The sequence below is a fragment of the Streptomyces sp. NPDC107575 genome, from assembly GCF_055657265.1.
Genome location: NZ_JBVKBG010000001.1, coordinates 337,082 through 393,312 on the forward strand (window position 1 = coordinate 337,082; position 56,231 = coordinate 393,312).

Here is a 56,231-nt window from a genome sequence, read left to right on the forward strand (position 1 = left end):
CTGCCGATGTGCGGGCACGGCACCATCGGGGTCGCCACCGTGCTCGTGGAGGCCGGGATGGTGGAGGTGAGCGAGCCGGAGACCGTCGTCAGGCTCGACACACCCGCCGGGCTCGTCGAGGCGCGGGTGGCTGTGCGTGATGGTGTGGCCGAGCAGGTCACCCTGCGCAATGTGGACGCCTTCGCGCTTGAGCTCGATGCCACCGTGAAGGTGCCCGGCTACGGCGAGGTCCGCTACGACATGGCGTACGGCGGGAACTTCTACGCCATCACCGAGCTCGAACAGCTCGGCCTGCCCTTCGACAGGGCCCGCAAGGACGACATCCTCAAGGCCGGGCTCGCCATCTCCGATGCCATCAACGAGCACAACCGGCCCCGGCACCCCCTCGACCCGGTCATCGGCGGCTGCAAGCACGTGCAGTTCCTCGCCCCCGACTCGACGGCCCGGCACTCGCGCAACGCCATGGCGATCCAACCCGGCTGGTTCGACCGCTCGCCGTGCGGCACCGGCACCTCGGCCCGGATGGCCCAGCTCCACGCGCGCGGCGAACTCCCCCTGCACACCGAGTTCGTGAACGAGTCGTTCATCGGGACGCGGTTCACCGGGCGGCTCGTCGGCGACGCGAAGGTCGGTCAACTGGACGCCGTCGTACCGGAGTTCTCCGGCCGCGCCTGGATCACCGCCACGGCCAACTACCTCCTCGACCCGAGCGACCCGTTCCCGCACGGCTTCGTGCTCTGACACCGCAGGGCCGCGCACACCTCCCAGGAGCCACCGTGTCCCGTACGACCACCAACCCACCCCGCGACCCGGCCGGGCCCGACGGGGGACTTCTCTCCCGTGCCGGAATCTTCCGCCTCAAGCCCGTCGACGACTCGGAGGAGGAGACCAGCGGCGGGCTCAAGCGCACGATGGGCCTGTGGCAGCTGGTCGCCCTCAGCCTCGGCGGCCTGGTCGGCGCCGGTGTCTTCTCGCTGGCCGGTGTCGTCGCCAACGAGGACGCCGGTCCCGGCGTCATGCTCTCGTTCCTCATCGCCATCGTGGCCAGCGGCGCGGCCGCCCTCTGCTACGCCGAGTTCGCCGGCACCATCCCGAAGGCGGGCTCCGCCTACACCTACTCCTATGCCGCGCTCGGCGAGTTCGTCGGCTGGGCCATCGGCTGGGACCTGCTGCTCGAGTACACCGCGATCGTGGCCGTGGTCGCCATCGCCGTGTCCGGGTACTTCTCGTACATCCTGGAGCACGTGGGCATTGACGTGCCGACCTGGATGCTCGGCGCGCCCGGCACCGGGTCCGGGCATCGCGTCGATCTGTTCGCGCTGCTCCTGTGCCTGCTGCTTGCCTTCGTGCTGTCCCGTGGGACGAAGGAGTCGGCGCGGTTCGAGACCATCCTCGTGGTCGTGAAGCTCGGCATCGTCGCGCTCGTGGTCGTCGCCGGGGCCTTTCACATCAAGTCCGGGAACTACACGCCTTTTCTGCCCTACGGGGTCGGCGGCGCGTTCACCGGAGCGGCCACCGCGTTCTTCGCCGTCTACGGGTACGACGCCATGAGCGCCGCCGCAGAGGAGAGCGCCGAGGCGAAGAAGGTGCTGCCGAAGGCCATCATCGTCTCGCTCGGCATCGCCGCGTTCATCTATCTCGCGGTGTGTGTCGTGCTGCTCGGGATGCAGAACTACAAGGACATTGATGTCGCCAGTCCGTTCTCCAGCGCGCTGGGGGCAGTGGGGCTCGGCGGGCTCGGGCTCGTCGTGGCCGTCGGCGCCGTCATCGGCATCACCACGTCGGCGTTCGCCAACATGCTGGCGGTGTCCCGGGTCTGGTACTCGATGAGCCGCGACGGGCTTCTGCCGCGCTACTTCGCGCGCAACCACCCGCGCAGGCACGTGCCCACGCGGGTGATCTGGCCGGTCGGCATCGGCTCCGCGCTGATCGCCGGGTTCCTGCCGATCCGGGAGGCCGCCGACCTCACCAACATCGGCATCCTGATGGCGTTCATCGTGGTGGCGATCGCCGTGGTCGTGCTGCGGAGGACGCGGCCCGAGCTGCCGCGTTCCTTCCGTACGCCGCTGGTGCCCTGGGTTCCGGCGATCGGCGTCGCGTTCTCCGTGTGGCTGATCAGCAATCTGGACTGGGTGACCTGGGTGCGGTTCGCGGTGTGGATGCTCATCGGGGTGGGTGTCTACGCGGTGTACGGGTACCGGAACTCGGTCGAGCACCGTCAGCGGAGGTAGGCGAGCCCCGGGTGGGCCGAGCGGTACTCGTCCACCAGGCGGCGCGCCACGTTCGCCGAGTCCACCAGCGGATGCAGCGCGAACGCCTTCACCGCTGTCGCCCGCGACCCGGAGCGGGCGGCGGCTAGGATCTCGCGCTCGACCGCCTTCACCGAGGTCACGAGGCCCGTGGCATGACCGGGCAGCGGGTCGACGGCGACGGGGTGCGCGCCGTTGGCGTCGACCAGGCACGGCACCTCGATCACGGCGTCGGCGTCGAGGGCCGAAAGGGTCGTGCGGTTGCGGACGTTGAGGATCAGCGTGGTCCGCTCGTCGCGGGCGATGGCCCGCATCAGGTCGAGCGCCACCTTCTCGTAGCCGCCGGACTCGGTGAGGGACTGCTCGTCGCGCTCGCCCGCGCCGGCCGCCTCCCGGTTTTCCGCCATGTACGTGGCCTCGCGCTCGGCCCTCGTGGCGTCCCACGTCTTGAGTGGCGGGGCCGCCGGGTCGCGCATCCGGTCGTAGAAGCGGGACTGCTGCTCGTGCAGGAACGCGCCGCGGGTCGCCTCCGCCTGCTGATAGGCGTGCACCGCCTCGCGGTTGAAGTAGTAGTAGTGCAGGTACTCGTTGGGGATGGAGCCCAGCTCGCGCAGCCACTCCGTGCCGAACAGCTTGCCCTCCTCGAAGGAGCCGAGGAGCGCCTCGTCGGCGAGGAGGCGGGGGAGTTCGTCGCGGCCGTTCACCTTCAACCCGCGCAGCCAGCCCAGGTGGTTGAGGCCGACGTAGTCGACCCAGGCGTCCTGCGGGTCGGCGCCGAGTGCGCGTGCCACGCGCTTGCCGAGGCCCACGGGGGAGTCGCAGATGCCGATGACACGGTCGCCGAGGTGCGTCGAGAGGGCTTCCGTGACCAGGCCCGCCGGGTTGGTGAAGTTGATGAACCAGGCGTCCGGGGCGAGTTCGGCGACCCGCCGCGCGATCTCCTCGACGACCGGGAGCGTGCGCAGCCCGTACGCGAGTCCGCCCGCGCCGACCGTCTCCTGGCCGAGCACATCCTCGGCGAGCGCGATCCGCTCGTCCGCCGCGCGCCCCTCCAGTCCGCCCACCCGGATCGCCGAGAACACGAAGTCCGTGCCGCGCACCGCCTCGTCGAGGTCGGTGGTGACGGTGACCGTAGGCGCGTCCGGCACCCCCTCGGCCTGCTCGGCCAGGACCCGGGAGATCGCGTCGAGACGCTGCCCGTCGAGGTCGTACAGCGCGACCTCGGTGACACGGCCCTCCGCGTGGTCGGTGAGCAGGGCCCCGTACACGAGCGGCACCCGGAATCCGCCGCCGCCGAGAATCGTCAGTTTCATACGTGCACTACTTTCACGCCGGCCTCCGTGAGCGCGGCGCACGTCGGCGCCGGGGCGGAGGAGTTGGTCACGAGGACGTCGAGGGAGTCGGGGCCGCACACCTTGGCCATGCCGGTGCCGGGGAACTTGGAGGAGTCGGCCAGGAGAACCGTGCGGTCGCTCGCGGCGATCATGGCGCGCTTGACCGGGACCTCCACCACGGTGGTGTCCATCACCTGCCCGTCGGGGCGGACGCCGCTGGTGCCGAGGAACAGCCAGTCGGCGTGCAGCTGGCGCAGGTTGTCCTCGGTGAGGAAGCCGACCAGGGAGCGGTACTCGCGGCGCACCATCCCGCCCAGCAGCACCAGGTCGATGCCGGTGTCGTCGGCCAGCTCCTCGTACACCACGAGGTTGCTGGTGATGACGGTGAGGCGGCGGCCGTGGAGCCGGCGGGCGAGGCGGTACGCGGTCGTGCCGATGTCGAGGAGGACGGACTGGCCGTCCGTTATCAGGGACGCCGCGTGCTCGGCGATGGTGTCCTTCTCGGGCACCCGTACCTGCGCGACCTCGGAGAAGGGCTGGTCGCCCTCCTCCATGACGGCACCGCCGTGCACGCGGGTGAGGAGGCCGTCCTCCTCCAGTTTCACCAGGTCGCGGCGGATGGTCGCCGGGCTCACGGTGAGCTGCTCGGCGAGCTCGGCGACGGACGCGGGCCCACCGGAGCGCAGCGCACGCAGGATCAGGTGGTGTCGTCGCTCTGCCAGCATGCGGCGCACACTACTCGTCAAATTCAAGCAATTCCATGCTCACATTTGTCCAGAGCTTGATTGTGTGGCGCCGACATGAGTTCATCCGGTGCTCACCACCCGTACCGTCCGCACTCGTAGCGTCCCTGCGTACCGTCCCCCGTCGACACCGAACCCAGGAGCCGCCGACATGACCGATCCCCTCTCGAGCCCCGTCTCCCGGCGCCGCCGGCCGGCGGGCTCGACGCCATCGAGCACGTGGTGATCCTCATGCAGGAGAACCGGTCCTTCGACCACTACTTCGGCATGCTGCGCGGCGTCCGCGGCTTCGGAGACCGCAACGCCGTCCAACTGCCCGACGGCAAACCGGTGTTCGAGCAGCCGGACGGCACGAAGAGAGTCCTGCCGTTCTCCGTGCGCGCGGCGGCCGAGGCACAGCAGCACGACCTGCAGTACATCGACGCCCTCAACCACGACTGGAACGGCGGCCACAAGGCCTGGAACAACGGCTGGATGAACCAGTGGGTCTCCGCCAAGACCGCGGCGACGATGGCGTACTACGACCGCTCCGACATCCCGCTGCAGTACGAGCTCGCCGACACCTTCACCATCTGCGACGCGTACCACTCCTCCATGCACAGCTCCACCAGCCCCAACCGCAACTACCTGTGGAGCGGCAACTCCGGCGAGGAGCCGGGCGGCGGGCGCGCCATCGGCAACGGCGCCTACGACGAGGGCACCCACAAGGGCTACGACTGGCCCACCTTCGCCGAACTCCTGGAGAAGGAGGGCCGCAGCTGGCAGACGTACACCGAGTGGGAGAACTTCACCGACAACCAGATCGAGTTCTTCGCCTCCTTCAAGGCGGTCGCCCGCAAGGCGCTGGCGAAGACCGGCGGGCACACGTACATGGAGTCGTTCTACGCCCTGGTCCGCAAGGCGGACGAGGCCGGGGACACGGCCGAGCGGGAGCGGCTGCTCGGGCTCCTGGAGGAGGGCGTCAAGGCGCTCAGCAAGGCCGAGCGCAGCCTGTTCGAGCGGGCCCTGCGCCGTGTGCCCACCGGCACCCTGGCCGAGCGCTTCGCCGCCGACGTCGCCGCCGGAAAGCTGCCCGCCGTCTCCTACCTCGTGCCGTCCGCGGTCGACTCCGAGCACCCCAGCGTCTCCGTGCCCGCCGCGAGCGCCAGCGTCCCGTACAAGGTGCTCGACGCGCTGGCCTCGCACCCCGACGTGTGGCGCAAGACCGTCGTGCTCATCAACTACGACGAGAACGACGGCTTCTTCGACCACGTACCGCCGCCCGTGCCCGAGCCGGGCGACCCCGACGAATGGTGGCAGGGCCGGCCCACCGGGCTCGGCATCCGCGTGCCGATGCTCGTGATCTCGCCCTGGTCGGTGGGCGGCTACGTGTGCTCCGAGCTGTTCGACCACACCTCCGTCAACCGCTTCCTGGAGAAGTGGACCGGAATCGAGGACCCGAACATCACGCCGTGGCGCCGCCGGATCTGCGGCGACCTGACCTCCGCGTTCGACTTCGACACCGCCGAGAAGCAGCCCGCCGTGGAGTACCCGGGCCCGGTGCCGCCGGCGAGCGCCCGCTGGCGGCCGGTCCCGCCCGCCGACCAGAAGATGCCCGTGCAGGAGCCCGGCACCCGGCCCGCGCGCCCGCTGCCGTACCAGACCGACGCGTACGCACGCCTGAACGACGGCCGCGTCGAGGTCACGCTCTCCAACACCGGTGCGTCCAGCGCCCACTTCGCGCTCTACCCCTACGAGGGCGAGTTCGACGTGCCGCAGCACCGGGACGTGTCCGGCACCCGGCCGCTGAGCGTGACACCGGCCAAGGACCGCTACCGGTTCACCGTCACCGGGCCCGGCGGCTTCCGCCGCGAGTTCGCGGGCCTCGTCGCGTCCAGCGCCGAGGTCACCTCGTCCGTGCGCGCCAAGACCCGCGAGCTGCGCATCACCCTGGCCAACCACGGCACCGAGCCCAAGGTGTTCACCGTCCGCCCGCAGGCCTACGTCCGCGCGGCCGACGCCGCCCCGCTCACCCGCCAGGTCCGCGTCGCGCCCGGCGACCGCACGACCGTGACGCACCCCGCCGCGAAGTCCCACGGCTGGTACGACCTGATCGTGCGCTGCGAGGACGAGCCCGACTTCGTGCGGCGCCTGATGGGCCACATCGAGAACGGGCGGCCCTCGGTCTCCGGCTGATCCCGGGGCGCGCGGGGAAAACCGATCGCCGGGCCGGGCGTGCGTGGCTACGCTCGGCCCGGCCAGGAAGGCCGCTCCCGCGAAAGGTGACCATGGGCGTTCGCAAGCTGCACCAGGACGAGCCGGACATCGACGAGGGGCTCGTCCGCGCGCTGGTCGACGAGCAGTTCCCGCGGTGGGCGGAGCTGCCCCTGAAGTACGTCGACTCGCACGGCACGCAGAACGTCCTCTACCGGCTCGGCGAGGAGTGGGTGGTCCGGCTGCCGCGCGTGCCCGGCGTCGTGCCCGAACTGGCGGGCGCCCGGCAGTGGATGCCGTACCTCGCGGCCCGGCTGCCGGTGCCCGTGCCCGAGCAGGTGGCCGAGGGGGAGCCCGGGCACGGCTTCCCGTGGCCGTGGGCGGTGCACCGCTGGCTGCCCGGCGGGAACCCGACCGTGGGGCGGCTGGCCCGGCCCGAGGCGCTGGCCGAGGACCTGGCGGCCTTCGTCAGGGCGATGCGCGCGATCGACACGACCGGCGCGCCGGAGTCGTACCGCGGGCGCCCCCTCGCCGAACGCGCCGACGGCACCCGCGAGGTGATCCACCGTCTGGACGGGACGATCGACTCCGCGGCGGCTCTCGTGGTTTGGGACGAGGCGGTACGCACCCCGGGCGCGGCCCGCGACGTGTGGCTGCACGGGGACCTGCAGCCCGGCAACCTCCTGGTGTCGGACGGCGGCCGGCTCGCCTCGGTCATCGACTTCGGGTGCATGGGTACGGGGGACCCGGCCGTCGACCTGATCACCGCCTGGTACGTCCTGGGCGGGCCGGAGCGGCGGATCTTCCGGCGGGCCGCGGCGGTCGACGACGACGCGTGGGCGCGCGGGCGCGGCTGGGCGTTGACCATCGCGGTGCACGAACTGGCGTACTACCGGGACACGAACCCGTTCATGGTGAGGACGGCGTCGCGCGTGGTCGCAGAGATCCTCGCGGACGCCGCCCGCACCTGACGGGAGTTTGAAGACAGGCCCTACAGGGAGGGCGCGACCGGCGCGTCCCGCTGCTGCGGGATGACGACCGCCGGGCTGCCCGCCGTCAGCGCCACCGTCCGCGCGGGCGAGGGGATGCGGATGCCCTCCGCGCGGAAGCGCGCGTGCAGCCGCTTGATGAACTCGTGCTTGATCCGGTACTGGTCGCTGAACTCGCCGACGCCCAGGATCACGTTGAAGCTGATCCGGGAGTCGCCGAACGTGTGGAAGCGCACGAGCGGCTCGTGCTCGGGCACCGCGCCCTCGACCTCCTTCATCACCTCGGTGACGACCTCGACCGTCACCCGCTCCACTTCCTCCAGGTCGACGTCGTAGCCGACCCCCGCGAGCACGGTGAGGGTCATCTCCTGCTCCGGGCGGCTGAAGTTGGTCATGTTCGTGCCCGACAGCTGCGTGTTCGGGATGATCACGAGGTTGTTGGAGAGCTGCCGCACCACCGTGTTGCGCCAGTTGATGTCGACGACATAGCCCTCCTCGCCACTGCTCAGCCGGATGTAGTCACCGGGCTGAACGGTCTTGGAGGCCAGGATGTGCACACCCGCGAACAGGTTGGCGAGGGTGTCCTGAAGGGCGAGCGCCACCGCGAGACCGCCCACACCCAGGGCGGTGAGCAACGGCGCGATGGAAATCCCCAAGGTCTGTAGGACAACGAGGAACCCCATCGCGAGCACCACGACCCGCGTGATGTTCACGAAGATGGTCGCCGAACCGGCCACCGCCGCACGGGACTGCGCGACCGCCCGCACCAGACCCGTGATCACCCGCGCCGCCGTCAGCGTCGCCACGACGATGAGCAGCGCCGTGAGCGCCATGTTCACGTTCCGCCCCGTACGCGGGGTGAGCGGCAGCACCTCGGCGGCCACGGCGGCGCCCGCCGCGACCGCGGCCCACGGCACCAACGTGCGCAGCGCGTCGACGATCACATCGTCCCCGGCCCACCGCGTCTGCCCGGCACGCACGCCGAGCCAGCGCAGCAGGGTGCGCAGCAACAGCCCCGCCAGCAGGCCGCCGACGAGGGCGACACCAGCGAGGATCAGGTCGTGGAGTTCGATGCCGCGACTCATCGGGCACCTCCCGCACGGGTGCTGAACGCCGGGGTCGGGGCGGATATGTGATGTGTGGTCACGTGGTACCTGCTCGGTCGGGGACAGGGGCGGAGGGCCGGAGCCTCACCTATTCTGCACAACTCTCTCGCACCCGGTCCCCAACTCCGTTGCCGCCCCCTTACGTGATGTCGACGACCCGCCCGGTGCGCGCCGACTCGTACGCCGCCGCTACGATCCGCACCGCGCGCAGACCGGCCGCGCCGTCGGTCACGTCCAGCGGACCCTCGCCGAACAGGAACGACCGCAACATCAGCGCGTCCAGGTCGACGCCGTACGGGAGTTCCACGGCCGCCCGCGCCGTCTCGCTGAAGCCGTGTACCTTCTGGTCGAAGGCGTCCATCTCCAACGCCGCCCGCTCCCCGACGACCTGCATCGAGAGCCCGCCCCACGCCGGATGGTGCTGCGGCTGGCTCCAGCTGCAGTCGAGCGTGAGGACGGCCCCGTTCGCGTACGTCACGGTGAGCAGGCCGGCCGTCTCGACGGCGGCCCGGCCCTCGTACAGCAGATTGTTCGTCTGCGCGTAGACGGACCGCGCGGGGGAGCCCTCGAAGAGATCGTCGAGGAGGTCCGCGACGTGCACGGTGTGGTCCATCACGGCGCCGCCGCCGGAGAGTTCGGGGTCGGTGAACCAGCGGCTCCGGTCTCCCGGCATGTAGCCGTTGTTGGCGCCCGCGACCGTGAGCACCTCACCCGTCGTGCCCGCCCGCACCGCCTCGCGCACCGCGAGATAGGCCGGGCTGAACCGCACCGGGTGCGCCACCGCGAGCCGCACCCCGGCGGCCCGGCACGCCTCGACCATCGCCGCGCCGTCCTCGGGCGTCGTGGCGAGCGGCTTCTCGCACAGCACGTCGACGCCGTGCGCGGCCGCGCGTTCCACCAGCTCCCGATGGCGCACGTTCTCCGAGCAGACCACGACCTTGTCGGGCCCCCAGGCGAACAACTCCTCATACGTTTCGACGTAGTTGACGCCGATCCGCGCCGCGAAGTCCTTGCCCCGCACCTCGCCCGGCGCCGCGAGATCCGTGTCGGGATCGGCCGCGAGTACCTCAACCCCCTCCATCGCGGCGAGCTGCCGCGCGAATCCGCCCGCGTGCACGTGCGCGAACGACAGCACACCCACCTTCATGTCCCGCCCGCCCTTCACAGCCCGGCCTCCTCGGTCACCTTGAGTTCGACGGGCGCGCCCGTGCGCGCGGACTCGGCGGCGGCACACGCGATCCGCACGGCCTCGACGCCGTCGTGCGCCGTCACCCGGGGCGGCGGCCCGCCCTGCGCAGCGGCGGCGAACTCTCGCAGCTCGGTCAGATACGGGCTCTCGGTCATCGGACTGCCCGGAATGCCCTCACCGGCCTGGCGCACCCCCTGCGCGAGAACCCGGAAGCCGGGGTGTGCGGTCGAATCGTGCTCCAGGATGCCGCCGGGCCCCGCGATCCGGAACGTCGTCCTGAACGGCAGGTCCGGCAGCCCCCACACACCGAGCACATGACTGACCGCGCCGGAGGCGTGCGTGAGGACCGCGGTGCCGGTCGCGACATCCCCCGCGACCGCGCCGGCCTCCTGCTTGCCGCGCACCTGCGCATGCACGCGTACGACGTCACCGGCGAGCAGCCGCGCGAAGTCCAGGTCGTGAATCATCTGGTCGACGAGAATCCCACCGGACAGAGCAGGATCCGAGAACCACGGCGCCCACACCGGAAAACACCCGGACCGCGTGAACCGCAGCACCGCCGGATCCCCGATCTCCCCGGCCGCGACCGCACCGGCGAGCGCCGCGTACGCGGGGAAGTAGCGCACCACGTGCGCGGGAAACAGCAGCACACCCGCCGCCCGCGCCGCGTCGGCCATCTCCTGGGCCTCGCCGACATCGAGCGAGAGCGGCTTCTCGCACACCACGTGCTTGCCCGCGGCGACGGCCTCCAGGACGAGCGCCCGGTGCGTGTACGTGGGGGTGCACACGTCGACGACGGCACACCGGTCGAGCAACTCGGGCAGACTCCGGACCGCCGTCACACCGAACTCGGCGTACTTCGCGGCCAGTTGTTCGGCGTTCCCGTCGGTGGACAGAATCGTGACGCGCGCGCCGAGGGCGGTCCAGGCGGGCAGATGGGCACGGGCGATACCACCGGCGCCGATCAGGCCCACGTCGAGGGTTGGCATGTGACTCCTTGCTCAGGGGGCTCGGTGTCAGCCCTTCGTGCCGCTCTGGGCGATGCCCTGCACGAAGTGCCGCTGAAGGAAGAGGTAGAGGACGATCATCGGCAGGCTCGCGATCAGCGAACCGGCCATCATCACCGGGTAGTTGGTCTCGAACTGGCCCTCCAGTGAGGTCAGTCCGGCGCTGATCGGCATCTTCGCCGGGTCGGTGTTCACGACGAGCGGCCACAGCAGGTCGTTCCACGACCACATCGCGGTGATCACCGCGAGGGCGGCGAGCGCGGGGCGGATCAGCGGCAGCATGATCGACCAGAAGATGCGGAAGGGGCCCGCGCCGTCGATGCGCGCCGCCTCCTCCAGCTCCCTGGGAAGGGAGAGGAAGAACTGCCGCAGCATGAAGGTGCCGAAGGCGCTGAACATTCCCGGGAGGAACAGCGCGGGCGGAGAGTTCAGCAGGCCGAGCCGCTGGATGATGTCGTACTGCGGCAGGATCAGCAGCGAGGACGGGACGAGCAGCACCGACAGGAACAGCGCGAACAGCACGTTCTTGCCCCGGAACCGCATCCGGGCGAACGCGTACGCGGCGAGCGAGCAGAACACGAGCTGTCCCGCGGTGCGCCCGACCGTGTTGATGACGCTGTTGCCGAGCATCTCCCCGTAGGGCAGTGCGGTGAACACCTCCTTGAAGGAGCCCCAGTTCCACTGCTGCGGCAGGAACGTCGTCGGCACGTGCACCGCCTCCGGCAGTGTCTTCAGCGCCGTGAGCAGCTGCCACAGGAACGGGAACACCATCACGAGCGCGCCGAGCGAGAGGAGCGCATGCGTGGCGACGGAGCCGCCGTTGATGCGGCGCAGCGAGTCACGCATAGTGCACCCACTTCTTCTGGAGCCGGAACTGGAGGAACGTCAGGGCCGCTGTGAGCAGCATCAGGAGAAAGGCGAGGGCCGCCGCAGCGCCCTGGTTGTTCTGCTGGAACGCCCACTGGTAGAAGAGGCTGACCACGGACTGCGTGGACCCGAGCGCCGGGTTCATGGGGCTCATCATCACGTAGATCAGGTCGAACATCTGCAGCGAGTTGATCACGCAGATGACGGCCGCGAAGAAGATGCTCGGGCTCAGCAGCGGGATCGTGATGGTGAAGAACCTGCGCACCGGGCCCGCCCCGTCCAGCTCGGCGGCCTCGTAGTAGTCCTGCGGGATGCCCTTGATCCCCGCGATGAAGATGATCAAGTAGTAGCCGACGCTCTGCCACACCGAGACGACCCCGATGGCCCACAGGGCGGTCGACGGGTCGGAGGCCCAGAAGTGCCGCGCGACGCCGAACCACGACAACACCTCGTTGAGCAGGCCGAAGTTGCCGTTGTAGAGCCAGTTCCACACCAGGCCCACCGCGACCGGGAGCGTCACGAACGGGATGAAGTACAGCGCCCGGTAGACGGCGACGCCGCGCAGGCCGCGCCGGTTCAGCAGGGCCGCGACGGCGATCGACAGCGGCAGCGTGAGCAGCCCGATCGCCCCGTACAGCAGGGTGTTGCCGATGGCCCGCCACACCGTGACGTCCTGCACCACCCGCGCGTAGTTCTCGCCGCCGGTCCAGGTGTTGCCGCCGAACGGCCCGAAGTGGGTGAAGCTGAAGCCGAAGGTCTGAAGCATCGGCCAGAGGTAGAAGAGGAGGAAGCCGAGCCCGATCGGCGCGATGAAGGCGTATGCGGCCTTCTGCGTACGCGAGTTGGGGCCGCGGGCGGTGCCTTCTCGGCCCGTATCTGTCCGCGGCTTCCTGATGCGGCCCTCCGCCTCCGCGGCCGCCGTCGAAGGGAACACGGCCATCAGTTGTCCTCCTCGTCGAGCGCCCTGTCCATCTGCTTCGCGAGCGTGCGGGCCGCGCCCTCGATGCCGCCCTTGCCGCTGAACGGAGCACCGAGCAGCAGATACTCGAGGTCCTCCCAGACCGCCGTGTTCCGTGAACTCGGGTAGGGGGAGGCGTAGTCGACCATGTCGAGGAAGCACCGCAGGTCGAACTCGGGCATCGACTTCAGCCAGGCGTCCTGCGTCCCCGCGTACGACGGGATGGTGACACCGCCCGCGGCCTGGATCTCGCCCGCCCGGCTCCGCGCCATGAAGTCCACGAACTTCCACGCCGCCTCCTGCTTGCGCGACTTGGCGCTGATGCAGTTCGCGAGGCCGTGGATGACGGTCCCCCGCTCCCGCCCCTTCGGCAGGACCGCGACCCCGCCGTGGTCCTTGATGGCGGGCGTCCCGTACATGAACGAGGCCATCGATGAGATGTCGTAGTTCATCGCCACCTGCTCGGACAGATACAGGTTGCGGGAGCGGACCTCCGACATGGCGCTCTGCGGCGGCGACCAGCCGCGGTCCACCAGATCCGTCCAGAAGCGCAGGCCCTCGATGGTGCGCGGGTCGGCGAACCCGGAGCGGCCGTCGCGGAGCACGTACCCGCCGGCCTGGAAGATCGACGGATAGAACTTGGCCTGCCGGTCCATCTCGGCGGCGACCCCGTAGATCCGCCGCTTCGGATCCGTCAGCTCGCGCGCCGCGTCCCGCAGGTCGTCCCAGGTCCAGGAGGAATCCGGGTACTTGACGCCCGCCTTGTCGAAGAGCGCTTTGTTGTACCAGAGCCCGATCGTGTCGAAGTCCTTCGGCAGCGCGTACTGCCTGCCGTCGTACTTGTAGATGTCGACCAGCGCCTCCGGGTGCTTGCCGACCGGCGTGCGGGCGCGGGTGATGTGCTCGTCGAGCGGCACCAGCGTGCCGTTGGCCGCGTACAGCTTGATGTTCACGGCGTTCATCCAGAACACGTCGGGCGCCGTGCCGCCCCGCATCGCCGTGCGCAGCGTCGTCCAGTAGGAGTTCCACGGGGTGAGCTGGATCTCCACGGAGATGTCCGGGTGCGCGCGCTCGAAGGCCCGGATGATCTGCCGCATGCCGGGAACCTGGGCCGGGTCCCACATGCCGTACGAGAGCGCGGTGCGGCCCCCGCGGGCGGTGGCGGCGGTGGGATCGCCGCCGTTCGCGCCGCAGCCGGCGGCGAGCGGGGTCGCCGCGAGGGCACCCGCGAGAAGGCTTCTCCTGCGCATGCGCGCCTCCGGTCGGTAGGTGTGCGGAGAGGGAAGGTGTCAGGGAGCAGGGGACGGCGGGCGTTGGGGGCCCGAGCCGTCGAGGAGGTGGGTGTCCACGTCGTCCAGGGCGCGGCGCACCGCGCCGAGTGCCACGCTCTCGCGGCCGAGTGTGCTGACCGCGATGCGCGGGACGTGCAGGGTGAGGGGGGCGAGGTGTTCGGCGAGGAGCGGGCCCAGCGGGTCGCCGACGGGGGCCAACGCGCCGGACAGGACCAGCAGTTCGGGGTCGAGGGCGAGGACGAGTGCGGCGATGCCGGGCGCGACCCCGGCCAGGTAGCGGTCCAGGACGGCGAGTGCCTTGGGGTCCTTGGCGCGCACGGATCGTGCGAGCGCGTCGGTCTCCGATTCGCCGGGGCGCGGCTCCCCGCCCCAACCGAGCGCGTCCCCCGCGGCGTTGAGGCCGAGCTGCGGCAGGATGCCCAGCTCGCCCGCGCCGCCGCGGCGGCCCCGGTGCAGGCGGCCGTCGATCATCACGCCGCACGAGATGCGCCGTCCCACCAGTACGCACGCCACGTCGTCCGCGAGTTCCGCGGCGCCCTGCCAGTGCTCGGCGAGCGTCGCGAGGTTCACGTCGTTCTCGACCAGGACCGGGCAGGGGAGCTCGTCCGCGAACCTGCGTGACAGATCCAGGTCGGTCCAGTCCGGGACGATCACCGAGCGGATCCGGCCGGTGTCGTCGACCATGCCCGGCACCCCGATACCGACGGACCACACGTCGTGCGGGCCGAGCCTCTGATCGGCGAGGAAGGCGCGCAGCCGGGTGCGCAGCAGCTCGATGCGCTCCGCGCCGGTCAGCTCAGCGGGGAACTCCTCCCGGTGCCGCGCGACGATCCCGCCGTCGAGGCGGGCCAGGAGCAGCACCAGTTTCCTGAGTCCGATGTCGACTCCGACGACATGCCCGGCCTCGGCCCGGAACCGGAAGCGGCGCGCGGGCCGCCCCGGGGAGCGGACGGCCGGAGGCGCGGTCGTCTCGGCGATCCAGCCCTGCGCGGCCAGCTCCTCGACGAGGACCTCGACCGTCGGCCGGGACAGGCCGGTGGAGCCCGTGAGCCGGCTGACCGTCTGCGGGCTCTCCTGACGCAATGACCGCAGCACCACAGCGGTGTTCAGTCCGCGAAGGGCCGCGAGATCGTGCCCGCGCGCCCGGTCGTGCCCCGCCATGGAGTGTGCCCCCGTCGCGTCGTCGGTCCGGTTGTGCAGGACTGTTGCATAACCTCGTGGGGCAGGGAACCCCACCGGCAGGGGTATTTCGAAGAACTCCTGCGAATTGTGTACCGGGAGGCGGTGCCGTACGTCTCTACAGGCGCTCCACCGCACGGAACGCGGACAGGCGCGCCAGCAACCGGCGGGCAGGCGGGGCCAGTTCGCCCACCGGCAGCGGCTCGCCGGAGTTCAAGCGGCCGATCAGGGCGGACAGTTCGCGTGCCGTGAGGGCGGTCCGGGTGACGTGTCCGCACGCCGCGACCAGGCGGTGTCCGCCGGCCGACGTCCACACCACGCGGTCCGTGGCGCGTACCGCGTCGTCGTCGGTGAAGTAGCCGGGCCGCGTGGGCGGCGGAACCGGGCGCAGGCCGCCGTCCGTGGCGTGCCGCAACACCTCGTGGGCCAGGCGCCGGTGGAGCGGCGCGGGGCGCGTCTCCCGGCGCAGGTGGTCGAGTGCGGCGGCGAGGGGCGGCGGGAGGACGCCGGGCAGGTCGTCGGCCGGCTCGCCGTCCGGTACGAGGGTGTCTTCCGCGCCCCAGTTCCCCTGCGAGAAGGCCGGGGTGAGGTCCCGTGAGGGTGTGCGCGGGACGGAGATGTGCACGAGCGTGGCGGGGAAGCGGGGCGGGCGCACGGTGTGTTCGTGGTCGGCGGGCCAGTACAGCAGGTCGCCGGGGACGGTCGTGGCCGACCAGTGCAGGTCCCCGGGTCCTGCGAGACGTATTCGGTGGTGGCCCCGGAGGACGTACAGGAACGTTGCTGCTCGGTGTTGGGGGAGCGGGCGTACGGACGTCCCGTGGCACAGCGTCGTACCGACAGGTGCCAGGGGCTGGCCGACCTCCGCCCACAGTGTGCTGAGGAAGGCCCGCTCCCTGGCCCACAGCGGATGGTGTCCCGCGTGCAGGTCCCGGACGACGAGGGCGAAGGGTGTGGCGCCCAGCTGCCGTTCGATCCGGCGGTCGTAGGCGGCGAACGAGCCGTCCTCCGGCCGGGGCAGCAGATCGCCGGGGTCGGTGAGGCGGCGGGGCCCCACCGTGAGCCGGACCCGTTCGCCGGAGTCGGACGATGTGGTGTGGTGTGCGGCGGCGACGGCTCCTTCGAAGACCTCGTGGGGGTCGAAGGGGGCGACGGTGTGGCCGGGGGTGCGGACCGGGCGGAACAGGGCGGGTCTGCGGTCCCAGTGGTCCTGCGCGAGGCGTCGCCAGTCGATGGACCGGTCGACGGGTCCGAGCACGTCGACCGGGGTGGCTCCGTCCGCCGTCACGGGTGCGGCTCCTGTGGTGCGATCGCGATGGCCCGTGCGCGGCACAGCTCGCGGAGCAGCCCGTGCAGGTGAGGTGAGCGGTCGGAGAGACCCGACGCGCGGGCCAGGTCGGTGACGGTGGTGTCTTGATGTGTGGTGCGCAGGCAGGTGAGGACGCGGTCGGCCGCGCGGCCGTGCACCGGCCACACCTGTCCGTTCGCCGCCCACAGCGCGTCGTCCGGGCCGGTGGCGACCCGGATGATCTCGCTGACGCGCAGTAATCGGTGTCGAGGGGTGAGGGGGACGGCGGGACGTGGCGGGGGCGCCGGGTTCAGGCCGGCCGCGGAGCGCAGCCCGGCCCAGCGGGCGAGCAGGTCTCCTTCGACGGCGGGGTCGGCGAGTCCGTCCCTGAACAGGACTGCGGCAGCGGCCAGTTGGGAGGGTGTGGAGAGCCTCCCGTCGGCTCGCGCGGGCAGTGGGTGGGGGAGGGCGGCCGGGGTGTCCGCGTGTGTGCGGCGTCTTCGTTCCGGCCCGCAGACGGCCTCCGTGACCAGTGGTAGCGCAGAGGACGTCCGGGCGGGAACGCTCACCCGCAGTGTCGTGCACGGCCCCGGGCGGTGGTCGAGGTGCCGGCTCCCGGCGGGCCAGTGCACCAAGTCGCCCGCTGTGGCACGGAGTTCGTACTCGGTGCCGGTGTGCTCGGGGCGTACCCGTACGGTCAGTTCGCCGTCGATGACCCAGGTGAGCGACGCGGAACCGGGGTCACCCGCCTCGGCGACGGAGTGGTGCCGGTCGCCGACGGCCAGCTCCGCCGTCACCGGGACCGCGGGCCACCCGACGTACCGCCAGAGCGCGGCCAGCGCGTCCCTCACCCGTGACCACGCCGAGAAGTCCCGGCGCAGCGGGTCGGTGGCGGTGAGCAGCCATCCGTCGCCGTCGAGCGGGGGAGCGGAGGCGAGGCGGGCGACGTACCCGGCGAGGTCCCGGTCGGCTCGGCCGGGCAGCAGGGATCCGGGTCGGCACATCACGCCGTCGGCGGTGGTCAGGCGCAGGGGTACGGGGTCCGGGTGCCCGGCTGTCGCGGTGGCCGCGGCGACGAGGAGTGCGTGGGCGTCGGCCCCGTCGAGACCCAGCGGCGGGGCGTCCGTGACGACGACGGGCTCCCTGGCCCAGTGCGTCTCGGCGAAGCGTTGCAGGGCGGGGCCGTGGGGCGCGGTCCTGCGGGCGGGGGCGGGCCTTGGCTTCATCGGGTGGGGGATCTCCTCGGTCCCACGTGGGGGTGGCGCCGGGTTCGCGACCCTGCCAGAGGGGTTCCTGCTTCGTCAACGCTTTGCGGAGAACCTGTGAACACCTGAGTGGAGGGAGAGGATCAGGGTGACGTCCAGGGGGCGGTTGGCATCGAAAACGTGTGGATCCTGTGAAATGGCGGGATCGGGCCTGCCGGAATACGGGCCTCCGCCCGATTTGGGCAGGCGGGGCGCATGGCATGGTGGGCGCGCTCGTTCAGATGTCCAAGAAAGGCCCCTCATGCCCCTCGCATTGTTCCGCCGGAAAGGCGCCGGTTCCGCAGGGCGGGGAGGCGGTCCCGTCCACTCCATGCCCGCGGGCGCCGGTGGCGTGCACTGCGAGGTGACCGACCCGTTCGGCCAGCCCATGCCGGGCGCCGAGGTCACGGTGACCCACTCGCAGAGCGGGCGCGTGTCGGTGAAGGCCACGACCGACCCCTTCGGCCTGGTCTTCGTCACGTTGGAGCCCGGCCGCTACAGCGTGCTGATCGCGGCCGAGGGCCTGGAGCCGTTCCAGCAGACGGTCGAGGTCGCCGCGGGCGAGACGCTGCCGCTCACCGGCATCCAGCTGCACGTGGGCCGCTCGCCGGAGCTGCCGCAGCCCGGCACCTGGATGTTCGACCCGCCGCACACCGCGATCCGCTTCATCGCCAAGCACGTCGGCATGGCCCATGTCCACGGCCGCTTCACGCGCTTCGAGGGCGGCATCCAGATCGCGCCCGACATGGCGGACTCGCGCGTCGAGGTCCGCATCGACGCCGCGTCGATCACCACGGGCAACAACACGCGCGACAACCACCTGCGCTCCGCCGACTTCCTGGACGTCGAGAACTACCCCTACCTCCACTTCAGTTCGGACCGCTTCATCTACCGCGGTGGCTCCAAGTGGACCGTCCAGGGCGCCCTCACCATGCACGGCGTGAGCCGCACGGTCGACCTCGACACCGGCTACCTCGGCGTCGTCAACGGCGGCTACGCGGAGGAACTGCGCTGCGCCGCCCTCGCGACGGCGGAACTGCACCGCGAGGACTACACCCTGAACTGGCGCACGATGCTCGCCAAGGGCATCGCGGTGGTCGGCCCCACGGTCAAGCTCGAAATGGACCTCCAGGCGATGTACCGCAGCGCGGACACGCCGACGCCGCCGGAGTAGGAGGGGCGGGGCTGCGGTTCCCGGTCGGCGAGGACGCCGGGTTTTGGGGGTGACCGACGACCGAAGCGGTCGCGTCACCCTCCCGGGCTGATGTGAGCGCCGATCACCGCTGCTTTCACACGCGAGACTCATGGTGATGGTTTGCATTAGGGCCTGTCTCTTCGATCACGATCGGAGCCAGTTGAGGAGTGCAGAGGCTGTCACGGTGCCGCCGGGCTGGACGTGGCCGCGCGGTGGTAGCGGGTGATCGCGACCCACGGGTGACTACTCAAGTCCACCGAGGTGGAGGAGATCTTGGAGCTCACCGAGCTTCGCGGTCGACAGGGCTCCCGCCCGCTCGATCAGGTCTTCCCGGATGAGGCTGACCAGCCAAGTGCAGGGGATGAGGCCTGGACGCAGGAGTGCGACTCGCAGGACACCGTCAAGAGGTAGTCCTTCGGAGGCGCCTACTGCCAGCTCAGCGGCAACGCCGCTGAGTTCGGTGCCCGCAGGATCGACTACCTGCATCGCCCGGACTTCGGATTCTGCTTCTCCCGAGAGCAGCACGACCAGGCGCCGCTCGCCGAAATCCGCCCACCAGACTTCGCCTCGTTGCATAGGTCCTCCTGACACAGAACGGCGGGCGAACACTTCTGTGCGCCCGGTTTCGAATAGCCCATTGTCGGCCCCAAAAGCTCCAGCCGATCACGAGCGGAGCCAGATGAGGAGTGCTGCGGCGGTGACGGTGCCGAGGTAGACGTATCCGCGCTTGTCATACCGGATGGCCACGGCTCTGAACTGCTTCAGCTTTCCGATGGCCCGCTCCACCGTGTTGCGATCTTTGTACCGCTCCTTGCCGAAGGCCAGGGGCCGTCCTCCTCGTGAACCCCGGCGTAGGCGGGCGGCCTTGTGGTCTTTCTTCTCCGGGATCACATGCCGGATCCCGCGCTTGCGGAGGTAGGCGCGGATCATACGGTTGCTGTACGCCCTGTCGGCTCCGACGCTGTCCGGCGTGCGGCGAGGACGCCCGAGCCCCATGCGGGGAACTCGGATCTTGTCCATGACCGGCTCGAACTGGGTGCAGTCCGCCCGCTGTCCCGGCGTGATGAGCAGGGACAGCGGGCGGCAGCGGCCCTCTGCAGCGATGTGGATTTTGGTGGTCAGCCCGCCGCGGGACCGGCCGAGGGCTTCGCCTGCTGCACCGCCTCCTCCAGCAGGTCGCGCAGGCTCACCACCGCCGGCAGTCGTTGAACCGATCTTTGCAGAGCCCCTTTTGAGGAGCCCGGCGGTGCGGGCGGTCCCTTGGGCGCCCCGCGGCGTGCTGGTGAGCAGGCGCAACGGTGGAGTCGACGTTGATTTGTGAGCGGTCTTCCACGGCCCGAAGCGTTCGGGCAGCTCTCGCCACTGCACTCCGGTGCTCAACCGGTGAATGATCCCGTTGATCACCTGTCGGTGATCGCGCCACCGGCCGCACCGGTTGTTGCTCACTGGCAGCAGCGGTCCCAGCACAGCCCACTCGGCGTCGGTCAGATCCCCCGACTCATCATGACCAGAAAAACGAGCTGCATGATCGAGGAGACACGCCTTAGTCTCGATCGGTGCGCGCCCCCGGCCGGGGCAGGGCCCGGAGTGGTTTACCTGTCGGTGACCGTTTGCGTCTCGCCGTGAGGTTGCCGGAGCGCGACTATCCCTTCATGGACGAGGGAATAGCTGCCGTGATCTCTGCCGTATCACTGGCGTGGTGGCATTGGAGCCGAGGACGGAACGCTGCTCGCCGCGAGATCTGGCGTGCGAGCCTTTCGTCAGTAGGCCCTCGACCATGTCGAGGTGGAGCACTCGCGTTGGCTTCGAGAATTCACTGCAACCGCCTGCGTCGCGCTACTTCAGCACACGAGGCCTCTCACCATCGCCATCACCGAGTGGGAAAATACTCGCCAACGAGCGGTCGGTGCCAGAGATCGCCGAGGCCGAGTGGCAGCAGGACGGCAGAGCCACCATCCTTCGGCACCTGAGCGGGTTACGGGCTGAGGTGGGGCTCGGTGCTGCCAGGAGGGTCCTGGTCGATGCCGCGAATCAACTGCAGTCGTGGATGAAGACGTTTACGAGCAGTCGCGGCGCAACTGGCTGCGGCCTCGGCCATTGACGACCTCTACCAGGATCTACACCTGACCCGCATCGTGGAAGCCGCTGGAGGTGACCCTGCTGTCGTTGGTGCCCTGCGTGGATCGAACACGGCTGGTGCGCGGTTCTGGAAGCGCCGCACAGGCTTGTAGCAGGGAGGGCCAGGGACACGGCAGTGCTCGCGCTCGGCAGCTGGGGTCTTCGTCGTGCTGGAAGCGGCTACTCCTTCGGGCTTGGGGCATGTCTGGCCCATTCAGAACCCGAGGGGGGAGCATGAGGAACGTCAAACTCCTGCGCTGGCTACCGTGGTTGGTCGGCACGGTTGCTCTGCTTGCACTCACGATCCTGGCGCCGTTCGCCATGAATTGGTGGGCGCCCACAGGCATGAAGTGGGGCGAGCTGGCTGACGTCAGCCAGACCTACAGTGCCATGTCGATTCCGCTTTCGGGCGCAGCGCTGGTCGGTGTCGTCTGGTCCATGGTGGTCCAGGCCCGGCAGCTGCGAATAGCTAACGACAACGAGATGCGAGCCTCGCAGAAGGAGCTGATATTGCTCGCGCTCGACGATCCAGAACTACTCGTCTGCTGGGATCCGCCGGCCACTCCTACGACCCACGCACGGGCACGCCAGTACGCCTATTACAACCTGATACTCGGCTCATGGCGTGTCGAGTACCTGAATGGGACCACGCCCGAGGCGACAACCTTGCGTTCTGGGCGCGTTCTCATGAGGGGCGAGATAGGGCGGGAGTTCTGGAAAACGCGACGGCATGGATGGGAGGCGTATGCGGCGACTCGGGGGCGTAAGGATCGTCATTTCGTGCGGATCATGGATGAAGCCTTGAGGCTAGCCGAACTAGACGGGCCAACTACTCCGCCTGACCAGTACTTTGCTCCTTCGGTGCAGCCGTAAGCGGCATGACGCGTGCGGCCAATCCGCGGCCGCTGCGTCGGTTGGTGCGGTGGCGGGTTGCGAGCCCACTCGGTCGCACAGCAGCCGGCGTTGCTCCATGCAGGCTGCCCGGGATGCGGCGCGCACCATGAACACAACCTCGTCCATGAACGGCAGTGTGACGCGCCGCGCGGGGGACGTGCGTCAGCAACTGTTGGCCAGAACGAAGGCTTCGAGCGGAAGACCAGCTACGAGAACAGGAACTTCCGCGAGTACCGGCGGTACCGAGTCGTGCGAGGGGAATTGCGCATCGGCTCCAGTGGCGAGGCGTCCTGGGCGGCCAGTCGTTTCGACACCGAAGACGTCGCGACGGACGATCAGACGCGTCGTTTCCTGCGGGCGTACCTGGCTGAGCTGAATACCGACGGGTTGCAGTAAAGGAACCGAGAGAACGTTCTGCGCTCTGTGCCGAGGTCCGGTGCGGGGCGCAGTCGTAGATCAGGCACTACGGCCCGGCGCACCACCGCAGCATCGTGGAAGCACAATGCAGGCAGACGATGTGGGACCACCGCCCGTTCCCGGCTTCATCGACGCCTCGCCCTGCGGCTATCGGAGTGCCCAGCAGCACGCCACCTTGCCCTCGGCCGGCATCGAACTCGGGGCCGGCGACGAACGAATCGCTGACCGCTGGGCCCGGCGGGAAGGTCGATCGTTGCCGTCACTGCATCGTTGGATCCCGCCCGCCGCTACCCAGTGCCGGGCCCCAGCACCGCCGACAGGGACTGGGGCCCGCGGCTGTGGCGGGTATCCCAGGCCAACCAGTGCAACCCAACGGCCCACTGAGCCGTCACCTATCCCGCACAACCCGCACGCCCGCATTCCGGGCACCAGACCACCACAACACCGGGGGAACCATGAGACGCACCGTCCTCGCCGCCGCCCTACTCGCCACCGTCGCCGTCAGTGGCTGCAGCAACAGCGGCACCCACGACTCAACCGCCAACACCAAGCCGAGCGGAAAGCCGGCCGCCAGCCGATCTCCCAAGCAGGACACCGGTCCGCTGAAGTTCGGGCAGGCCCAACATTGGCGTGACAAGGACGAGAACGGGGAGCGGCTCTCCGGCACGGTCACGGTCCTCGCGTACACGCAGCCCTCAACCCAGGTCGACCTGCCGGACGACATGTCCGACTACGACAACCCGGACTGGGCCGTACTCGAGGTCAAGGGCTGCATCGACAAGGACAGCGGAACCGGCGGCTTCAGTCAGGAACCCTGGTCCCTCGGCTTCGCGGACGACACCCGAGTGAACGCGCCGCTCATCTCCGGCTCCGGCACGGCCAAGCCCGAGTACTCGGTCGACGGCGCGGTCGTGAAGCCGGACGACTGCCTACGCGGAAAGATCACGTTCTCTGTCGAGCACGGTACGCGGCCCACCCGCATCCTCTACGGCCCGGTCGACGTCAGCCCCGCCGAGTGGACGGTTCCGAAGAGCTGACGAGCGAACGGCCTGCACACGCACCGGGTGCAGGCCGAACTGAGGGACGGCAGGGGCACCTGGGAAGACTGGAGAGTGTCGATCCAGGAAGTGATCCGATGCCGGGGCGCAGGAAGCGCCGGCGAACCCGGACCCGCGGGCCCTCAGGGCGAACCAGGTTCGGCCGACGTCCACGGCCAGGACGGAGTCGACGGCTAGGACGGCGGCGACGGACAAACCTGCCCGTCCGGCTACAGCCTCCAGCCCCTGCCCGACGACCCGGACGCCCTCGTCTGCCGCCGCAACACCGCACCCGACGACACCGGTGACGGCCAAGCCCCGCTGTCGAGCGGCGCCCTGGACCCACAACGCCGCCAGTACCTGTAGAAGCCTCTGTGCTCGACCCGATTTCCTTGACCACGCGCGCCCGACGAGAGCGCCGCCGACATGAGCAGCCTCGTGCAATTCGGGCTCGCCGAACCCCAGTCGATCTTGCAGCCCTCTGAGGCCCCTTCCGGGAGCCCGTCTACCCGGGGCTCCCCGACGGGGGGACATGCCCAGCGAACCGGGGTGGGACTAACGGCCGCCGCGCTCCCACGGCCGGGGAGCAACTGACGGCTTCTCGCCAGAGCGCTGCCGTCGTGCCGCTTGCGCCACCATCACACCGATGAGGACAACCCCGCAGACCGCGGCCAACGGCATCCACCTCTGCGAGAAGCTGACGAACATCAACACCAGTGCGGCGACAAAGATCCCCGCATCAACACCAGAACGCATGCATCCCCCAGCTTTGCCGACCGCCCCTGCTGCGCTGCTTCGGCAGCGGGAGCGGGGGCGCTTCGTCGTGTCAGAAGTCGAGCTTCGCCTTGACGTCGGCGACGTTCGGCCCGCTGTCCGCGGCGGGCATCTTCCACGCGTGGGCCTGCTCGTCGCCGTCGACGTAGACGAGCGTGCCGCCCTTCGCCTGTGCTGGAGTCAGGTCGAAGACCTGAGACCGCCATTGCCAACTGCCGGGCTGCACCGGGTCGGCGTTGCTGTATTTGTCCATCGCGACGGTCGATGCGTTGCCGCTGTCGAAGCCGATGGTCTCGCCGTCCGGGGCCCGCCACTGCCATCCGCCGCCGCTGACCGGGGCGGGCTCGTCGGCGGCCACAGCCGTCATGGCCTTGTCCTTCATCACGACAACGGCGAACATGCCGTTTTTGGCGGTCTCGCCTGTCGCCTTCTTCGTGAACACCACCGTCTCGGGCGTGATCTGCAGAACCCCGGTGCCGCCGTCCCCGGCGGTTTGTGCGGACTCGCCGAGCTTCATGTCGTTCCCGGCGCCCGCGGCCTCTTCGGGCCCGGCACTCGCGTCACCGCCCTCGTCGGAGCAGGACTTCATCCACTCGGCCTGACTCAGGTTCTCGTCGGTGCAGTCGACCTTCTTCTTCGACTCCTTCACCGCGGACGGCTTCGTCTCGGCCTTCTCTTCACTGCCGCTGCATGCGGTCAGAGCGGCGAGCAGTAGGGCAGCCGTGGCTGCAGTAGCGCGAACGCGCATGATTCCCCCCCCATTGCTGCAAGCGCCCACTACCGGTGAGTGGAGCGCCCTCGATCTCGGTTACGAGCAGGCTTCGTCGAACTTCACGGCCTTGAAGTCCACCGGCTGACCTGTCAGCTTCGCCCCGGCAGCCGGGCTCTGAGCACACACCTGCCAGTTCGACTCCATGAATACGATGCGGTCGCTCCCAGACGCGTCCGTCACGTCGATCGAGGTGCTCGAAGGCAGGGCTCCGCGGGCCGCTTTCACCGACTTGCCCTTGAAATTGGGCATTGTTCCGGACGCCTTTGCCGGCTGCTGACTGTCGTCCTTTGCCGGGCACGACTCACCGGTCTTCACCGCGCCGAAGTCGAGCATGGTCGTCGTGGCGACCTTGGTGCCTGCCTCCACGGACTGGCTGCAGACCTTCCAGTTCCGGTCGAACGCCTGCGCCCGGTCGCGTCCCAGCGCGTCATGGGACGTGAGGACATGGAAGCCCTCCGACTGTGCTTTGTCCTGCGCCGACTGCAGGCCCATGCCGACGAACTTCGAAACTGCCTTCTTCTCCTCAGCAGCACCGGATGGGCTGGACGACGGACTGGCCGGCGTGCTGGTGCTCGGTGCAGCAGGTGACTTCGACGGCCTCGAGCTGGTGGTGTCCGCCGGGTCGCAAGCGACGAGAGCGGCGGCGGCCGTACAGAGCATGACGGTGCTGATGATGCGGGTGCGCATGGATCCCCCTAGGTGGTGCTGATTTCTGCAGGCGGTGACGCCCGCTCCCATCGTGTAGGCCAGGGAGCGGGGCGCTTGGTGAAGGCCGGGCTAGTCCCAGCCGCCCGTGAAGTTGCTGTTCACCTGCGCCGTGCAGATGTTGTAGCTGCCGGACGCGTGCCCCTTCTTCGTGTGGCCGTCGACCGTGACGGAACAGTTGATGTCCCCGCCACCCTGCAACTGCGCCGACACATGGAAGTAGAGGGCATCGTCGTTGACGGACAGAGTCTTCGTCATCGGCAGGCCTGAGCCGTCCCGGTTGTCGCTGTCGCTGCCGTACGTTGTGTCGACGCCTGCCGGAGCAGACCCCCACACCTTGAAGACGACCTTCCCCGACGGGGCCTCTTCGTCGGACGGCTTTTCTGCGGGCTTCTTTGCGGGGGCTGCCGCCTTCGGCTTGGCCGTCTTCGTGACCGTGACGGTCGGCGCCGGCTTCGCCTTGCCGTCCTTGGCCGCGGGGCTCTTCGTCACCGTGACCGTCGGAGCAGGCTTCGTGGAGGCGACCGCCTTCTCCTCACCGCCACCGGATGCGCCGATGCCGACACCGATGAACAGGATCACGAACGCGGCGGGAATCACGAACCGCTTCTTCGCCCACTTCGGGCCGCTCGAAGGCGGTGGGAAGCCCGGCCCCGGCATCACGGGCCCCGGAGGTACGGGGCCATGGAACGGCGGCTGCTGCGGCGGCGGTTGGTTGTACGACATGCGTCCCCCAAGTGATGTGCGATGGCATATGACGGTAAGGGCGGACGCAGAGGTCGTGAAAGACAAATGATGGAGTTGTGATGAAAGTGTGAAACGTGAACCGTCGTGCGGGGTAGTGAACACCGCCCGTGGTGCGAGGGTGCCCCGTCGGCAGGCGGGCCGGAGGCGACGGGGAACGGCTCTTCGTGCTACCGGTTCACGAAAGGGGCCGTGCTCAACCCCGCGACGTCGGCTTCGACGTCTTCGGGGGCCGTTCGTCGCACACGAGTGGGTGTCAGGCCGCCTTCACGATCTCCCCGCGCACTGCCGCCGCCCACTCGATGATGAGCACCTCGTACTCGGTGCGCTGCTCGGCACTCAAGCGGCCGCCGCTTCGCAGCATGAGGCCGCGGATCTGCTCGTTGAGCTCGGCGGCGGACCGCGTGGCGCCGGACGGGTGGGTGGGGGTCATGTGAAGGAGCCTAGTGGCGGCCACTGACAGTGAGCCAGGCGATACCCAGAGGCGGCATATACCGATCTGTTCCTGACGGTCGACCGTGGGGCGCTGACGGTCGTAGCGGAACCGGTCATCGGCGGGCGCGCCTTGAATACGGAGTGGAGCGTCGGAATACTGGACATGTGGCAACGGAGCCCCCAGATCGTCCTGCCTTCAGTGATGTGATCGGCCCATGGGCGGACGCCGGCGGTGAGCGCGACCGTCGGGCGGACGAGCGTGAGCGTCAGGCCGACGCGCGCGAGGAGGTCGCTGACGAGCGCGAGGCCACCGCCGATGAGCGTGAGCTCGGCGCCGACGAGCGCGAGAGGGTGTTGGACGCCCGGGAGGCGCATTCGGACCGGCGGGCCCGCATTGTCGGCGAGGCGGTCCCCACCCTGCTGGAGCGTTCCCGGGAGGCGAGCGAGAGGGCGCGGGCCCTGCTCGCGGCCAGCCAGGCCAGGATGGCGCGGGCGGATGCCAACGTGGCTCGCGCGGAGGCGCACAGGGCCCGCGAGGACTGGGCGGCGCAGCAGGAGGCCGCCACCTCGGAGCGGTTGCTCGACACCCCGGCGTCGCGGCAGGCCAACCTGGACATCTATGTGCAGCATCTGCACGCGCGCTACCTCACCGCCGCCGCCCGGCTTGCCGACGCGCACGACATGGTCGCCCGGTATCACGAACGCCTCGCTCAGAGTGACGCGTCGAGCGCCGAGGAGTCCCGCGCCCGGTCCCGCGAGGCCCGCCAGGCGGCGCTGCACATCCGCACCGCCGCCCACCAGGCCACCTACCCGGAGCGCGAGCTCCAGGCCGTCGAGCTGCCGCCCGACCCCACCCCCGGCCATGCCCCGTAATGAGGTGTTGACCTGCGGTCGGGGCGTACGCGTCCGTTCGCGGCCAGGGGTCTCCTGTGGAAGGCTGATGGGCGAAATGCCCCATTCCTCCCCGGGAGGTCCCATGTCCTCGAAGCGTCGTCGGAAGAAGAAGGCGCGCCGCAAGCACGCGGCGAATCACGGCTCTCGCCCGCAGTCCTGACTGCGAGGGCGGCCGAGGGGTGGGGTCACGCGCGCTGCGTGACCCCGTCGCCGATCGCGGCCGCCCACTCCGTGACCAGCGTCTCGTACTCGGCGCGGTCCTCGGGGTTCAGGTGCCCACCCGTGCGCGCCCACAGGTCACGAATCTGCTCGTTGACCACGTCGGCGGACCGTACGGTGCGTGGGGCTCGGATGGCGGACATGTGAACGAGAGTAGGGGATCCGTACGCGTATTCGCTGCGGTCCGTCACGTGGCTATCGCCATGTGTGAGTTTCGTCATGCCTGTCGGCGTGATGACTCCTGTCCCGCTCAAGTCGCCCGTCCCCGTACGTCACTTCAGTTCTTGCGGCCCACCGCCCCGTACATCGGCACCGGCGACCCGTCCCGGTCCTCGTCGACGGCCAACTCCGGGTGCCAGTCGGGGAGCCAGACCACGCCGGGGTCCACGATCTCGAGTCCGGAGCCCGTGAAGAACTTCGTCATCTCCTCGTGCGTGCGCGGCGCGAGCGTGACCCCGCCGGCCGCGTACATGTCGATCGCCTGCTGCGTGCGCGACGGATCGTAGTCCGCGGCCACATGGGACAGGACCAGATGGCTGCCCGAAGGGAGCGCGTCCACGAAGGTGCGCACGATCTCGTACGCGCCCTGGTCGTCCGGGATGAAGTGCAGCAGCGCGATCAGCGACACCGCGATCGGGCGATCGAAGTCCAGTATGTCCCGGGCGAGTTCGATGATGCGCGCCGGCTCGCGGGCGTCGGCCTGGACGTAGCGGGTCACGCCCTCCGGCGTGCCGCGCAGCAGCGCCTCCGCGTGCCGCAGCACGATCGGGTCGTTGTCGACGTACACGACGCTCGCCTCGGGGGCCGCGAGTTGAGCGATGCGGTGCAGGTTCGGCTCGGTCGGGATGCCGGTGCCGATGTCGAGGAACTGGGTGACGCCGCCGCGCGCCGCGAGCATCCGCGTCGCGCGGTGCATGAACCAGCGGTTGTGCCGCGCCGCGTACTTGGCGGTCGGCTCCAGCGTGGTGATCTGGCGGCCGAGCTCCTCGTCCACCGGGTAGTTGTCCTTGCCGCCGAGGTACCAGTCGTACACGCGCGCAGGGTGCGGCCTGCTGGTGTCGATGCGCGGTGGAGTGGGGGACGTGTCGGGCGTCGAGGGCATGGGTGGCTGCAACTCCCTTGTCGACCGGGGATGTTCGATCGTGTGCACGAGCATCCTGCCGTATGTGTGCGAAGTGTGCGCGCGCTATCGGAGAGGACGATGGGAGAGGATGGCGGGCCGGAGTGGAATCTCGGACTGGAGTACCGCGCATGAGTGACGTCCCCCAGCGTCCCGCACGCCTCGACATCTCCCGGGCCACGCTCGCCGACTGGCCGGTCATCCGCGGCTGGGCGGCCGACGAGGGCTGGAACCCCGGTCTGGCCGACGGGGTCAGCTTCTTCGCCCAGGACCCCGACGGGTTCTTCCTCGGCCGGATCGACGGGGAGCCGGTGTCCGCCGTATCTGTCGTCAACTACGGGGAGGCTTACGCCTTTTTGGGCTGCTATCTCGTACGGCCCGACCTGCGCGGGCTCGGGTACGGCATCGCGACCTGGCAGGCGGGGCTCGCGCACGCGGGCGGGCGCACGGTCGGGCTGGACGGCGTCGTCGCCCAGCAGGGCAACTATCGCAAGTCGGGTTTCCGACTCGCCCATCGCACCGTCCGGTTCACCGGGATCGCTAGTGGCGGGGCGGCCGCACCGGACGACGGTGTCGTGCCGGTCGAGGGGGACCTCGCGCCCCTCCTCGCGTACGACAGCGGGTGCTGTCCGGCGGACCGGCCGCGCTTCCTGGAGTCCTGGCTGACCACGGAGGGGCACGTGGTCCGCGCCCGCGTTGTCGGCGGGCGCGTCACCGGGTACGGCGTGCTGCGCGAGGCGCACGACATGCCGCGGATCGGGCCGCTGTTCGCGGACACGCCGGAGGACGCGCGCGCCCTGCTCGACGCGCTCGCTCCGGTGGGGCGGCCGGTCGGCCTCGATGTGCCCGCGTCGAACCCGGCGGCCGTCGCGCTCGCCGAGGAGCGGGGTCTGGAGCCGGGGTTCGAGACGGCGCGGATGTACACGGGACCCGTCCGGGAGTTCGCGGGGGAGCGGGTCTTCGGTGTGACGACGCTGGAGCTGGGGTGAGGGGCTGCCCTGCGCCGGTTCAGGGCTGCTGATCCGGCTTCTGGTCCTCGAACGTCCCGTGCCGGCCCGCTCCCGCCGCGAACCGGCCCGCGCCCTCCAGCGCCCCGCCCAGTACGCCCGTCCCGTAACGGAGTTCGGCGTCCATCGCCGTCGCCTCGTCCCGGCCGTGCTGCTCGCGCAGGGACGCCCGGTCGCTGCGCAGGCAGTCCTGCGGGAACGCGGCGATCTGCGCGGCCAGTTCCTGCGCCGCCGCACGAGAGTCGCCGGGCGGGACGAGGCGGTTCGCGAGTCCGATCTCGTACGCCTCCCGTGCCTGGACGGGGCGGCCGGTCAGGATCAGGTCGCTCGCGCGGCTCTCGCCGATGAGGCGGGGGAGACGGACCGTGCCGCCGTCGATGAGCGGCACGCCCCAGCGGCGGCAGAAGACACCGAACACCGCGTCCTCCTCGGCGACCCGCAGATCGCACCAGAGGGCGAGTTCGAGGCCGCCCGCCACCGCGTGACCTGCCACCGCCGCGATGACGGGCTTGGTCAGGCGGAGGCGGGTCGGGCCCATCGGGCCGTCTCCGTCCTCCGCCACCCGGTTCCCGCGCTCCGTGCCGATCGCCTTGAGGTCGGCGCCCGCGCAGAACGTGCCGCCCTCGCCCCACAGCACGGCGACCCGTGCCGCGTCGTCCGCCTCGAACGCGCGGAAGGCGTCGGCCAGTTGCTCCGCCGTCGGCCGGTCGACCGCGTTGCGGGCCTCGGGGCGGGACAGGACGACCGTGGTGACGGGGCCTTCGCGTTCCACGCGGACGGACGACGGCGACATGGAGAGAACCTTTCCTCGTGAACGGGCCGAGTGAAGGGGGCTAGCTGACGGTGAGCTTCAGCTTGGCATCCGCCGTCGAGCTGTTCCCCACGTACAGCTCGAACGTCCCTTCCTCGACGCGGAATTCGCCGCTGGAGTCGTTCGTCCAGAAGCCCAGGTCCTCCGCGCCGAGCTGGAAACGGACCGTCGTCGACGCGCCCTTGTCCAGCGTGACCCGCTTGAACCCGCGCAGCCTGCGCACCGGTTGGGTCAGCGAGGCCGCCACGTCGCGCACGTACAGCTGCGCGACCTCGTCGCCTGAGCGCGGGCCCGTGTTGCGGACCTCCACCGAGACCTCGAAGGTGTCGCCCTTGCGCAGCGCGGCCGCCGGGATCGTGGCGCGGCTCAGCTTCGGCGCGGAGAACGCGAACGTCGTGTAGCTGAGGCCGAACCCGAAGGGGAACTGTGGCGTGGGCGGCAGGTCCAGGTACTTCGACGTGTACTTGTTGTCCTTGTCGTACGGGCGGCCCGTCGACTCGTGGTTGTAGTGGATCGGGATCTGGCCGGTCGTGCGCGGGAACGACACCGGGAGCTTGCCGCCCGGGTTCACCGTGCCGAACAGCACGTCCGCGATGGCGTTGCCCGCCTCGATGCCCGGGTGCCACGCCTCCAGGACGGCCGGCGCGCTGTCCAGCCAGTCGCCGACGGTGAACGGGCGGCCGCCCACCAGGACCACCACGAACGGTTTGCCGGTGGCGGCGATCGCCGCGATCAGCTTCTCCTGCGCGCCCGGCAGCGAGATGTCGCTGCGGGCCGCCGCCTCGCCGCTCATCGACGGCGGCTCGCCGACGACCACGACCGTGACGTCCGCGGACTTCGCCGCGGCCACCGCGTCGGGGATGCCGCCGGTGTCCTTGCCCTCCGGGTCGACGCCGCGCGCGTACGTGACCTTGGCTCCGGGAGCCGCCTTCTTGACCGCGTCGAGCACCTTCACCGAAGGGAATTTCTCGGCCGACGCGGGCACCACCCACGTACCGAGCAGGTCCGAGGAGTCGCCGAACGGGCCGACGACGGCGACGGACGCGACCGACTTCTTCAGCGGGAGCGCGTTCTCCTCGTTCTTCAGCAGGACCATCGAGCGGGACGCCGCCGTGCGCGCGGCCTTGCGGGCGGCCGCCGAGGGCTCGTCGATCGCCTTCGACTCCTCCACGTACGGGTCGTCGAACAGGCCGAGTTCGTACTTGAGGCGGAGCACGCGGGCCACCGCGTCGTCGATCCGGCGCTCCTTGATCTTCCCGGCGCGCACCAGCTTCTTGCCGTTGGTGAGGAGATGGGTGCTGGTCATCTCCATGTCGACGCCGGCGTTGAGGGCGAGCCGCGCCGCGTCCGCGCCGTCCTCGGCGAAGCCGTGCGCGATCAGCTCCTGAACACCCGTGTAGTCGCTGACGACCAGCCCGTCGAACCCCCACTCCTTCTTGAGGATGTCGGTGAGCGTGTGCGGATTGCCGTGCGCCGGGACGCCGCTGATGGTGTTGAAGGAGGCCATCACCGTGGCGACGCCCGCGTCCAACGCCGCCTTGAACGGCGGGAGATACAGGTTGCGCAGGCGCGACTCGGACACGTCGACCGTGTTGTAGTCGCGGCCGCCCTCCGCACCGCCGTACGCCACGAAGTGCTTCGCGCACGCGGCGACGGTGTCCTTCGATCCGTACCCGGAGCCCTGGTAGCCCTTGACCTTGGCCGCCGCGAACTTCGCGGTCAGATACGGGTCCTCGCCGTTGCCCTCGGCGATGCGGCCCCAGCGCGGCTCGTGGGTGACGTCCATCATCGGGGCGAACGTCCAGTGCACGCCGTTGGAGCGGGCCTCCTTGGCGGACACCTCGGCGTCCGAGCGGGCCACGTCCGGGTCGAAGCTGGACGCCTGGGCGAGCGGGATCGGGAAGTTGGTCCAGAAGCCGTGGATGACGTCGAGACCGAGCAGCAGCGGGATGCCGAGCCGGGACTCCTCGACGGCGATGCGCTGCAGCTCGTTGGTGGTCTTCGCGCCGAAGATGCTGAAGACGGAACCGACGCGTCCGGCGCGCGCCGCGTCCTCGACGGCCTTCGTCGTGCCGGAGCCGGGGTTGAGGTCGTAGGACCAGGGGAGCTGCTGGAGCTGACCCAGCTTCTCTTCGAGAGTCATACGCGCGAGGAGGCCCTGGACCTTGCCCTCGTAGCGCGCGGGCGGTGCGGCGGTGTCGGTCGTGGCCGCGTATGCGGTGGCGGTCTGGCTGGTGGTGACGGCGCCCGCGGCCGTGGTGACACCGATGGCGGACAGCAGGGTACGTCTGCGCAGCTCCGGCATGCCTTCGCTTCCCGATCGTGCGGGGCCCACAACTCGTGTAATGGGCACAAGAATTGAAGCGAAGTTACGTTCCGGTTACCCGAGGGTCAAGAGGTGCGACCGGGGTGTCGGATCCTTGCCCGGCCTCCTGGGGCGCCGGCGCCGGGGGGTATTCAGCGGAACTCCGCCACGTGTTCCGCCGCCCAGCTCCCGAAGGTCCGCCCGGGGCGGCCCAGGATGCGCTCCAGGTCGGGGGAGACAGGCGTCGGTGTCTCCACGCACGAGGCGAAGTAGCGCAGCAGGGAGTCGGCGATGTCCCGGGTCATCCACGGGCCCGCCAGCATGGCGTCGAGGGCGGCGGCGCGGGAGATCTCCTCGTGGCGCAGCGGGCGGTCGAGCGCCGCGCCGAGGATGCGGACCTGCTCCGCGAAGCTCAGCGGCTCGGGCCCGGTCAGCACCGGTGCCTCGCCGGAGGGGATCGCGCCGGTCAGGGCGCGGGCGGCGACGGCCGCGATGTCGTCCTCGTGGACGGGTGCCATGACGGCCCCGGCGTAGGGGCCCACGACCGTGTCGCCGGCCTTGATCTGGCCGATCCACTGCCGGGCGTTGGCGGCGAAGGCGTCGGGCCGCAGATGGACGTACTCGGGCGCGGTGGACTCGGCGGCGGCCTCAAGGTCGCGGTGCCGGTTGGCCACGGCGTGCCGGCTGTCACCGGACAGGACGGACGAGGAGGACAGCGTGACCACCCGTGTCACCCCCGCGGTCTTCGCGGCGTCGAGCAGGGACCGCTCGCCGTCCCACACGGCCGCCGGGTTGACGAACAGGGCCGTGACGCCGCTCAGGTCGGGATGCGCGCTGTCGCAGGGTTCGACGCCGGCCGGGAAGCGGGCGGTGTGCGGGGTGCGGCTGAGGGCGCGCACGGGGTGGCCGGCGGCGGCGAGCTCGGCCACGAGGGGGCGGCCCACGGTGCCGGTGGCTGCGGTGATGAGGATCAAGGTTCGCTCCGTTCGAAGTCAGGACCCCAGATTCAACCAGCTGGATGAACTTGTCAACCAACTGGTTGATTGACGCGGTGGCCTGCGTCGATACCCTGGTTCCCATGAATCAGCCCACCCGCCGCAGGGCCGCAGACACCCCACATTCCGCCTCCGGTGACTCCCGGGCCCGACTCCTCGAGTCCGCGAAGGACGTCTTCGCCGAGAAGGGGTACGCCGGGGCCCGGGTGCAGGAGATCGCCGACCGGGCGGGCGTCAACAAGCAGCTGATCAACTACTACTTCGGCGGCAAGAGCGGGATCTACGCCGAGCTCGGCCGCGAGTGGCTGAAGAGCGAGGCCGAGCTGCAGGATCCCGGGCTCCCGTACGACGAGCTCGTCCTGCGCTATCTGCGCGACAACTTCGCGGACCCGCGGGGCGTACGCCTGGAGGCGTGGTCGGAGCTGACGGGGCGGCCCGACGTGCCGGAGCTCGCGGAGGAGGACCTCTCGGACATCGAGCGCAGGCAGGCGGAGGGTGAGCTGACGGACGCGCTCAGCCCGGCCATGGTCATGCTGCTGTCCCAGGCGTTGGTCATGGCCCCGCACCTGATGCCGGACACGGTCCGCCGGATCTTCGGCGGCGACCCGGCGGATCCGGACTTCCAGCGCGACTACGCCGAGCAACTGGGGCGGGTGCTGCGCCTGTTGCGCGCCTGAGCGCGCCCGAGTCCGAGTGCGGCGGCGTCGTGAGGGTCTTTCCCGATTGTGTTGACCTCAAGATTGGTTGAGGTTCTAACGTCATCGGCATGAGCATGGAGACCACAGCCTGGACGCAGCTCCACAGCGTCATGAATGCCCAGGACGGCGGGCCCAAGGGCCGTCCCTTCGCCCGCGCGACCTTGCGCAGGATCGCCGTCTTCGCCCGGCCGCACCGGCGTCGCATCGCCCAGTTCGTGTTCCTGAGCATCCTGACCGCGCTGCTCGCCGTGGCGACGCCGATGCTCGCGGGCACGGTCGTGAACGCGATCGTCGGCGGTCACGACGAGGGTCATGTCATCCGCCTCGCCCTCCTCATCGCGGTCATCGCGCTCGCGGAGGCGGGCCTCGGCCTGCTGGCCCGCTGGCTGTCGGCGAACCTCGGCGAGAGCCTCATCCTCGACCTGCGGACGGCCGTCTTCGACCACGTGCAGCGCATGCCCGTCGCCTTCTTCACCAGGACCCGCACGGGAGCCCTGGTCAGCCGCCTCAACAACGACGTGATCGGCGCGCAGCGAGCCTTCAGCAACACGCTGTCGGGCGTCGTCGGCAACGTGGTCACGCTGATCCTGACCCTGGCCGTCATGCTGACGCTGTCCTGGCAGATCACGCTGCTCGCGCTCGTCCTCCTGCCCGTCTTCGTCTTCCCCGCCCGCCGCATGGGCTCCCGCATGGCCCGCCTCCAGCGCGAGGCCGCCGCGCACAACGCCGCCATGGGGACGCGGATGACCGAACGGTTCTCCGCTCCCGGCGCCACGCTCATCAAGCTGTTCGGGCGGCCCGGCGACGAGTCGGCCGAGTTCGCGGAGCGCGCGCGGCGGGTCCGGGACATCGGCGTACGCACCGCCATGGCGCAGTCGGCGTTCATCACCGCGCTCACCCTCGTCTCCGCCCTCGCGCTCGCCCTGGTGTACGGCCTCGGCGGCTGGTTCGCGCTGACCGGAACCCTGAAGGCGGGCGCCGTCGTCTCCCTGGCGCTGCTGCTGACCCGTCTGTACGCGCCGCTGACCTCGCTCGCCGGTGCCCGCGTCGAGGTCATGAGCGCGCTCGTCAGCTTCGAGCGGGTCTTCGAGGTGCTCGACCTGAAGCCGCTCATCGACGAGAAGCCCGACGCCCGGGAGATCCCGGAGGGGCCTGTCGCCGTCGAGTTCGACGACGTGCGCTTCGGCTACCCGTCCGCCGACAAGGTGTCGCTGGCCTCGCTCGAGGAGGTCGCCTCCCTCGACACGCGCGGCGGCGCCGAGGTGCTGCACGGCGTCTCCTTCCGGGCCGAACCCGGCCAGACGGTGGCGCTCGTCGGCTCGTCCGGAGCCGGCAAGTCCACCATCGCGTCGCTGCTGCCGCGGCTCTACGACACCGATGGCGGGGCCGTCCGCATCGGTGGCCTCGACGTGCGCGACACCAGCGCCGTCTCGCTGCGCGCCACGCTCGGCATGGTCACGCAGGACGGGCACCTCTTCCACGACAGCATTCGCGCGAACCTGCTGCTCGCCCGTCCCGAGGCGAGTGAGGCCGAGCTGTGGGACGTGTTGACCCGGGCCCGGCTCGACGCGCTCGTCCGCGATCTGCCGGACGGGCTCGACACGGTCGTCGGTGAGCGCGGCTACCGGCTCTCCGGCGGGGAGCGGCAGCGCATGACCATCGCCCGGCTGCTGCTGGCCCGCCAGCGCGTCGTCATCCTCGACGAGGCGACCGCGCACCTCGACAACACGTCGGAGGCGGCCGTGCAGGAGGCTCTCGCCGAGGCGTTGGAGGGGCGGACGGCGGTCGTCATCGCCCACCGCCTGTCCACGATCCGCTCCGCGGATCAGATCCTCGTGGTGGAGGGCGGGCGGGTCGTGGAGCGCGGTACACATGAGGAGTTGGTGGTCCGGGACGGCCGCTACGCGGAGCTGTACCGGACGCAGTTCGGCGGAGTGGAGGTCGCGGAGGCGGCGTGACGGGTGGGCAAATCAAGCCCCGCTCTTGGACGAGAGCCCGCGGGGTCCGGGGCGGAGCCCCGTGGCGTAGGGACGGTGCCGGATGAAGACAACTCGACCGTGGCAACGGCCAGTTGACCGCTCCCGCCGCAACGTGACCGCGGGTTACCCTGATCGCATGCTGGTGGGTCGTACAGCGGAATGCGCGCGCCTCGCGGACCTCGTCGACGGCGCGCGCACCGGTCACAGCGCCGCCCTGGTCGTCCGCGGCGAGGCGGGTATCGGGAAGACCAGCCTGCTCGGGTACGCCGAGTCCGTCGCCCGCGACCTCACGCGGCTGCACACGCAGGGCATCGAGGCCGAGTGCGAACTGCCGTACGTGGGGCTCGCGGACCTGTTCCGGCCGGTCACCGACCACCTGGACCGGATCCCCGAACGGCAGGCGGCCGCACTGACCGGCGCGCTGGCTCTCGGCCCGGCCGTCGCGCAGGACCGGTTCGCGGTCGCCGCCGGAACGCTCAGCCTGCTGGGCGCGGTCAGCGAATCGGGTCCTGTCCTGGTCGTCGTCGACGACGCGCAGTGGCTCGACCCGTACTCCCTGGACGCCCTCGCCTTCGCGACCCGCCGCCTGGGCCGCGAGGGCGTGGTCGCCCTCTTCGCCACCCGCGACAACGACGAGACCGCGTCCCGCCTCGCGCCCGTGGAGTCACTGAGCCTCCAGGGGCTGGACGCGGGGGCGGCCCGCGAACTCGTCGCCGAGGAGGCCGCCCAGCCGCTGCCGCCGCACGACGTCCAGTGGCTCCTGTCCGAGGCCCGCGGCAACCCGCTCGCCCTCGTCGAGCTACCCGCCCTGCTCGCCCACGGCGGCCACCGCCCCGACACCGGCGCCCCGCTGCCCATCGGCGACATCCTCGCCCGCACCTTCCACAGCGCCATCACCCGGCTCCCGGACGCCACCCGGGACGCCATGCTGCTGCTCGCGGTCCTCGGCCCCCGCCCGCTCGCCGGAACCGAACGGGTGCTGCGCGCCCACGAGTTGACCTACGCGGACCTCGAACCGGCCGAGCGGGCGGGCCTGATGACCGTGGAGGCAGGCGCGTACGTCTTCCGCCACCCGCTCGTCCGCTCCGGCGTCTACCACGGGGCGAGCGCCGTCCGCCGCTGGCGCGCGCACCGCACCGTCGCACGGGCCCTCCAGGGCGCCCGCGCCCCCGCCGCGCTCGAACGCTATGCCTGGCACCTGTCCGAATCGGGCGCCGACCCGGACGAGGACGTCGCCGCCGCGCTCGCGAAGGCGGCCTCCGGAGGCCCCGCCAGCCTCACCTTCCCGCTCGCCGCCCGCCTCTACGCCCACGCCGCCCGCTTCACCCCCGACGACGAGGGCAAGGCGCGGCGGCTGCTCGCCGCCGCCCGCGCCGCCCAGGCCGCCGGCTCCCTCGACGAGGCCGCCGACCTCCTGGACCGCGCCCTCGACCACGCCGCCCACGAACGCACCCGCCTGGACCTGCGCCAACTGCGCTGCTACGTCGACATCCAGCGCGGCCGTCCCGCCCGCGCGCGCGAGCAGCTGCGGTCCGCCGTCGACGCGGCGCGGCGCGTCGATCCCGTGCTCGCCGCCGTCATGCTCGGCGGCATCACCCTCACCGAACTCGCCATCGGCGACCTCACGGCGGCCCGCGCCACCTCGGCCGAGTCGATGCAGCTCGCGGACGCGTTCGGCGACGGGGCGGCGGCCCTGCCGGTACGCCTGCTGCACGCGCTCGTCGAACTCCTCGGCGGTGACGCGGAAGAGGGCCGCGCCCTGCTCCACGAGCTCGAAAAGCCGCTGGCCGCACCGGACCTGTCCTTCCCGTACCCGGTCCCGGGCGTCGGCGGCCTGTGCTACCTGGCCACGGAGGAACTGGACCAGGGTCACGCCCTGCTCGACCGCGCGGTGCACGCCGCCCGCTCCTCCAGCACCGTCGGCCTCCTCGCCCACCTCCTCGGCACGCTCTCCGTCGTCGAGTTCTGGCGCGGCGAGTGGAACTCCTCGCTCGCCCACGCCGACGAGTCCGCCCGGCTCGGCGAGGACACCGGACGTGTCATCGAGGTGTGCCGCGCACTGGCGGCGCAGGCCCGTACGGAAGCGGTCCTGGGCAGGGAGGCGGACTGCCGCAGCCACGAGGCCCAGTGCCGTTCCCTGGCCGCGGCCGCCGAACTCCCCATGGACGCGGCACGCGCGCGTGGCGCCCTCGGCCTCCTCGAACTCGGCCTCGGCCACTACGAAGAGGCGGCGGCCCACCTGGAGGAGGTACGCGCCTTCTCCCTCGCCAACGGCCGCGGCGACGGCCTCTACCTCTCCTGGGCCGCCGACCTCGCCGAGGCCTACGTCCACCTCCACCGCACCGACGAGGCGTACGAGGTGCTGCGCGTCCTGGAGCACGAGGCGGGCCGGGGCAGGCGCCCCATCACGGCGGCCGCCGCGGCCCGTTGCCGGGGCATGCTCGAACCGGCCTACGCCGAGCGGCACATGGACCGCGCCCTGGCCCATCTCGGGGACGTCCAGGCCCCGTTCGAGCGCGGTCGCACCGACTTCGCGTGCGGCGAGTTGCTGCGCCGCCTCGGCCGCCGCAGCGAGGCGCGGCGCCGGCTGCAGCGCGCGCTCGCCACGTTCGAGCGGCTCGGCGCGGCCGGCTGGGCGTCCCGCGCCGCCGCCGAGCTCCACGCCGCGGGCGGCGACCGCGTCGACGCGGGCCCCACGCCGCTCGACGGCCTCACCCCGCAGGAACTGCGCGTGGCCCTCGCCGTGGGGCGCGGCGTCACCAACCACGAAGCGGCGGAACAGCTCTTCCTCAGCGTCAAGACGGTCGAGTTCCACCTCGGCAACATCTACCGGAAGCTGGAAGGGGTGCACCGGAGGGCCCAACTCGTGCGCCTGCTCAGCGAGTCCGCGCACGCTTGAGCGCCTTCGCGGTACGCACAGACAGTGGGGGTGCCCGCGCCGGGCACCCCCCGTCCCCCGTATCCCCCGTGGGTTCCCCGTTGTTCCCCCGTCGGATCCCCCGTGTCGAAAGCCCCCGTGTGCTTTCGTGTCTCCACGATGGACCCGGCCGGACCCCTGGGCCACGGGGAAAACCCTGGGATCGGGTGCCAGGGGCCTACGACGAACGGTGTAGACGCGGCAACGGCGCAGGTCACACCGGGGCGGCCGAGGCGTCGTACCCGTAGATCCACCCGCTGCGCACCAACGGATCCGCGTTCCCGAGCGCCGCGTCCCGCGCCCGCTGGTCCGGGCCGTCGGGGAGGCGGTTGGACTCGGCGCGGGCGTGGCTGACCCGTTGGAGGCGGGTGGTGCGCGGGAGGCGCTCCGTCTCGTAGCGGGCGAGGGCCCGGTCGGGGGCGTCCGCGTGTGCGGCAAGGCAGCGGGCCAGGACCGCCGCGTCCTCCAGCGCCTGCGCCGCGCCCTGGCCGTAGAACGGGAACATGGGGTGCGCGGCGTCACCGAGCAGCGTCATCCGGTCGCGCGTCCACGCGGGCAGCGGCGGGCGGTCGTAGAGGGCCCAACGGCCGGGAACGGCACCGGACTTGACGAGTGCGGTGACCCGCTCGTCCCAGTCGGCGAACTCCGCGTGGAACTCCTCGACTGTGGCCGTCGCGCTCCACGACTCCGCCGTCTCGTCCGTCGACGGGGCGAACGCGACCACGTTGACCGCCTCGCCTCCGGAGATCGGATAGTGCACGAGATGGTGGTCGGGCCCGAGCCACAGCGTCTGCGCGCGGCGCAGCGCGAAGGCGGGGGCCGCGGACGCGGGGACCACCGTGCGGAAGGCGCACAGGCCCGAGAAGCGGGGGCGTTCGGGTGCGGCGACCGTCTCGCGGACCACGGAGTGCATGCCGTCCGCGCCGATCACCAGGTCGGCGTCGGCGCGGGTTCCGTCGGCGAAGGTCAGCCGCACCCCGTCGGCGTACGGCTCGACCCGCGTGCAGCGGGCGCCCAGGCGCACCGACGTGTCCGGCACCGCCGAGCGGAGGGCGTCGAGGAGGTGGGCGCGGTGCGTGGTGTAGGTGCGCTCCCCGTAGAGGCGCTCGCACTCCCCGTCCAGGCGCTCCACGGACAGGACGGTGCCGTCCTGCCAGCGGCGGAACTCCCAGCCCCAGTCCAGCGGTACGGCCCGGCGCAGCGCGGATTCCGCCACGCCCAGCGCGCGCAGCGGCCGCACTGCGTTGGGGGCGAGCAGCAGCCCTGCACCGACCTCGGTGAGCGCGGCCGCCTGTTCGTGGACGGTCACGGTCAGCCCCGCGCGGTGCAGGAAGGCCGCGGCCGCCATGCCGCCGATGCCGCCGCCCACGACCGCGATCCGCGGCCCCGTCCGCTGCCTGTCGCGCACTGGTTCCTCCCGGACTGCGTCGCGTGCGTCGGCCGGGCTTCAGCATGGCGCGTCGGGGCGGCCCGCGGTCAGGGGTTCTGCTGGAGGGCCTTGAACTGCTCGAACCAGACGTTGCGGCCGAGGGTGCCGCCCGCGCCCGCCCGTACGGTCCGGTTGGCGTACAGGGGGTTGAGGATCCACGGCGTTTTGTCGGCTCCCCAGTTCGAGGCCATGGAATCGATCTGCAGGCCACCGTAGGTCGCCACCGCCAGCTTTCCGGTGTCGCGGAAGGCCTTCATCTGCTCGGTGAGGTAGTTCCTGCTGCTGTCGAACCACTGGGTCATGGAGACGAAGTCGTTCCACTTCTGCTGCGGGAACGGCTGTTGGATGGCGTCCCCGATCACCTGCCAGACCTTCCGGGCGGGGTCCACGTCGTGGCGCTTGGCGAACGCGGGGGAGACCGGGTCGTTCATGTGCGCCTTCCAGAACTGCACCAGGGAGAACTCCGTGGCGAGGAACTTCTGGTCCGGACGCAGCGTGGGCACCACGTAGTTGATGAACTTGGCGGCGTTCTGCAGGGACGTGACGTGCGGGTGGATGTCGACGCCGGCGATCTCGGGCGTCCTGTGGACGAACCGCAGCCACCGCTCGGTCGCGGGCGTGCGGCCCTCGGGGCTGTCGAGATTGTTGAGTGCGCCCATGTAGAGGCTGGTTCCGGAGTCGGCGCCGCCGTGCTGCTTGCGGAACTCGATGACGTGGCGGGCCAGCGCCTCGTAGAAGACGTTGAGGGTCTTGTCGCGCTCTCCCTTCAGCGTCTCCAGGAAGGGTTCGTTGCCGATCGTGACGATGTCGACCTTGCCGATGACGGCGGCGAGCACCCGGTCCACGAGCGCAAGCAGGGCCTTCAGCTCGGGGCTGCCCGGCGCGGGGAGCGGGCCCTTCGTGGGGCCGAGCGCGTAGGGGAACTTGAGCGAGAGGATCGTCCTGCGGCCGTCGCCGTGCGCGGTCAGCAGGGCCTTGATGGCGCGCTGCTGGGTGACGTCGCCGTCGAGGTCGCCGGGCGTCACCGGGACGAAGCCGCGCACCCAGGTGGCCGAGAGCGCCTGCAGTTGGGCGGCGCCGAGGCCCGCGGGGTCCTCGTTGAAGTTCACGCCGAGGGCGCCGTCGGACGCGCCGCCCGGGGCCTTGCCGGCGGCGGCCTTGCCCTCGACCGGGTCGGAGGCCGACTTCGACGGCGCGGCCTTCGCGTCCGACGTCTTGGCGCCGGAGGACTTGGCGCCGGAGGACTTGGCATCGGTCGACGGTGAACACGCGGCGGTCAGGAGTGCGGCGCCCGAAGCGCCCAGGAGCATGCGGCGTGAGGTGGTGTGGCGAGTCACTGCTGTCCGTTTCTGTGGGGGGATCGCTGTCCACTGCCGGGCCACCGTAGGCACGGATGTGCGCGCAATTGTTCTGCTGTGACAGCCCCGCGACATCATCCGGACAACGCCAGAACCCCGGTCACACAAGTTTCAACAGATGTGACCGGGGTTCGGGTGCGGGCGTGGTGTGCTCAGGCGCGGGCCTCCACCGCCGGGGCCGAACCCGGCAGCGGGCGCCCCGCGGACTCCGCCGCGAAGTAGGCGGCCACGGCGCCGATCGCGCCCGCCGCCATCAGGTAGTAACCGGGCACGTTGACGTCGCCGGTGGCCTGCACCAGAAGGGCGTTGACGACGGCGGTCGTGCCGCCGAACAGCGAGACCGAGAGGTTGAACGCGATCGACAGACCGCCGTAGCGGATGTCCGTCGGGAACAGCGCCGGGAGCGTGGACGGGATGGTGCTGTTGAAGCAGAGCAGCATCAGCGACATCAGCACCAGGCCGAAGAAGACCGACATCAGGGTGTTCTGCTGGATCAGGAGCACCGACGGAATGCCGAGCACGATCAGCATGCCGCAGCCGAAGAACAGCACCGGCTTGCGCCCGATGCGGTCCGAGAGGCGGCCGACGAAGGTGATGAGCAGCATGCCGATCGCGAGGACCGAGATCTCCAGGAGCTGCGCCCAGGTGGGGCTCACCGACGGCGCGAACTTGTCGATGTACTCCAGCATGTACGTCGTGAGCATGTAGTTCGTGACGTTGAAGACGAGCACCAGGCCCATGCAGATCAGCATCGGACGCCAGTGGTCGGTGAAGACCCGCTTGATCTCCTTGAGCGTCTGATTGCCCTCGCGGCCCTGCTGCTTGGCCACGGCGGCCTTGAACGCGGGGGTGTCCTCCAGCTTGAGGCGGAGGTAGAGCCCGATGATGCCGATCGGGCCGGAGATCAGGAACGGGATGCGCCAGCCCCAGGACAGCAGGTCCTCGTGGGACATGACGCCCGGGAGCTGGATGACCAGTCCGGCGACACCGCCCAGGAGGTAGCCGGTCAGGGTGCCGAACTCGAGCCAGCTGCCGAGGAATCCGCGCTTCTTGTCGGGGGCGTACTCGGCGATGAACGTCATCGCGCCGCCGTACTCGCCGCCGGTGGAGAAGCCCTGCACGAGCCGGGCGAGCAGCATCAGCAGCGGGGCGGCGGGGCCCCACGTCTCGTAGCCGGGGATGAACGCGATCACGAACGTGCCGATGGCCATCATGATGACCGTGATCGACAGCACCTTGGTGCGGCCGATCCGGTCGCCGAGCGGGCCGAAGAACATGCCGCCGAGCGGGCGGACCAGGAAGGCGACCGCGAACAGGCCGAGGGTTCCGATCGTGCCGACGGTCTGGCTGGCGCCGGTGAAGAACACCGCGGTGAGCACCGGGGTCAGGTTGGCGAAGACGCCGAAGTCGAACCACTCGGTGATGTTTCCGATGGCTGCGGCGCCCACGGCCCGCCTGGTGACCTTGGGGTCGGTCACCAGTGTCTCGTCGGCCGGGCCCGCCTCGGTATCGGGAAGCTCGGAAACGGTGTGCGCGGCTGGCACGTACTACTCCTCAGGATTGCGCGGTACTGCGGGTGGGACTCCCGCACAGGGGCTTCGGGTCGATCCAGTGAACGGGGAGGTGCTGCCCGCGCCCGCGTGCGGTGCGGCCGGCCTCCAGGACCAGGCCGGTCGTCGGGAAGACGAGCAGGGCGAGCGCCGAGGCGACCAGGGCCGTCGCGGTCGCGGGAGAGCTCGCGGGCGCGAGCAGCGCCGTGGCGAGAACCGGCAGGCCGAGGCCCAGACGGGTGGCGGCAGGCGTGCGCACACCGAGAGCGGCGTCCGCTCCGGCGCGGCCGAGCCCGTGGCCGAACCCGGCGAGGGCGGCGGCGCCCAGCGTCGGCCAGGTCGACGTTCCCGCCGTCAGCGACAGCACGGACAGGCTCACCAGCAAGGCGGTGAGACCGGCGAACTGCGCGCAGCGGCAGCCGACTTCGGCGGCGAGCGGCTGCGCGAGCGCCGAGCAGACGAGAACGGCGAGCGGCACGGCGCAGACGACGGCCGGACCGCTCCGGCCCGAGACGATCAGGACGGCGGGAACGACGGCGAGAAACAGGCCCGCCGTGGCCCGGGCGAGAAAGCGGACGGCCGAGACCATGGCGAACAAGGCGCGCATTCCCGTCGGGATCCGCTGATTCCGGCGCAGGGAAGGACTCTTGGACAACACCCGGGAAGGGTGCCACCCGCGACTCATCGACACAATTGCGCGATCTTGCACGAGACCGTGCAAGATGGTCGAATGATCGATCCCAAGCTGAAGGTGCTCCAGATGGTCGAGGAGCACGGCGGGGTGACCGCGGCCGCCGAGGCCATGGGGCTCAAGCCGTCCACGGTCTCGTACCAGCTCAGGCAGCTGGCCGCGCAGGTCGGCGCGGTGCTCATGGAGCCCGCGGGCCGGGGCGTCAAGCTGACCGCCGCGGCCCGTACGCTGCTCCAGCACGCGGCCGTCCTGGAGGCCCAGTGGGAGCGGGCGCGCAGCGACCTCGCGGCGATGGCCGACGTGCAGACCGGTTCGTTCACGCTCTGCGGCTTCTCCACTGCCGCCACGCGCCTGCTGCCGTCCACCGCCGCGACCCTGCGTGAGCGGCACCCCCAGCTCGGGGTGCGCCTGGTGGAGGCGGAGCCCGCCCGCTGCTTCGAGCTGCTGCTCACCGGGGAGGCCGACCTCGGCCTCGTCGTCGTGACGGCCGACTCGCCGCCGCTGACCGACGAGCGTTTCGAGCAGCAGCCGCTCCTCGACGACCCGCTCGACCTCGTCGTCCCGGCCGACCATCCGCTGGCGGCGCGCGAGCGAGTGGGCCTCGCGGACGCGGCCCGCGAGACGTGGATCGTCGGCACACCGGGCACGACGTACCACGACCTGCTGGTCACGGCGTGCATGGCCGCCGGGTTCATGCCCGACATGGGGCACCAGTCCGACGAGTGGGACACCGGTACGGCGATGGTGGCGCACGGCCTCGGGGTGATCCTGGTGCCGCGCCTGGCCCGGATCAACACCGAATGGCCCGTGGCCCGGATCCCCCTGTCCGGCGAACCCGCCCCGGCCCGCCGCATCCTCGCCGCCACCCGCAAGGGCGGGGCGCGGCACCCGGTGGTGGCGCAGGCCCTCGACCTGATCAAGGCGTCGGCGTCGAAGCTGGTGCCCGCCGGGCAGCCGCCGCAGCCGGGACCTCTGCCGGGGGAGGCTTCCCGATGATCACCTGGCGCCGGCTCACCGAGCACGACTTCCCGTTGCTGAAGTCCTGGTTGGAACAGCCGCACGTGGCCCGTTGGTGGAACCATGAGACCTCGATCGAGGCGGTGTCACGGGACTTCGGCTCCGCCGCCAGGGGCGAGGAACCTTCGGAGGACCTGCTCGTCCACCTCGACGAAAGACCGATCGGCCTGGTCCAGCGTTGCCGACTGTCCGACTACCCCGAATATCTGGCGGAGCTCGCCACCGTGGCCGAGGTGCCGCCCGGGGCGATGACCATCGACTACCTGATCGGTGAGCCACGACAGATCGGCCGAGGGCTCGGCACGCAGATGATCCGATCGGTCATCGAGGCGACCTGGAGCGATCACCCCGACGCACCCTGCGTCCTGGTGCCGGTGTCGACGGCCAACCGGGCATCCTGGCGGGCACTTGAGAAGGCCGGGCTGCGCCGGGTCGCCGAGGGCGATCTGGAGCCGGACAACCCGGTCGACGACCGTGCGCATTACATCTACCGGATCGATCGGCCGGGCGCTGCCGGCTCAAAGCGGGCCACCTCGGCATGCGACGCGTTGTAGATTGTGGAAACAGCCCTTGACCTGCAAATAGGCGGGCAGGGAGCCTACTTCTGGGAGTGTCCCGATGCTGCGCACCATGCTCAAGTCCAAGATCCATCGCGCCACCGTCACCCATGCCGACCTGCACTACGTCGGCTCCGTGACCATCGACGCCGACCTGCTCGACGCCGCCGATCTGCTGCCCGGCGAGCTCGTGCACATCGTCGACATCGACAACGGCGCCCGCCTGGAGACATACGTCATCGAGGGGGAGCGCGGATCCGGTGTCATCGGCATCAACGGGGCGGCCGCCCATCTCGTGCACCCGGGCGACCTCGTGATCATCATTGGTTACTGTCAGGCTGAGGACGTGGAAGCGCGTGCCCTGCGCCCGAGCATCGTGCACGTCGACCGGGACAACCGGATCGTGGCGCTCGGCGCCGACGCCTCCGAGCCGATCCCCGGCGGGGATGTGACGCGCGGCCCGCACGCGGTACCCGCGGGCTGAGACCCGGTCCGGCCACGACGCAGGAGAGCCCATGAGTGACATCGAGATCCGCGACGACCGCGCCAAGGGCCTCCTGGAGGCCCGCTCCGGCGGTGAACTCGTCGGCCACATCCAGTACTTCGTGCTGGCGGAACCCGAGCGGGCGCTCGTCGCGGTGCACACCGTCGTCGAGCCGGAGCACGAGGGCAAGGGCATCGCGGGCTCGCTCACCCGCGAGCTGTACGGCATCGCCGCGGCCGAGTCGCTGGCCGTGGCGCCGCTGTGCCCGTTCGTCGTCCGCTGGGCCGAGCGGCATCCGGGCGAGGCGCCCCAGGCCTCCGCCGACCTGCTGCTGGCCGCGAAGGCCGCCCTCGAGGCCGACCCCGACAAGTGGTGAGACGGCCCTGCGCGCGGTGATCATCCGCGCGTAGGGTCCGGTCATGAACCTGACGCTCCTGCACACCTCGCCCGTCCACGTGCCGGTCTTCGACGCCCTGCGCGACGCCGACCACCCGGGCCTGGACCTGCGCCACGTCGTACGCGAGGAACTGCTCGCGCGGGCCGGCGCCGAGGGGCCCGACGCCGTCACCGACGAGGTCCGGGCGCTGCTCACGGCCGCGGTCGCCGACGGGACGGACGCCGTGCTGTGCACGTGTTCCACGCTCGGCGCGGTCGCGGAGGGACTCGCCACGGACGCCGGCGTGCCGGTGCTGCGCGTGGACCGGCCGATGGCCGCGCGGGCCGTCGCCGAAGGGGAGCGCATCGCCGTGGTCGCCACCGTGCGCAGCACGCTCGGGCCGACGGCGGACCTGGTGACGGAGGAGGCCGCGCGGGCCGGGCGCGCGGTGGACGTGCGGACCGTGTTCGTCGAGGGCGCCTGGGAGCTGTTCCTCGCGGGGGAGCGGGACGGGTATCTCGCGCTCGTCGCCACCGCCATCGAGGGCATCGCCGACGCCGACGTGATCGTCCTCGCCCAGGCCTCCCTCACCGACGCCGCCGAGCGCGCCCGCACCACCCTGCCCGTGCTCTCCAGCCCGCGCCCCGGACTCGCGGCGGCCGCCTCGGAATGCGCGGGCGCCAAGAAAGCTTAGGTTGAAGGGAGTTGTCCGCACCGGTACAGCAGTTCCGGGCAGGACCCCCGAACAGGAGGCAGCGCACATGACCGACACCGACGTCGTCGTCAGCCCCAGCGGCTGGGTCGCCGAGCAGGCCCGCACCTACGAGGAGTCCGGCGGCACCAAGGGCACCACCATGCAGGGCGCCCCGTGCCTGCTCCTCGACTACGAGGGCCGCAAGAGCGGCCAGTGGCGGCGCACCGTCCTGATCTACGGCCGCGACGGCGACGACTACCTGATCGTCGCGTCGAAGGGTGGCGCGGACGAGCACCCGCTGTGGTACCTCAACCTTCAGGCCAACCCCGAGGTACGCCTGCGCGTCGAGACCGAGCGCTTCACGGCCCACGCCGAGACCCTTTCGGCCCAGGAGAAGGCGCGGGTCTGGGACTCCCTGGTGGAGCTGTTCCCGCCGTACGCGGACTACCAGAAGAAGACGAGCCGGGACATCCCCGTCGTCAGGCTGGTACGAACCGACGGCTGACGAGGCGTGGACCCGGCGGGCGTGGGCACGCGAGCCGGGAGACAGTGGAGAGGTCCCCTCCGAACCGTTGGAGGAACCAACGATGACCCATCCGTTCCCCGATCCCGTCCCGCCGACCCCGACGCCCGGACCGGGCCCGGGGCCCGACCGGCCGGATCCCGGCCCGATGCCGGACCCGTTCCCTACGCCGGTGCCCGAGCCCACGCCGCGGCCCTCGCCGTCCCCGACGCCGCCGCTGCCGGACCCGGACCCCGACCCGCATCCGCCGGAGCCCGAGCCGTCACCCGCTTAGCCGAAGCGGCTACGCGTCGACCTCGGAGCGGTCGCCGCCCCACATGGTGTGGAACGAGCCCTCCCGGTCGACCCTGCGGTACGTGTGCGCGCCGAAGAAGTCCCGCTGGCCCTGCGTGAGCGCGGCCGGCAGGCGCTCGGCGCGCAGCGCGTCGTAGTAGGCGAGCGCCGCGGCGAAGCCCGGCGTGGGCACGCCCTGCTGGGTCGCCGCGACCAGGACCGAACGCCAGTCGTCCTGCGCCGCGGCGATCTCGTCGGCGAAGCCCTTGTCCTGCAACAGCGATACGAGGCCCGGCTCGGCCTCGTACGCCGCCGTGATCCGGTCCAGGAACGCGGCGCGGATGATGCAGCCGCCGCGCCAGATCCGGGCCACGGCGCCCGAGTCGATGTTCCAGTCGTACTGCTCGCTGCCCGCGGAGATCTCGTGGAAGCCCTGGGTGTACGACACGATCTTCGAGGCGTACAGGGCCTGTTCGACGCGGCCCGCGAAGGCCGCGGCCTCCGCCTCGCCGAGCTTCTTCGCCTTCGGGCCCGCCAAGCCCTGTGACGCGTCCCGCAGTTCGGCGTGCCCGGACAGCGAGCGCGCGAACACCGCCTCCGCGATGCCGGACACCGGCACGCCGAGGTCGAGGGCGATCTGCACCGTCCAGCGGCCGGTGCCCTTCTGCTCGGCCTGGTCCTGGACGACGTCCACGAAGGGCTTCCCGGTCGCCTCGTCGACGTGCGAGAGGACCTCGGCGGTGATCTCGATCAGGTAGGAGTCGAGGCGGCCCGTGTTCCACCCGCGGAAGATGTCGGCGATCTGGGCGGGGGAGTACCCGGCCACGTCGCGCAGCAACTGGTAGGCCTCGCCGATCAGTTGCATGTCGGCGTACTCGATGCCGTTGTGCACCATCTTCACGAAGTGGCCCGCCCCGTCGGGGCCGACGTGCGTCACGCAGGGCGCGCCGTCCTTCGCCTTGGCGGAGATCTTCTCCAGCATCGGGCCGAGCGAGGCATACGATTCGACGCTGCCGCCGGGCATGATGCTCGGCCCGTGCAGCGCGCCCTCCTCGCCGCCGGAGACGCCCGTGCCGACGAAGTGGATGCCCTGTTCGCGCAGTTCCTTCTCGCGGCGCCTGGTGTCCGCGAAGTGCGCGTTGCCGCCGTCGATGATCATGTCGCCCTCCTCCATGAGGGGCGCGAACTCCTTGATCACCGCGTCGGTCGGCTCGCCGGCCTTCACCATGACGACCAGGCGGCGCGGCCGTTCGAGCGCGGCCACGAACTCCTCGGCGGTCTCGGTCGGTACGAAGATGCCCTCCTCGCCGAACTCCTCGACCAGCGCGTGCGTGCGGGACGCCGTGCGGTTGTGGAGGGCGACCGTGTAGCCGTTCCGGGCGAAGTTCCGGGCGAGATTGCGCCCCATCACAGCGAGCCCCGTGACACCGATCTGGGCTGTAGTGCTCATGTCTGCCGCTCCTGTATGTGGAAGATGAAGGATTTTGTTCATTGCTGGTCGGCGGACGGGTTAGGTTGGCGTCCGCCCCACCGTGGACTCTCTACGAATTTGGAGCCGTGCGTGCCTCATTTCGACCTGTCGCTCGATGCGTTGCGTGACTACCGGCCGGAGTTGACCGCCCCCGACGACTTCGACGCCTTCTGGGAGAAGACCCTCGTCGAGGCCAGGGAGCACGACCTGGACGCACGCTTCGAGCCCGTCGACGTCCCGTACACGGCCGTCGACGTGTTCGACGTTACGTACGCGGGCTTCGGCGGGCATCCCGTGAAGGGCTGGCTGGTCCTTCCGGCAGGCACGAACGAGCCGCTTCCGGCCGTCGTCGAGTACATCGGCTACGGGGGCGGTCGCGGCCTGCCACACGTCCACCTGCGCTGGGCGGCCGCCGGGTTCGCGCACTTCGTGATGGACACGCGCGGCCAGGGCAGCGGCGGCAGTGTCGGCGACACCCCCGACCCGGTCGGCTCCGCGCCGTCCCAGCCGGGCTTCATGACCAAGGGCATCCAGGACCCGCACGAGTACTACTACCGGCGCGTCTACACGGACGCCGTGCGCGCGGTCGACGCGGCCCGCTCGCACCCGCTGATCGACGCCTCACGCGTCGCCGTCACCGGCGGCAGCCAGGGCGGCGGCATCACCATCGCCGTGGCGGGCCTCGTGCCCGACCTGAGGGCGGCCGCGCCCGACGTGCCGTTCCTGTGCGACTTCCGGCGCGCGGCCACGCTCACCGAGCGTCACCCGTACCGCGAGATCGCCCTCTACCTCAAGGCGCACATCGGCGAGGACGAGCGTGCCTTCCGCACGCTCTCCTACTTCGACGGCATCAACTTCGCGGCGCGCGCCACGGCGCCGACGCTGTTCTCCGCCGCCCTGGAGGACCTCACCTGCCCGCCGTCCACGGTCTTCGGCGCGTACAACCACTGGGCGGGCACCGGGAAGTCGATGGAGGTGTACGCCTTCAACGACCACGAGGGCGGCGGCCCCTTCCAGCAGGCCGCACAACTTCGGTGGATTCCTGGTCACTTGAGGGACTGAATCCCGCCAAGGTGGCGCACGGCACTCTTGTCCACCTCCGTAGGAGCGGCTAATTTGCCGCTCCTACGTGTGGCTCAGGGGGCATTCATGGCGTTACGCGGCCGGCACCGCCGGTACCAGCCGAGCCGGGTCAACCGGGCATCGCTCACCGTGACCGTGGGCGGTGTGGGCATGGCCATCCCGATCGTCGGCGCGGGCACGGCGCAGGCCGCGGACGCGCACACGTGGAACAAGGTCGCCGCGTGCGAGTCCTCCGGGAACTGGAGCATCAACACCGGCAACGGGTTCTTCGGCGGCCTCCAGTTCACCCGCTCCACCTGGGCCGCGTACGGCGGCACCGCCTACGCGCCGCGCGCCGACCTCGCCACCAAGGACCAGCAGATCGCCGTGGCGGAGAAGGTCCTCAAGGGGCAGGGACCCGGCGCCTGGCCGGTGTGCTCGCAGCGGGCGGGCCTGACCCGTACGGCCGCGGCACCGGACGTGCGGCCGCAGACCACACCGCAGTCGCGGGCGGGACGCGCCCAGATGTACCGCGTCGTCAGCGGGGACAGCCTCTCCGGCATCGCCGCCGAGCGGTCCGTGAAGGGCGGTTGGCGTGCGCTGTACGCCGCGAATCGCGCCACGATCGGCTCCGACCCGGACCTGATCACCCCCGGGCAGCGTCTCTCGATGCCGGGCGGGAAGCAGCCGCAGGCCGGGAAGAAGGCCGCGCCCAAGCCGACTCCCAAGGCCGCGCCGAAGCCCGCCGCCAAGAAGTCCGACACGGCGAAGGCCACCGCGCACAACGCCGTCGCCCCCGTCGCCGCCTCCCTCGGCACGCCCTACCGCGCCGCCGGTTCCTCCTGGTCGAAGGGGTACCACACGGGTGTCGACTTCGCGGTGCCCACCGGGACGTCCGTGAAGGCCGTCGCGGCCGGCAGTGTCGTCTCGGCCGGCTGGGGAGGCTCGTACGGCTACGAAGTGGTGATCCGGCACGCCGACGGCAAGTACAGCCAGTACGGGCACCTGTCGGCGCTGACGGTCAAGAGCGGCCAGCGCGTGGTCGCGGGCCAGCGCATCGCCCGCTCCGGCTCCACGGGCAACAGCACGGGCCCGCATCTGCACTTCGAGGTGCGGACGGGGCCCGGCTTCGGCAGCGACGTGGACCCGCTGGCGTATCTGCGGGCGCGCGGCGTCAGGATCTGAACCCGCCGCGCCTGAGGCAGGCGTCAGGAGCGGATGTCCTCCGCCGTCCAGCCCCCGCACGGCGGCTCCTGCCGGGACTTCGGCGCGCGCGGCGGCAGCGGCACCGAGTCGAGCCCGGCCGGGCTGTCCGGCACCACGGGCGGGATCGCAGGCGGCCCCGTGTGCGCGACCACGGAGGCGCCCGCACGGCGACCGCGCCCGATGCGCTCCGTCGTCAGCAGGATCAGGCCGCCCGCCGCCACGACACCGCAGCCGAGCGCGAGCACCGTGCCGATCGTGCCGTACCGGAACGATTCCCCGAACATGGTGAGGCCGATGGTCGCCGCCACCACGGGGTTCACGACCGTCGCGGTCGCCAGCGGCGCCGCGAGCCCGGCGCCCCGGTAGGAGGCCTGCGACAGCAGCATCCCCGTCACGGCGAGGCCCGCGATGGCCAGGAGCGTGGCGAGCTGCTCCAGCGGCCGCCCGGTCCAGTTCTCGGTCACGGACTTCGTGAACACCGACGCCATGCCGAACGCGCCACCGGCCGCCACCGCAAGGAGCACCGCGCGCACCACGGGGTGCCGGTGCGCCACGCGCGCGGACGACATGAGGGTCAGGACGCCACCCACGGTGATCAGGCCGACGAAGAGGCGCTGCGTCGCGTCCAGCGACTGCTCGGTCGTCGCCCCCGTCAGGGACAGCAGCCCCGCGAGCCCGACCGTCGCCATGATCGCGCCGCGCCAGGCCGTCGCCCCGGCCCTGCGCCCCACCAGGAGCGCCGACATCGGCAGCGCCAGCACGATCGTCAGGGCTCCCAGCGGCTGGACGACGCTCAGGGGGCCGAAGGCGAGCGCCGCGACGTGCAGCACCGCGCCCAGGCCGTTCAGGCAGCCGGCGCCCCACCAGGCGGGCCTGCGCAGGGGCGCGTACGCCGCGTCGGGGGACGTCGCGGCCACGCGCTCCTGCACGATCGCCCCGCCCGCGTACGCGACGGCGGAGACGAGCGAGAGCAGCACGGAAAGCACCAGGTCGCTCATGTGGAGCCCCTGGAGGTGCGGCGTGGCGCACGGTCGCTTCTCATACTCTCCACGATCGCTCTTTCCGGCCCTCCGCGTCGTCCGACTTGAGCACGCATTGAGTCCTACTCCCGTTGGAGTAGGTCGCATCCTGATTCATCCCCAGGGCGGGTGCCGCAGGGACGCGCGGGAGACTCGGGCACCGGTTGCCGTCCGCGCCCTTCCGTGCGGGCCCCTCCATGGGTGACCATGAGGTGCGCTTTCGAAACAGCGATCCAGAAGCGAGTGTCGCCGACCGACGACTACGGGGGCCGCGCGTGCGTGTGGGACTGCTGACCAGGGAGTACCCGCCGGATGTCTACGGCGGCGCCGGAGTGCACGTCGAGTTCCTCGCGCGCGAGCTGCGCCCGCTGGTCGACCTCGAGGTGCACACGTGGGGCGAGGGAGCGGCCGACGGAGTGCGCCGGCACCGGGCCTGGCCCGCGCTCGACGGGGCGAACGACGCGCTGCGCACGCTCTCCGTGGACCTGGCCATCGCCGCCGCGCTCGAAGGCCGCGAGATCGCGCACTCCCACACCTGGTACACCAACCTGGCCGGGCACCTGGCGGCGCTGCACCTGGGGATACCTCACGTGATGACCGCCCACTCCCTGGAGCCGCTGCGCCCCTGGAAGGCGGAGCAGCTGGGCGGCGGTTACGCGCTGTCGGCCTGGGCGGAGCGGACCGCGATCGAGGCCGCCGACGGCGTGATCGCGGTGTCGCACGCGATGCGCAAGGACATCCTCGCCTGCTATCCGGCCCTGGAGCCGAAAAAGGTCCGCGTCGTGCACAACGGCATCGACGTCTCGCTCTACCACGCCGACGCCGGCACCGACGTACTGAGCCGCTACGACATCGACCCGCAGCGCCCGTACGTCCTCTTCGTCGGCCGCATCACCCGGCAGAAGGGCGTGCCCCATCTGCTGCGCGCGGCCAAGGAGCTGACGAAGGACGTGCAGGTGGTCCTGTGCGCGGGCGCGCCCGACACCCCGGAGATCGGGCGCGAATTCCGGGAGCTGGTCGAGGAGTTGAAGGCGACGCGGGACGGGGTGCGCTGGATCCCGTCCATGCTGCCGCGCACCGAGGTCATCCAACTGCTCACGCATGCCTCGGCGTTCGTGTGCCCCTCCGTGTACGAGCCGCTCGGCATCGTCAATCTGGAGGCGATGGCCTGCGGCACCGCGGTCGTCGCCTCGCAGGTCGGCGGCATCCCCGAGGTCGTCGCGGACGGCGAGACGGGGCTGCTCGTGCCGTACGCGGCCGAGGACCCGGGGGCCTTCGAGGCGGGGCTCGCGGACGCCCTGAACCGGGTCGTCGCCGATCCGGACGCGGCGCGGGAGATGGGCGAGGCGGGCCGGGGGCGGGCGGCGGCGGAGTTCGGCTGGGACGCGATCGCCCGGCGCACGGTCGACGTGTACGAGGAGATCCTCAACGGTACGTGAATCACAGGGGGGTTGGGATGCGCGGCGGACCTTCGGTGCTCGGGATCGTACTGGCAGGCGGGGAGGGCAAGCGGCTGATGCCGCTCACGGCGGACCGGGCGAAGCCCGCGGTGACCTTCGGCGGCACGTACCGCCTGGTCGACTTCGCCCTGTCCAATCTCGTCAACGGCGACATCCTGCGGATCTGCGTCCTGACGCAGTACAAGTCGCACTCGCTCGACCGGCACGTCACGACCACCTGGCGGATGTCGAGCCTGCTCGGCAACTACGTCACGCCGGTCCCGGCCCAGCAGCGGCTCGGCCCGCGCTGGTACTCGGGCAGCGCCGACGCGATCCTGCAGTCCCTCAACCTGGTCCACGACGAACAGCCCGACTACATCGCGGTGTTCGGCGCCGACCACGTGTACCGGATGGACCCGCGGCAGATGCTCACGCAGCACATCGAGTCGGGCGCGGGGGTCACGGTGGCGGGCATCCGGGTGCCGCGCGCGGAGGCCTCCTCCTTCGGAGTCATCACCCCGGCCCGGGACGGCACGCGCATCGACGCGTTCCTGGAGAAGCCGACCGATCCGCCGCCGCTGCCCGGCACCCCGAACCAGGTGTTCGCGTCGATGGGCAACTACCTGTTCACCACGAAGGTGTTGGTCGACGCGCTCCAGACCGACGCGGAGGACGCCGACTCGGCGCACGACATGGGCGGTTCGATCGTGCCGATGCTGACCGAGCGCGGGGTCGCCCAGCTCTACGACTTCGACGGCAACCACGTGCCGGGGGAGACGGACCGCGACCACGGCTACTGGCGCGACGTCGGCACCCTCGACGCCTACTACGAGGCCCACATGGACCTCATCTCGGACACCCCGGTCTTCAACCTCGACAACCGGCGCTGGCCGATCTACACCCACCCCGGCCAGCTGCCGCCGGCCAAGTTCTGCGCGGGCGGCATCGCGTCCGAGTCCATCGTCAGCCCCGGCTGCGTGATCCGCGGCCAGGTCACCCGCTCCGTGCTCTCCCCGGGCGTCGTCGTCGAGGACGGCGCGGTCGTCCAGGGCTCGGTCCTGCACGACAACGTCCGGGTCGGCAGGGGAGCGGTGGTCCGCGGCGCCGTCCTCGACAAGAACGTCGAGGTCCCGGTCGGCGCCACGATCGGCGTCAACCCGAGCCGGGACGCGGAGCTGTACACGGTGTCGAAGACGGGCGTGATCGCGCTGGGGAAGGGGCAGGCGGTCCACTGAGGGGCGGGCGGGGGTGGGTCCCCCTGCGAACGGGTGCTCTACTGGGCGCATGCTGCTGCTGGTGTTGTGGCCCGCGCTGCTCGGTGTCTTCGTCTGGCCGTCGCTCGGCGTATGGGTGCTCGGGCGCCGCCTGAACGTCCCGGCCTGGCTGCTGTGGTCGTTCCTGACCGCCGGGT

At 70.9% G+C, this 56,231-nt stretch carries 51 protein-coding genes and 1 pseudogene (2 of these 52 running past the window's edge); 24 read left to right on the forward strand and 28 right to left on the reverse strand.

The genetic code is table 11. The annotated features are described in order from the left end of the window. Positions 1–741 carry the 3' portion of a proline racemase family protein gene (locus ACZ7L4_RS01605; protein WP_472098747.1) on the forward strand. Its footprint begins 261 nt before the window's first position, so 741 of the gene's 1,002 nt are visible here — the last part of the coding sequence; the start codon falls outside the window, past its left edge; it ends in the stop codon at positions 739–741. Between the two features lie 107 nt (positions 742–848). After that, complete coding sequence (locus ACZ7L4_RS01610) at positions 849–2,231, forward strand: amino acid permease (RefSeq protein ID WP_472100337.1); 1,383 nt, start codon at positions 849–851, stop codon at positions 2,229–2,231. Here the strand turns inward: ACZ7L4_RS01610 and ACZ7L4_RS01615 are convergent. Together ACZ7L4_RS01615 and ACZ7L4_RS01620 are read right to left on the reverse strand one after the other, a co-directional pair. Continuing rightward, complete coding sequence (locus ACZ7L4_RS01615) at positions 2,219–3,562, reverse strand: 6-phospho-beta-glucosidase (protein ID WP_472098749.1); 1,344 nt, start codon at positions 3,560–3,562, stop codon at positions 2,219–2,221. The two genes, ACZ7L4_RS01610 and ACZ7L4_RS01615, sit on opposite strands and share 13 nt — an antisense overlap. Continuing rightward, positions 3,559–4,308, reverse strand: coding sequence for a DeoR/GlpR family DNA-binding transcription regulator (locus ACZ7L4_RS01620; RefSeq protein WP_472098751.1), 750 nt, complete (start codon positions 4,306–4,308; stop codon positions 3,559–3,561). The genes ACZ7L4_RS01615 and ACZ7L4_RS01620 overlap by 4 nt, the downstream gene beginning before the upstream one ends. 186 nt (positions 4,309–4,494) lie before the next feature. Between ACZ7L4_RS01620 and ACZ7L4_RS01625 the strand changes: the two are divergent. Next, positions 4,495–6,501: pseudogene (locus ACZ7L4_RS01625) on the forward strand (phosphocholine-specific phospholipase C); the annotation flags it as partial. A gap of 92 nt (positions 6,502–6,593) precedes the next feature. After that, a complete protein-coding gene (locus ACZ7L4_RS01630; protein ID WP_472098753.1) occupies positions 6,594–7,490 on the forward strand; it encodes an aminoglycoside phosphotransferase family protein in 897 nt (298 codons plus the stop codon). Positions 7,491–7,510: 20 nt separating this feature from the next. On the opposite strand, the gene ACZ7L4_RS01635 is transcribed toward ACZ7L4_RS01630, so the two are convergent. The 9 genes from ACZ7L4_RS01635 to ACZ7L4_RS01675 all read right to left on the reverse strand — a co-directional run bounded on the left by ACZ7L4_RS01635 (position 7,511) and on the right by ACZ7L4_RS01675 (position 17,617). Continuing rightward, positions 7,511–8,593 (reverse strand): mechanosensitive ion channel family protein, encoded by a 1,083-nt coding sequence (locus ACZ7L4_RS01635; RefSeq protein WP_472098755.1) that lies wholly within the window; start codon positions 8,591–8,593, stop codon positions 7,511–7,513. 160 nt (positions 8,594–8,753) lie between these two features. Further along, on the reverse strand, positions 8,754–9,779 hold the full coding sequence (locus tag ACZ7L4_RS01640; protein WP_472098756.1) for a Gfo/Idh/MocA family protein: 1,026 nt from the start codon (positions 9,777–9,779) through the stop codon (positions 8,754–8,756). After that, positions 9,776–10,792 carry a Gfo/Idh/MocA family protein gene (locus tag ACZ7L4_RS01645; protein WP_472098758.1) on the reverse strand — a complete coding sequence of 339 codons (1,017 nt, stop codon included), beginning with the start codon at positions 10,790–10,792 and terminating at the stop codon, positions 9,776–9,778. Before ACZ7L4_RS01645 ends, ACZ7L4_RS01640 begins: the two co-directional genes overlap by 4 nt. Positions 10,793–10,819: 27 nt before the next feature. Further along, on the reverse strand, positions 10,820–11,656 hold the full coding sequence (locus ACZ7L4_RS01650) for a carbohydrate ABC transporter permease (RefSeq protein WP_472098760.1): 837 nt from the start codon (positions 11,654–11,656) through the stop codon (positions 10,820–10,822). Next, complete coding sequence (locus ACZ7L4_RS01655) at positions 11,649–12,617, reverse strand: carbohydrate ABC transporter permease (protein WP_472098761.1); 969 nt, start codon at positions 12,615–12,617, stop codon at positions 11,649–11,651. The genes ACZ7L4_RS01650 and ACZ7L4_RS01655 overlap by 8 nt, the downstream gene beginning before the upstream one ends. After that, complete coding sequence (locus ACZ7L4_RS01660) at positions 12,617–13,885, reverse strand: ABC transporter substrate-binding protein (protein ID WP_472098762.1); 1,269 nt, start codon at positions 13,883–13,885, stop codon at positions 12,617–12,619. The genes ACZ7L4_RS01655 and ACZ7L4_RS01660 overlap by 1 nt, the downstream gene beginning before the upstream one ends. 39 nt (positions 13,886–13,924) lie before the next feature. Further along, the gene (locus ACZ7L4_RS01665) at positions 13,925–15,088 is read right to left on the reverse strand and encodes an ROK family protein (RefSeq protein WP_472098764.1); all 1,164 of its coding nucleotides are present in this window, start codon (positions 15,086–15,088) and stop codon (positions 13,925–13,927) included. 136 nt (positions 15,089–15,224) lie between these two features. Beyond that, positions 15,225–16,391, reverse strand: a complete 1,167-nt coding sequence (locus tag ACZ7L4_RS01670; RefSeq protein ID WP_472098766.1) for a hypothetical protein — start codon at positions 16,389–16,391, stop codon at positions 15,225–15,227. Then, positions 16,388–17,617: a hypothetical protein gene (locus ACZ7L4_RS01675; RefSeq protein ID WP_472098768.1), complete on the reverse strand. Its 1,230-nt coding sequence runs from the start codon at positions 17,615–17,617 to the stop codon at positions 16,388–16,390. Before ACZ7L4_RS01675 ends, ACZ7L4_RS01670 begins: the two co-directional genes overlap by 4 nt. Before the next feature lie 280 nt (positions 17,618–17,897). On the opposite strand from ACZ7L4_RS01675, the gene ACZ7L4_RS01680 reads away from it, so the two are divergent. Further along, positions 17,898–18,809, forward strand: a complete 912-nt coding sequence (locus ACZ7L4_RS01680; RefSeq protein WP_472098770.1) for a YceI family protein — start codon at positions 17,898–17,900, stop codon at positions 18,807–18,809. Positions 18,810–19,073: 264 nt separating this feature from the next. Here ACZ7L4_RS01680 and ACZ7L4_RS01685 read toward each other — a convergent pair whose 3' ends face one another. Both ACZ7L4_RS01685 and ACZ7L4_RS01690 read right to left on the reverse strand, forming a co-directional pair. Continuing rightward, on the reverse strand, positions 19,074–19,406 hold the full coding sequence (locus tag ACZ7L4_RS01685) for a type II toxin-antitoxin system PemK/MazF family toxin (RefSeq protein WP_472098772.1): 333 nt from the start codon (positions 19,404–19,406) through the stop codon (positions 19,074–19,076). A gap of 87 nt (positions 19,407–19,493) precedes the next feature. Next, positions 19,494–20,384, reverse strand: coding sequence for an IS5 family transposase (locus tag ACZ7L4_RS01690; protein ID WP_472100338.1), 891 nt, complete (start codon positions 20,382–20,384; stop codon positions 19,494–19,496). 798 nt (positions 20,385–21,182) lie between these two features. Here ACZ7L4_RS01690 and ACZ7L4_RS01695 point away from each other — a divergent pair. Next, entirely contained in the window at positions 21,183–21,821 is a 639-nt protein-coding gene (locus ACZ7L4_RS01695; protein ID WP_472098774.1) for a DUF6082 family protein, read from the forward strand. 893 nt (positions 21,822–22,714) lie between these two features. Next, the gene (locus ACZ7L4_RS01700) at positions 22,715–23,296 is read left to right on the forward strand and encodes a hypothetical protein (RefSeq protein WP_472098776.1); all 582 of its coding nucleotides are present in this window, start codon (positions 22,715–22,717) and stop codon (positions 23,294–23,296) included. Positions 23,297–24,122: 826 nt separating this feature from the next. Here ACZ7L4_RS01700 and ACZ7L4_RS01705 read toward each other — a convergent pair. From ACZ7L4_RS01705 to ACZ7L4_RS01720, 4 genes are all read right to left on the reverse strand, one after another. Continuing rightward, positions 24,123–24,818 carry a hypothetical protein gene (locus ACZ7L4_RS01705; RefSeq protein ID WP_472098778.1) on the reverse strand — a complete coding sequence of 232 codons (696 nt, stop codon included), beginning with the start codon at positions 24,816–24,818 and terminating at the stop codon, positions 24,123–24,125. Positions 24,819–24,878: 60 nt separating this feature from the next. Then, positions 24,879–25,529: a hypothetical protein gene (locus ACZ7L4_RS01710; RefSeq protein ID WP_472098780.1), complete on the reverse strand. Its 651-nt coding sequence runs from the start codon at positions 25,527–25,529 to the stop codon at positions 24,879–24,881. 90 nt (positions 25,530–25,619) lie between these two features. Then, positions 25,620–26,273, reverse strand: a complete 654-nt coding sequence (locus tag ACZ7L4_RS01715; protein WP_472098782.1) for an MmpS family transport accessory protein — start codon at positions 26,271–26,273, stop codon at positions 25,620–25,622. A gap of 274 nt (positions 26,274–26,547) precedes the next feature. Further along, positions 26,548–26,724, reverse strand: coding sequence for a hypothetical protein (locus ACZ7L4_RS01720; RefSeq protein ID WP_472098784.1), 177 nt, complete (start codon positions 26,722–26,724; stop codon positions 26,548–26,550). A 206-nt stretch (positions 26,725–26,930) separates the two neighbouring features. Between ACZ7L4_RS01720 and ACZ7L4_RS01725 the strand changes: the two genes are divergently transcribed. Continuing rightward, positions 26,931–27,599, forward strand: a complete 669-nt coding sequence (locus ACZ7L4_RS01725) for a hypothetical protein (RefSeq protein ID WP_472098786.1) — start codon at positions 26,931–26,933, stop codon at positions 27,597–27,599. Between the two features lie 103 nt (positions 27,600–27,702). Then, a complete protein-coding gene (locus ACZ7L4_RS01730) occupies positions 27,703–27,780 on the forward strand; it encodes a 50S ribosomal protein bL37 (RefSeq protein ID WP_466231358.1) in 78 nt (25 codons plus the stop codon). 25 nt (positions 27,781–27,805) lie between these two features. Here the strand turns inward: ACZ7L4_RS01730 and ACZ7L4_RS01735 are convergent, their stop codons facing one another. Together ACZ7L4_RS01735 and ACZ7L4_RS01740 are read right to left on the reverse strand one after the other, a co-directional pair. Further along, positions 27,806–27,982 carry a hypothetical protein gene (locus tag ACZ7L4_RS01735; RefSeq protein ID WP_450815446.1) on the reverse strand — a complete coding sequence of 59 codons (177 nt, stop codon included), beginning with the start codon at positions 27,980–27,982 and terminating at the stop codon, positions 27,806–27,808. A gap of 134 nt (positions 27,983–28,116) precedes the next feature. After that, complete coding sequence (locus ACZ7L4_RS01740; RefSeq protein WP_472098788.1) at positions 28,117–28,941, reverse strand: SAM-dependent methyltransferase; 825 nt, start codon at positions 28,939–28,941, stop codon at positions 28,117–28,119. A 149-nt stretch (positions 28,942–29,090) separates the two neighbouring features. Between ACZ7L4_RS01740 and ACZ7L4_RS01745 the strand changes: the two genes are divergently transcribed. Continuing rightward, on the forward strand, positions 29,091–29,948 hold the full coding sequence (locus ACZ7L4_RS01745; RefSeq protein WP_472098790.1) for a GNAT family N-acetyltransferase: 858 nt from the start codon (positions 29,091–29,093) through the stop codon (positions 29,946–29,948). Positions 29,949–29,967: 19 nt separating this feature from the next. On the opposite strand, the gene ACZ7L4_RS01750 is transcribed toward ACZ7L4_RS01745, so the two are convergent. The 3 genes from ACZ7L4_RS01750 to ACZ7L4_RS01760 all read right to left on the reverse strand — a co-directional run bounded on the left by ACZ7L4_RS01750 (position 29,968) and on the right by ACZ7L4_RS01760 (position 34,056). Then, positions 29,968–30,759, reverse strand: coding sequence for a crotonase/enoyl-CoA hydratase family protein (locus ACZ7L4_RS01750; RefSeq protein ID WP_472098792.1), 792 nt, complete (start codon positions 30,757–30,759; stop codon positions 29,968–29,970). A 40-nt stretch (positions 30,760–30,799) separates the two neighbouring features. After that, positions 30,800–33,082 (reverse strand): beta-glucosidase BglX, encoded by a 2,283-nt coding sequence (gene bglX, locus ACZ7L4_RS01755; protein WP_472098794.1) that lies wholly within the window; start codon positions 33,080–33,082, stop codon positions 30,800–30,802. Between the two features lie 152 nt (positions 33,083–33,234). Then, on the reverse strand, positions 33,235–34,056 hold the full coding sequence (locus ACZ7L4_RS01760; RefSeq protein WP_472098796.1) for an NAD(P)H-binding protein: 822 nt from the start codon (positions 34,054–34,056) through the stop codon (positions 33,235–33,237). Between the two features lie 104 nt (positions 34,057–34,160). On the opposite strand from ACZ7L4_RS01760, the gene ACZ7L4_RS01765 reads away from it, so the two are divergent. The 3 genes from ACZ7L4_RS01765 to ACZ7L4_RS01775 all read left to right on the forward strand — a co-directional run bounded on the left by ACZ7L4_RS01765 (position 34,161) and on the right by ACZ7L4_RS01775 (position 39,653). Further along, on the forward strand, positions 34,161–34,754 hold the full coding sequence (locus ACZ7L4_RS01765) for a TetR/AcrR family transcriptional regulator (RefSeq protein ID WP_472098798.1): 594 nt from the start codon (positions 34,161–34,163) through the stop codon (positions 34,752–34,754). 95 nt (positions 34,755–34,849) lie between these two features. Further along, on the forward strand, positions 34,850–36,733 hold the full coding sequence (locus ACZ7L4_RS01770; protein WP_472100340.1) for an ABC transporter ATP-binding protein: 1,884 nt from the start codon (positions 34,850–34,852) through the stop codon (positions 36,731–36,733). 157 nt (positions 36,734–36,890) lie between these two features. Then, positions 36,891–39,653: a helix-turn-helix transcriptional regulator gene (locus tag ACZ7L4_RS01775; protein WP_472098800.1), complete on the forward strand. Its 2,763-nt coding sequence runs from the start codon at positions 36,891–36,893 to the stop codon at positions 39,651–39,653. A 232-nt stretch (positions 39,654–39,885) separates the two neighbouring features. Here the strand turns inward: ACZ7L4_RS01775 and ACZ7L4_RS01780 are convergent, their stop codons facing one another. From ACZ7L4_RS01780 to ACZ7L4_RS01795, 4 genes are all read right to left on the reverse strand, one after another. Beyond that, entirely contained in the window at positions 39,886–41,079 is a 1,194-nt protein-coding gene (locus ACZ7L4_RS01780; RefSeq protein WP_472098801.1) for an FAD-dependent monooxygenase, read from the reverse strand. 68 nt (positions 41,080–41,147) lie between these two features. Beyond that, positions 41,148–42,437, reverse strand: a complete 1,290-nt coding sequence (locus ACZ7L4_RS01785; RefSeq protein WP_472098803.1) for a hypothetical protein — start codon at positions 42,435–42,437, stop codon at positions 41,148–41,150. A gap of 173 nt (positions 42,438–42,610) precedes the next feature. Then, positions 42,611–44,002, reverse strand: coding sequence for an MFS transporter (locus ACZ7L4_RS01790; protein ID WP_472098805.1), 1,392 nt, complete (start codon positions 44,000–44,002; stop codon positions 42,611–42,613). A 10-nt stretch (positions 44,003–44,012) separates the two neighbouring features. Next, positions 44,013–44,615, reverse strand: coding sequence for a hypothetical protein (locus ACZ7L4_RS01795; protein ID WP_472098807.1), 603 nt, complete (start codon positions 44,613–44,615; stop codon positions 44,013–44,015). Between the two features lie 123 nt (positions 44,616–44,738). Here ACZ7L4_RS01795 and ACZ7L4_RS01800 point away from each other — a divergent pair, with 123 nt between their 5' ends. The 6 genes from ACZ7L4_RS01800 to ACZ7L4_RS01825 all read left to right on the forward strand — a co-directional run bounded on the left by ACZ7L4_RS01800 (position 44,739) and on the right by ACZ7L4_RS01825 (position 48,332). Then, complete coding sequence (locus ACZ7L4_RS01800; RefSeq protein WP_472098809.1) at positions 44,739–45,695, forward strand: LysR family transcriptional regulator; 957 nt, start codon at positions 44,739–44,741, stop codon at positions 45,693–45,695. Continuing rightward, positions 45,692–46,270 (forward strand): GNAT family N-acetyltransferase, encoded by a 579-nt coding sequence (locus ACZ7L4_RS01805; protein ID WP_472098811.1) that lies wholly within the window; start codon positions 45,692–45,694, stop codon positions 46,268–46,270. Before ACZ7L4_RS01800 ends, ACZ7L4_RS01805 begins: the two co-directional genes overlap by 4 nt. A 64-nt stretch (positions 46,271–46,334) precedes the next feature. Further along, on the forward strand, positions 46,335–46,757 hold the full coding sequence (gene panD / locus ACZ7L4_RS01810) for an aspartate 1-decarboxylase (RefSeq protein WP_472098813.1): 423 nt from the start codon (positions 46,335–46,337) through the stop codon (positions 46,755–46,757). A 31-nt stretch (positions 46,758–46,788) separates the two neighbouring features. Continuing rightward, positions 46,789–47,133, forward strand: a complete 345-nt coding sequence (locus ACZ7L4_RS01815; RefSeq protein WP_472098815.1) for a GNAT family N-acetyltransferase — start codon at positions 46,789–46,791, stop codon at positions 47,131–47,133. A 43-nt stretch (positions 47,134–47,176) separates the two neighbouring features. Next, the gene (locus ACZ7L4_RS01820; protein WP_472098816.1) at positions 47,177–47,827 is read left to right on the forward strand and encodes an aspartate/glutamate racemase family protein; all 651 of its coding nucleotides are present in this window, start codon (positions 47,177–47,179) and stop codon (positions 47,825–47,827) included. A gap of 67 nt (positions 47,828–47,894) precedes the next feature. Next, positions 47,895–48,332 (forward strand): nitroreductase family deazaflavin-dependent oxidoreductase, encoded by a 438-nt coding sequence (locus ACZ7L4_RS01825; protein WP_472098818.1) that lies wholly within the window; start codon positions 47,895–47,897, stop codon positions 48,330–48,332. A gap of 301 nt (positions 48,333–48,633) precedes the next feature. Here the strand turns inward: ACZ7L4_RS01825 and gndA are convergent, their stop codons facing one another. Beyond that, positions 48,634–50,073, reverse strand: coding sequence for an NADP-dependent phosphogluconate dehydrogenase (gndA, locus tag ACZ7L4_RS01830; protein WP_472098820.1), 1,440 nt, complete (start codon positions 50,071–50,073; stop codon positions 48,634–48,636). 111 nt (positions 50,074–50,184) lie between these two features. Here gndA and ACZ7L4_RS01835 point away from each other — a divergent pair, with 111 nt between their 5' ends. Continuing rightward, positions 50,185–51,156 carry an acetylxylan esterase gene (locus ACZ7L4_RS01835; protein WP_472098821.1) on the forward strand — a complete coding sequence of 324 codons (972 nt, stop codon included), beginning with the start codon at positions 50,185–50,187 and terminating at the stop codon, positions 51,154–51,156. An 87-nt stretch (positions 51,157–51,243) separates the two neighbouring features. Next, positions 51,244–52,341, forward strand: coding sequence for a transglycosylase family protein (locus tag ACZ7L4_RS01840; protein WP_472098822.1), 1,098 nt, complete (start codon positions 51,244–51,246; stop codon positions 52,339–52,341). Between the two features lie 23 nt (positions 52,342–52,364). Here the strand turns inward: ACZ7L4_RS01840 and ACZ7L4_RS01845 are convergent, their stop codons facing one another. After that, positions 52,365–53,360, reverse strand: coding sequence for a DMT family transporter (locus tag ACZ7L4_RS01845; protein WP_472098823.1), 996 nt, complete (start codon positions 53,358–53,360; stop codon positions 52,365–52,367). A 302-nt stretch (positions 53,361–53,662) separates the two neighbouring features. On the opposite strand from ACZ7L4_RS01845, the gene glgA reads away from it, so the two are divergent. The 3 genes in view from glgA to ACZ7L4_RS01860 are tightly spaced (at most 49 nt apart) and all read left to right on the forward strand, a layout consistent with a single transcriptional unit that may run on beyond the window. Beyond that, positions 53,663–54,820, forward strand: coding sequence for a glycogen synthase (gene glgA, locus ACZ7L4_RS01850; RefSeq protein ID WP_472100341.1), 1,158 nt, complete (start codon positions 53,663–53,665; stop codon positions 54,818–54,820). 17 nt (positions 54,821–54,837) lie between these two features. Beyond that, positions 54,838–56,055: a glucose-1-phosphate adenylyltransferase gene (glgC, locus tag ACZ7L4_RS01855; protein ID WP_472098824.1), complete on the forward strand. Its 1,218-nt coding sequence runs from the start codon at positions 54,838–54,840 to the stop codon at positions 56,053–56,055. Between the two features lie 49 nt (positions 56,056–56,104). Beyond that, positions 56,105–56,231 carry the beginning of a hypothetical protein gene (locus ACZ7L4_RS01860; protein WP_472098826.1) on the forward strand. 251 nt of this gene lie beyond the right edge of the window, so only the first 127 of its 378 coding nucleotides appear in the window; its start codon is at positions 56,105–56,107; its stop codon lies beyond the right edge, outside the window.

Coding starts and splice junctions, on each gene's coding strand:
- ACZ7L4_RS01705 (WP_472098778.1), bottom strand. CDS start 24,818: ATGCGCGTTCGCGCTACTGCAGCCACGGCTGCCCTACTGCTCGCCGCT.
- ACZ7L4_RS01740 (WP_472098788.1), bottom strand. CDS start 28,941: ATGCCCTCGACGCCCGACACGTCCCCCACTCCACCGCGCATCGACACC.
- bglX (WP_472098794.1), bottom strand. CDS start 33,082: ATGCCGGAGCTGCGCAGACGTACCCTGCTGTCCGCCATCGGTGTCACC.
- panD (WP_472098813.1), top strand. CDS start 46,335: ATGCTGCGCACCATGCTCAAGTCCAAGATCCATCGCGCCACCGTCACC.
- ACZ7L4_RS01630 (WP_472098753.1), top strand. CDS start 6,594: ATGGGCGTTCGCAAGCTGCACCAGGACGAGCCGGACATCGACGAGGGG.
- ACZ7L4_RS01660 (WP_472098762.1), bottom strand. CDS start 13,885: ATGCGCAGGAGAAGCCTTCTCGCGGGTGCCCTCGCGGCGACCCCGCTC.
- ACZ7L4_RS01845 (WP_472098823.1), bottom strand. CDS start 53,360: ATGAGCGACCTGGTGCTTTCCGTGCTGCTCTCGCTCGTCTCCGCCGTC.
- ACZ7L4_RS01795 (WP_472098807.1), bottom strand. CDS start 44,615: ATGCGCGCCTTGTTCGCCATGGTCTCGGCCGTCCGCTTTCTCGCCCGG.
- ACZ7L4_RS01680 (WP_472098770.1), top strand. CDS start 17,898: ATGCCCCTCGCATTGTTCCGCCGGAAAGGCGCCGGTTCCGCAGGGCGG.
- ACZ7L4_RS01710 (WP_472098780.1), bottom strand. CDS start 25,529: ATGCGCACCCGCATCATCAGCACCGTCATGCTCTGTACGGCCGCCGCC.
- ACZ7L4_RS01695 (WP_472098774.1), top strand. CDS start 21,183: ATGAGGAACGTCAAACTCCTGCGCTGGCTACCGTGGTTGGTCGGCACG.
- ACZ7L4_RS01820 (WP_472098816.1), top strand. CDS start 47,177: ATGAACCTGACGCTCCTGCACACCTCGCCCGTCCACGTGCCGGTCTTC.
- ACZ7L4_RS01715 (WP_472098782.1), bottom strand. CDS start 26,273: ATGTCGTACAACCAACCGCCGCCGCAGCAGCCGCCGTTCCATGGCCCC.
- gndA (WP_472098820.1), bottom strand. CDS start 50,073: ATGAGCACTACAGCCCAGATCGGTGTCACGGGGCTCGCTGTGATGGGG.
- ACZ7L4_RS01675 (WP_472098768.1), bottom strand. CDS start 17,617: ATGAAGCCAAGGCCCGCCCCCGCCCGCAGGACCGCGCCCCACGGCCCC.
- ACZ7L4_RS01700 (WP_472098776.1), top strand. CDS start 22,715: ATGAGACGCACCGTCCTCGCCGCCGCCCTACTCGCCACCGTCGCCGTC.
- ACZ7L4_RS01665 (WP_472098764.1), bottom strand. CDS start 15,088: ATGGCGGGGCACGACCGGGCGCGCGGGCACGATCTCGCGGCCCTTCGC.
- ACZ7L4_RS01750 (WP_472098792.1), bottom strand. CDS start 30,759: ATGTCGCCGTCGTCCGTCCGCGTGGAACGCGAAGGCCCCGTCACCACG.
- ACZ7L4_RS01815 (WP_472098815.1), top strand. CDS start 46,789: ATGAGTGACATCGAGATCCGCGACGACCGCGCCAAGGGCCTCCTGGAG.
- ACZ7L4_RS01645 (WP_472098758.1), bottom strand. CDS start 10,792: ATGCCAACCCTCGACGTGGGCCTGATCGGCGCCGGTGGTATCGCCCGT.
- ACZ7L4_RS01840 (WP_472098822.1), top strand. CDS start 51,244: ATGGCGTTACGCGGCCGGCACCGCCGGTACCAGCCGAGCCGGGTCAAC.
- glgC (WP_472098824.1), top strand. CDS start 54,838: ATGCGCGGCGGACCTTCGGTGCTCGGGATCGTACTGGCAGGCGGGGAG.
- ACZ7L4_RS01635 (WP_472098755.1), bottom strand. CDS start 8,593: ATGAGTCGCGGCATCGAACTCCACGACCTGATCCTCGCTGGTGTCGCC.
- ACZ7L4_RS01685 (WP_472098772.1), bottom strand. CDS start 19,406: ATGCAACGAGGCGAAGTCTGGTGGGCGGATTTCGGCGAGCGGCGCCTG.
- ACZ7L4_RS01775 (WP_472098800.1), top strand. CDS start 36,891: ATGCTGGTGGGTCGTACAGCGGAATGCGCGCGCCTCGCGGACCTCGTC.
- ACZ7L4_RS01770 (WP_472100340.1), top strand. CDS start 34,850: ATGGAGACCACAGCCTGGACGCAGCTCCACAGCGTCATGAATGCCCAG.
- ACZ7L4_RS01620 (WP_472098751.1), bottom strand. CDS start 4,308: ATGCTGGCAGAGCGACGACACCACCTGATCCTGCGTGCGCTGCGCTCC.
- ACZ7L4_RS01735 (WP_450815446.1), bottom strand. CDS start 27,982: ATGTCCGCCATCCGAGCCCCACGCACCGTACGGTCCGCCGACGTGGTC.
- ACZ7L4_RS01720 (WP_472098784.1), bottom strand. CDS start 26,724: ATGACCCCCACCCACCCGTCCGGCGCCACGCGGTCCGCCGCCGAGCTC.
- ACZ7L4_RS01650 (WP_472098760.1), bottom strand. CDS start 11,656: ATGCGTGACTCGCTGCGCCGCATCAACGGCGGCTCCGTCGCCACGCAT.
- ACZ7L4_RS01730 (WP_466231358.1), top strand. CDS start 27,703: ATGTCCTCGAAGCGTCGTCGGAAGAAGAAGGCGCGCCGCAAGCACGCG.
- ACZ7L4_RS01825 (WP_472098818.1), top strand. CDS start 47,895: ATGACCGACACCGACGTCGTCGTCAGCCCCAGCGGCTGGGTCGCCGAG.
- ACZ7L4_RS01615 (WP_472098749.1), bottom strand. CDS start 3,562: ATGAAACTGACGATTCTCGGCGGCGGCGGATTCCGGGTGCCGCTCGTG.
- ACZ7L4_RS01800 (WP_472098809.1), top strand. CDS start 44,739: ATGATCGATCCCAAGCTGAAGGTGCTCCAGATGGTCGAGGAGCACGGC.
- ACZ7L4_RS01765 (WP_472098798.1), top strand. CDS start 34,161: ATGAATCAGCCCACCCGCCGCAGGGCCGCAGACACCCCACATTCCGCC.
- ACZ7L4_RS01805 (WP_472098811.1), top strand. CDS start 45,692: ATGATCACCTGGCGCCGGCTCACCGAGCACGACTTCCCGTTGCTGAAG.
- ACZ7L4_RS01745 (WP_472098790.1), top strand. CDS start 29,091: ATGAGTGACGTCCCCCAGCGTCCCGCACGCCTCGACATCTCCCGGGCC.
- ACZ7L4_RS01655 (WP_472098761.1), bottom strand. CDS start 12,617: ATGGCCGTGTTCCCTTCGACGGCGGCCGCGGAGGCGGAGGGCCGCATC.